This is a genomic window from Leifsonia sp. NPDC077715 (assembly GCF_040686855.1).
GTDB lineage: Bacteria > Actinomycetota > Actinomycetes > Actinomycetales > Microbacteriaceae > Leifsonia.
On the sequence record NZ_JBFBOG010000002.1, the window covers coordinates 48905 to 102356 of the forward strand.

Annotated in this window: 64 protein-coding genes and 1 pseudogene (1 of these 65 only partly in view); 16 read left to right on the forward strand and 49 right to left on the reverse strand. The window is 70.3% G+C overall.

What is annotated here, in order from left to right; translation table 11 throughout:
* Both AB0P25_RS07055 and AB0P25_RS07060 read right to left on the reverse strand, forming a co-directional pair.
* The coding region (locus tag AB0P25_RS07055; RefSeq protein WP_363808030.1) for a DUF11 domain-containing protein at nucleotides 1–2301 on the reverse strand (2301 nt) is incomplete at its 3' end.
* A 72-nt stretch (nucleotides 2302–2373) separates the two neighbouring features.
* Nucleotides 2374–3336: pseudogene (locus AB0P25_RS07060) on the reverse strand (DUF11 domain-containing protein); the annotation flags it as partial.
* Nucleotides 3337–4085: 749 nt separating this feature from the next.
* Here AB0P25_RS07060 and AB0P25_RS07065 point away from each other — a divergent pair.
* From AB0P25_RS07065 to AB0P25_RS07075, 3 genes are read left to right on the forward strand one after another with little or no spacing between them, the layout of a single operon-like run.
* Entirely contained in the window at nucleotides 4086–4385 is a 300-nt protein-coding gene (locus tag AB0P25_RS07065) for a hypothetical protein (RefSeq protein ID WP_363806307.1), read from the forward strand.
* A complete protein-coding gene (locus AB0P25_RS07070) occupies nucleotides 4382–4729 on the forward strand; it encodes a hypothetical protein (RefSeq protein ID WP_363806308.1) in 348 nt (115 codons plus the stop codon). The genes AB0P25_RS07065 and AB0P25_RS07070 overlap by 4 nt, the downstream gene beginning before the upstream one ends.
* A 22-nt stretch (nucleotides 4730–4751) precedes the next feature.
* Entirely contained in the window at nucleotides 4752–4946 is a 195-nt protein-coding gene (locus AB0P25_RS07075) for a hypothetical protein (RefSeq protein ID WP_363806309.1), read from the forward strand.
* A gap of 83 nt (nucleotides 4947–5029) precedes the next feature.
* On the opposite strand, the gene AB0P25_RS07080 is transcribed toward AB0P25_RS07075, so the two are convergent.
* Genes AB0P25_RS07080 through AB0P25_RS07090 form a run of 3 tightly spaced genes read right to left on the reverse strand, consistent with a single transcriptional unit; the run spans nucleotide 5030 to nucleotide 8505 of the window.
* Nucleotides 5030–5344, reverse strand: coding sequence for a hypothetical protein (locus AB0P25_RS07080; RefSeq protein WP_363806310.1), 315 nt, complete (start codon nucleotides 5342–5344; stop codon nucleotides 5030–5032).
* A gap of 22 nt (nucleotides 5345–5366) precedes the next feature.
* On the reverse strand, nucleotides 5367–5594 hold the full coding sequence (locus tag AB0P25_RS07085) for a hypothetical protein (protein ID WP_363806311.1): 228 nt from the start codon (nucleotides 5592–5594) through the stop codon (nucleotides 5367–5369).
* 40 nt (nucleotides 5595–5634) lie between these two features.
* Complete coding sequence (locus AB0P25_RS07090; protein ID WP_363806312.1) at nucleotides 5635–8505, reverse strand: hypothetical protein; 2871 nt, start codon at nucleotides 8503–8505, stop codon at nucleotides 5635–5637.
* Between the two features lie 111 nt (nucleotides 8506–8616).
* On the opposite strand from AB0P25_RS07090, the gene AB0P25_RS07095 reads away from it, so the two are divergent.
* A complete protein-coding gene (locus AB0P25_RS07095) occupies nucleotides 8617–8841 on the forward strand; it encodes a hypothetical protein (protein ID WP_363806313.1) in 225 nt (74 codons plus the stop codon).
* 190 nt (nucleotides 8842–9031) lie between these two features.
* On the opposite strand, the gene AB0P25_RS07100 is transcribed toward AB0P25_RS07095, so the two are convergent.
* Genes AB0P25_RS07100 through AB0P25_RS07110 form a run of 3 tightly spaced genes read right to left on the reverse strand, consistent with a single transcriptional unit; the run spans nucleotide 9032 to nucleotide 10615 of the window.
* Nucleotides 9032–9220, reverse strand: a complete 189-nt coding sequence (locus AB0P25_RS07100) for a hypothetical protein (RefSeq protein ID WP_363806314.1) — start codon at nucleotides 9218–9220, stop codon at nucleotides 9032–9034.
* Between the two features lie 16 nt (nucleotides 9221–9236).
* Nucleotides 9237–9866 carry a TMEM175 family protein gene (locus AB0P25_RS07105; protein ID WP_363806315.1) on the reverse strand — a complete coding sequence of 210 codons (630 nt, stop codon included), beginning with the start codon at nucleotides 9864–9866 and terminating at the stop codon, nucleotides 9237–9239.
* Nucleotides 9867–9925: 59 nt separating this feature from the next.
* Complete coding sequence (locus AB0P25_RS07110) at nucleotides 9926–10615, reverse strand: TetR/AcrR family transcriptional regulator (protein ID WP_363806316.1); 690 nt, start codon at nucleotides 10613–10615, stop codon at nucleotides 9926–9928.
* A 72-nt stretch (nucleotides 10616–10687) separates the two neighbouring features.
* Here AB0P25_RS07110 and AB0P25_RS07115 point away from each other — a divergent pair, with 72 nt between their 5' ends.
* On the forward strand, nucleotides 10688–11383 hold the full coding sequence (locus AB0P25_RS07115) for a DUF4386 domain-containing protein (RefSeq protein WP_363806317.1): 696 nt from the start codon (nucleotides 10688–10690) through the stop codon (nucleotides 11381–11383).
* Here AB0P25_RS07115 and csrA read toward each other — a convergent pair.
* The 8 genes from csrA to AB0P25_RS07155 are packed head-to-tail and all read right to left on the reverse strand — an operon-like array spanning nucleotide 11361 to nucleotide 17818.
* Entirely contained in the window at nucleotides 11361–11597 is a 237-nt protein-coding gene (gene csrA, locus AB0P25_RS07120) for a carbon storage regulator CsrA (protein ID WP_064110384.1), read from the reverse strand. The two genes, AB0P25_RS07115 and csrA, sit on opposite strands and share 23 nt — an antisense overlap.
* A 9-nt stretch (nucleotides 11598–11606) precedes the next feature.
* Nucleotides 11607–12338 carry a hypothetical protein gene (locus AB0P25_RS07125; RefSeq protein WP_363806319.1) on the reverse strand — a complete coding sequence of 244 codons (732 nt, stop codon included), beginning with the start codon at nucleotides 12336–12338 and terminating at the stop codon, nucleotides 11607–11609.
* Nucleotides 12316–14373 (reverse strand): flagellar biosynthesis protein FlhA, encoded by a 2058-nt coding sequence (gene flhA, locus AB0P25_RS07130; protein ID WP_363806320.1) that lies wholly within the window; start codon nucleotides 14371–14373, stop codon nucleotides 12316–12318. The genes AB0P25_RS07125 and flhA overlap by 23 nt, the downstream gene beginning before the upstream one ends.
* On the reverse strand, nucleotides 14370–15461 hold the full coding sequence (locus AB0P25_RS07135; RefSeq protein ID WP_363806321.1) for an EscU/YscU/HrcU family type III secretion system export apparatus switch protein: 1092 nt from the start codon (nucleotides 15459–15461) through the stop codon (nucleotides 14370–14372). Before AB0P25_RS07135 ends, flhA begins: the two co-directional genes overlap by 4 nt.
* Nucleotides 15458–16219, reverse strand: coding sequence for a flagellar biosynthetic protein FliR (locus AB0P25_RS07140; protein ID WP_363806323.1), 762 nt, complete (start codon nucleotides 16217–16219; stop codon nucleotides 15458–15460). The genes AB0P25_RS07135 and AB0P25_RS07140 overlap by 4 nt, the downstream gene beginning before the upstream one ends.
* Nucleotides 16219–16494, reverse strand: coding sequence for a flagellar biosynthetic protein FliQ (locus AB0P25_RS07145; RefSeq protein ID WP_363806324.1), 276 nt, complete (start codon nucleotides 16492–16494; stop codon nucleotides 16219–16221). The genes AB0P25_RS07140 and AB0P25_RS07145 overlap by 1 nt, the downstream gene beginning before the upstream one ends.
* Nucleotides 16491–17318, reverse strand: coding sequence for a flagellar type III secretion system pore protein FliP (gene fliP, locus AB0P25_RS07150; protein ID WP_363806325.1), 828 nt, complete (start codon nucleotides 17316–17318; stop codon nucleotides 16491–16493). The genes AB0P25_RS07145 and fliP overlap by 4 nt, the downstream gene beginning before the upstream one ends.
* Nucleotides 17315–17818 carry a flagellar biosynthetic protein FliO gene (locus tag AB0P25_RS07155; protein ID WP_363806326.1) on the reverse strand — a complete coding sequence of 168 codons (504 nt, stop codon included), beginning with the start codon at nucleotides 17816–17818 and terminating at the stop codon, nucleotides 17315–17317. Before AB0P25_RS07155 ends, fliP begins: the two co-directional genes overlap by 4 nt.
* A gap of 141 nt (nucleotides 17819–17959) precedes the next feature.
* Between AB0P25_RS07155 and AB0P25_RS07160 the strand changes: the two genes are divergently transcribed.
* A complete protein-coding gene (locus AB0P25_RS07160) occupies nucleotides 17960–18607 on the forward strand; it encodes an SUMF1/EgtB/PvdO family nonheme iron enzyme (RefSeq protein WP_363806327.1) in 648 nt (215 codons plus the stop codon).
* Nucleotides 18608–18616: 9 nt separating this feature from the next.
* Here the strand turns inward: AB0P25_RS07160 and fliN are convergent, their stop codons facing one another.
* Together fliN and AB0P25_RS07170 are read right to left on the reverse strand one after the other, a co-directional pair.
* Nucleotides 18617–19333, reverse strand: a complete 717-nt coding sequence (gene fliN / locus AB0P25_RS07165) for a flagellar motor switch protein FliN (protein WP_363806328.1) — start codon at nucleotides 19331–19333, stop codon at nucleotides 18617–18619.
* A gap of 3 nt (nucleotides 19334–19336) precedes the next feature.
* A complete protein-coding gene (locus AB0P25_RS07170) occupies nucleotides 19337–20221 on the reverse strand; it encodes a flagellar motor switch protein FliM (protein WP_363806329.1) in 885 nt (294 codons plus the stop codon).
* 136 nt (nucleotides 20222–20357) lie between these two features.
* Between AB0P25_RS07170 and AB0P25_RS07175 the strand changes: the two genes are divergently transcribed.
* The 3 genes from AB0P25_RS07175 to AB0P25_RS07185 are packed head-to-tail and all read left to right on the forward strand — an operon-like array spanning nucleotide 20358 to nucleotide 22340.
* A complete protein-coding gene (locus tag AB0P25_RS07175) occupies nucleotides 20358–20684 on the forward strand; it encodes a flagellar FlbD family protein (protein WP_363806331.1) in 327 nt (108 codons plus the stop codon).
* Entirely contained in the window at nucleotides 20684–21502 is an 819-nt protein-coding gene (locus AB0P25_RS07180) for a MotA/TolQ/ExbB proton channel family protein (RefSeq protein WP_363806332.1), read from the forward strand. Before AB0P25_RS07175 ends, AB0P25_RS07180 begins: the two co-directional genes overlap by 1 nt.
* A gap of 1 nt (nucleotide 21503) precedes the next feature.
* On the forward strand, nucleotides 21504–22340 hold the full coding sequence (locus AB0P25_RS07185) for a flagellar motor protein MotB (protein ID WP_363806333.1): 837 nt from the start codon (nucleotides 21504–21506) through the stop codon (nucleotides 22338–22340).
* A 13-nt stretch (nucleotides 22341–22353) separates the two neighbouring features.
* Here the strand turns inward: AB0P25_RS07185 and AB0P25_RS07190 are convergent, their stop codons facing one another.
* The 19 genes from AB0P25_RS07190 to AB0P25_RS07280 form a co-directional block, all read right to left on the reverse strand.
* The gene (locus tag AB0P25_RS07190; RefSeq protein ID WP_363806334.1) at nucleotides 22354–23859 is read right to left on the reverse strand and encodes an alpha-N-arabinofuranosidase; all 1506 of its coding nucleotides are present in this window, start codon (nucleotides 23857–23859) and stop codon (nucleotides 22354–22356) included.
* Between the two features lie 100 nt (nucleotides 23860–23959).
* A complete protein-coding gene (locus tag AB0P25_RS07195) occupies nucleotides 23960–24709 on the reverse strand; it encodes an ABC transporter permease (RefSeq protein WP_363806335.1) in 750 nt (249 codons plus the stop codon).
* A 103-nt stretch (nucleotides 24710–24812) separates the two neighbouring features.
* Nucleotides 24813–25985 (reverse strand): flagellar hook protein FlgE, encoded by a 1173-nt coding sequence (locus tag AB0P25_RS07200; RefSeq protein WP_363806336.1) that lies wholly within the window; start codon nucleotides 25983–25985, stop codon nucleotides 24813–24815.
* 33 nt (nucleotides 25986–26018) lie between these two features.
* Nucleotides 26019–26468, reverse strand: a complete 450-nt coding sequence (locus AB0P25_RS07205) for a flagellar hook capping FlgD N-terminal domain-containing protein (RefSeq protein ID WP_363806337.1) — start codon at nucleotides 26466–26468, stop codon at nucleotides 26019–26021.
* 12 nt (nucleotides 26469–26480) lie between these two features.
* On the reverse strand, nucleotides 26481–27917 hold the full coding sequence (locus AB0P25_RS07210; protein WP_363806338.1) for a flagellar hook-length control protein FliK: 1437 nt from the start codon (nucleotides 27915–27917) through the stop codon (nucleotides 26481–26483).
* Complete coding sequence (locus AB0P25_RS07215; RefSeq protein ID WP_363806340.1) at nucleotides 27914–28588, reverse strand: C40 family peptidase; 675 nt, start codon at nucleotides 28586–28588, stop codon at nucleotides 27914–27916. The genes AB0P25_RS07210 and AB0P25_RS07215 overlap by 4 nt, the downstream gene beginning before the upstream one ends.
* Nucleotides 28585–29019: a hypothetical protein gene (locus AB0P25_RS07220; RefSeq protein ID WP_363806341.1), complete on the reverse strand. Its 435-nt coding sequence runs from the start codon at nucleotides 29017–29019 to the stop codon at nucleotides 28585–28587. The genes AB0P25_RS07215 and AB0P25_RS07220 overlap by 4 nt, the downstream gene beginning before the upstream one ends.
* Nucleotides 29019–30332, reverse strand: coding sequence for a FliI/YscN family ATPase (locus AB0P25_RS07225; RefSeq protein ID WP_363806342.1), 1314 nt, complete (start codon nucleotides 30330–30332; stop codon nucleotides 29019–29021). The genes AB0P25_RS07220 and AB0P25_RS07225 overlap by 1 nt, the downstream gene beginning before the upstream one ends.
* Nucleotides 30329–30934 carry a FliH/SctL family protein gene (locus AB0P25_RS07230; protein ID WP_363806343.1) on the reverse strand — a complete coding sequence of 202 codons (606 nt, stop codon included), beginning with the start codon at nucleotides 30932–30934 and terminating at the stop codon, nucleotides 30329–30331. The genes AB0P25_RS07225 and AB0P25_RS07230 overlap by 4 nt, the downstream gene beginning before the upstream one ends.
* Complete coding sequence (fliG, locus tag AB0P25_RS07235) at nucleotides 30924–31934, reverse strand: flagellar motor switch protein FliG (RefSeq protein ID WP_363806344.1); 1011 nt, start codon at nucleotides 31932–31934, stop codon at nucleotides 30924–30926. Before fliG ends, AB0P25_RS07230 begins: the two co-directional genes overlap by 11 nt.
* Nucleotides 31931–33532 (reverse strand): flagellar basal-body MS-ring/collar protein FliF, encoded by a 1602-nt coding sequence (gene fliF, locus AB0P25_RS07240; RefSeq protein ID WP_363806345.1) that lies wholly within the window; start codon nucleotides 33530–33532, stop codon nucleotides 31931–31933. The genes fliG and fliF overlap by 4 nt, the downstream gene beginning before the upstream one ends.
* Entirely contained in the window at nucleotides 33532–33837 is a 306-nt protein-coding gene (fliE, locus tag AB0P25_RS07245) for a flagellar hook-basal body complex protein FliE (RefSeq protein ID WP_363806346.1), read from the reverse strand. Before fliE ends, fliF begins: the two co-directional genes overlap by 1 nt.
* Nucleotides 33837–34229 carry a flagellar basal body rod C-terminal domain-containing protein gene (locus tag AB0P25_RS07250; protein WP_121263078.1) on the reverse strand — a complete coding sequence of 131 codons (393 nt, stop codon included), beginning with the start codon at nucleotides 34227–34229 and terminating at the stop codon, nucleotides 33837–33839. The genes fliE and AB0P25_RS07250 overlap by 1 nt, the downstream gene beginning before the upstream one ends.
* Nucleotides 34230–34252: 23 nt before the next feature.
* Nucleotides 34253–34594: a flagellar basal body rod protein FlgB gene (flgB, locus tag AB0P25_RS07255; protein ID WP_363806347.1), complete on the reverse strand. Its 342-nt coding sequence runs from the start codon at nucleotides 34592–34594 to the stop codon at nucleotides 34253–34255.
* Between the two features lie 355 nt (nucleotides 34595–34949).
* Nucleotides 34950–35252, reverse strand: coding sequence for a hypothetical protein (locus tag AB0P25_RS07260; RefSeq protein ID WP_363806348.1), 303 nt, complete (start codon nucleotides 35250–35252; stop codon nucleotides 34950–34952).
* On the reverse strand, nucleotides 35242–35670 hold the full coding sequence (locus AB0P25_RS07265; protein ID WP_363806349.1) for a flagellar export chaperone FliS: 429 nt from the start codon (nucleotides 35668–35670) through the stop codon (nucleotides 35242–35244). Before AB0P25_RS07265 ends, AB0P25_RS07260 begins: the two co-directional genes overlap by 11 nt.
* A complete protein-coding gene (gene fliD, locus AB0P25_RS07270; RefSeq protein WP_363806350.1) occupies nucleotides 35670–37055 on the reverse strand; it encodes a flagellar filament capping protein FliD in 1386 nt (461 codons plus the stop codon). Before fliD ends, AB0P25_RS07265 begins: the two co-directional genes overlap by 1 nt.
* Nucleotides 37056–37139: 84 nt before the next feature.
* Nucleotides 37140–37976 (reverse strand): flagellin, encoded by an 837-nt coding sequence (locus AB0P25_RS07275; RefSeq protein ID WP_301219296.1) that lies wholly within the window; start codon nucleotides 37974–37976, stop codon nucleotides 37140–37142.
* Nucleotides 37977–38071: 95 nt separating this feature from the next.
* Nucleotides 38072–38884, reverse strand: a complete 813-nt coding sequence (locus AB0P25_RS07280; RefSeq protein ID WP_363806351.1) for a sigma-70 family RNA polymerase sigma factor — start codon at nucleotides 38882–38884, stop codon at nucleotides 38072–38074.
* A gap of 389 nt (nucleotides 38885–39273) precedes the next feature.
* On the opposite strand from AB0P25_RS07280, the gene flgN reads away from it, so the two are divergent.
* From flgN to AB0P25_RS07300, 4 genes are read left to right on the forward strand one after another with little or no spacing between them, the layout of a single operon-like run.
* Nucleotides 39274–39765 carry a flagellar export chaperone FlgN gene (flgN, locus tag AB0P25_RS07285; RefSeq protein ID WP_363806352.1) on the forward strand — a complete coding sequence of 164 codons (492 nt, stop codon included), beginning with the start codon at nucleotides 39274–39276 and terminating at the stop codon, nucleotides 39763–39765.
* Nucleotides 39765–41189: a flagellar hook-associated protein FlgK gene (flgK, locus tag AB0P25_RS07290; RefSeq protein ID WP_363806353.1), complete on the forward strand. Its 1425-nt coding sequence runs from the start codon at nucleotides 39765–39767 to the stop codon at nucleotides 41187–41189. The genes flgN and flgK overlap by 1 nt, the downstream gene beginning before the upstream one ends.
* Nucleotides 41190–41191: 2 nt before the next feature.
* Nucleotides 41192–42076 carry a flagellar hook-associated protein FlgL gene (gene flgL / locus AB0P25_RS07295; RefSeq protein WP_363806354.1) on the forward strand — a complete coding sequence of 295 codons (885 nt, stop codon included), beginning with the start codon at nucleotides 41192–41194 and terminating at the stop codon, nucleotides 42074–42076.
* On the forward strand, nucleotides 42073–42456 hold the full coding sequence (locus tag AB0P25_RS07300) for a flagellar assembly protein FliW (RefSeq protein ID WP_363806356.1): 384 nt from the start codon (nucleotides 42073–42075) through the stop codon (nucleotides 42454–42456). Before flgL ends, AB0P25_RS07300 begins: the two co-directional genes overlap by 4 nt.
* Before the next feature lie 3 nt (nucleotides 42457–42459).
* On the opposite strand, the gene AB0P25_RS07305 is transcribed toward AB0P25_RS07300, so the two are convergent.
* Nucleotides 42460–43731 carry a serine hydrolase domain-containing protein gene (locus AB0P25_RS07305; RefSeq protein ID WP_363806357.1) on the reverse strand — a complete coding sequence of 424 codons (1272 nt, stop codon included), beginning with the start codon at nucleotides 43729–43731 and terminating at the stop codon, nucleotides 42460–42462.
* A 160-nt stretch (nucleotides 43732–43891) separates the two neighbouring features.
* On the opposite strand from AB0P25_RS07305, the gene AB0P25_RS07310 reads away from it, so the two are divergent.
* Nucleotides 43892–44305: a DUF4383 domain-containing protein gene (locus AB0P25_RS07310; RefSeq protein WP_064110424.1), complete on the forward strand. Its 414-nt coding sequence runs from the start codon at nucleotides 43892–43894 to the stop codon at nucleotides 44303–44305.
* 20 nt (nucleotides 44306–44325) lie between these two features.
* On the forward strand, nucleotides 44326–44880 hold the full coding sequence (locus tag AB0P25_RS07315) for a hypothetical protein (RefSeq protein ID WP_363806358.1): 555 nt from the start codon (nucleotides 44326–44328) through the stop codon (nucleotides 44878–44880).
* 24 nt (nucleotides 44881–44904) lie between these two features.
* Here the strand turns inward: AB0P25_RS07315 and AB0P25_RS07320 are convergent, their stop codons facing one another.
* On the reverse strand, nucleotides 44905–45258 hold the full coding sequence (locus tag AB0P25_RS07320; protein WP_363806359.1) for an FHA domain-containing protein: 354 nt from the start codon (nucleotides 45256–45258) through the stop codon (nucleotides 44905–44907).
* Between the two features lie 16 nt (nucleotides 45259–45274).
* Nucleotides 45275–46588, reverse strand: coding sequence for a PIF1 family ATP-dependent DNA helicase (locus AB0P25_RS07325; protein ID WP_363806360.1), 1314 nt, complete (start codon nucleotides 46586–46588; stop codon nucleotides 45275–45277).
* A gap of 94 nt (nucleotides 46589–46682) precedes the next feature.
* Between AB0P25_RS07325 and AB0P25_RS07330 the strand changes: the two genes are divergently transcribed.
* Complete coding sequence (locus AB0P25_RS07330; protein ID WP_363806361.1) at nucleotides 46683–47729, forward strand: hypothetical protein; 1047 nt, start codon at nucleotides 46683–46685, stop codon at nucleotides 47727–47729.
* On the opposite strand, the gene AB0P25_RS07335 is transcribed toward AB0P25_RS07330, so the two are convergent.
* From AB0P25_RS07335 to AB0P25_RS07375, 9 genes are all read right to left on the reverse strand, one after another.
* Nucleotides 47726–49696 (reverse strand): cytochrome c oxidase assembly protein, encoded by a 1971-nt coding sequence (locus AB0P25_RS07335; protein ID WP_363806362.1) that lies wholly within the window; start codon nucleotides 49694–49696, stop codon nucleotides 47726–47728. The two genes, AB0P25_RS07330 and AB0P25_RS07335, sit on opposite strands and share 4 nt — an antisense overlap.
* 110 nt (nucleotides 49697–49806) lie before the next feature.
* Entirely contained in the window at nucleotides 49807–50091 is a 285-nt protein-coding gene (locus AB0P25_RS07340) for an HU family DNA-binding protein (protein WP_018188985.1), read from the reverse strand.
* Between the two features lie 212 nt (nucleotides 50092–50303).
* Complete coding sequence (gene rpsN / locus AB0P25_RS07345; protein WP_064110429.1) at nucleotides 50304–50609, reverse strand: 30S ribosomal protein S14; 306 nt, start codon at nucleotides 50607–50609, stop codon at nucleotides 50304–50306.
* Between the two features lie 2 nt (nucleotides 50610–50611).
* Nucleotides 50612–50779, reverse strand: coding sequence for a 50S ribosomal protein L33 (rpmG, locus tag AB0P25_RS07350; protein WP_055922173.1), 168 nt, complete (start codon nucleotides 50777–50779; stop codon nucleotides 50612–50614).
* Entirely contained in the window at nucleotides 50779–51015 is a 237-nt protein-coding gene (rpmB, locus tag AB0P25_RS07355) for a 50S ribosomal protein L28 (protein WP_018188988.1), read from the reverse strand. The genes rpmG and rpmB overlap by 1 nt, the downstream gene beginning before the upstream one ends.
* Before the next feature lie 139 nt (nucleotides 51016–51154).
* A complete protein-coding gene (locus AB0P25_RS07360; protein WP_363806364.1) occupies nucleotides 51155–51571 on the reverse strand; it encodes a transcriptional repressor in 417 nt (138 codons plus the stop codon).
* A gap of 6 nt (nucleotides 51572–51577) precedes the next feature.
* Complete coding sequence (locus AB0P25_RS07365) at nucleotides 51578–52465, reverse strand: metal ABC transporter permease (RefSeq protein WP_363806366.1); 888 nt, start codon at nucleotides 52463–52465, stop codon at nucleotides 51578–51580.
* Complete coding sequence (locus AB0P25_RS07370) at nucleotides 52462–53322, reverse strand: metal ABC transporter ATP-binding protein (RefSeq protein WP_363806367.1); 861 nt, start codon at nucleotides 53320–53322, stop codon at nucleotides 52462–52464. The genes AB0P25_RS07365 and AB0P25_RS07370 overlap by 4 nt, the downstream gene beginning before the upstream one ends.
* Nucleotides 53319–53452 carry the 3' end of a zinc ABC transporter substrate-binding protein gene (locus AB0P25_RS07375; RefSeq protein ID WP_363806368.1) on the reverse strand. Its footprint extends 772 nt past the window's final position, so 134 of the gene's 906 nt are visible here — the last part of the coding sequence; its start codon lies beyond the right edge, outside the window; it ends in the stop codon at nucleotides 53319–53321. The genes AB0P25_RS07370 and AB0P25_RS07375 overlap by 4 nt, the downstream gene beginning before the upstream one ends.

Sequence of the window (53452 nt, forward strand, 5' to 3'; positions counted from 1 at the left end):
CGTGATCGCCGACAGCCCCGGCAGCGGATCCGTCACCGCCACCCCCGTCAGGGTCGTGTTGCCCGTGTTCCGCAGGGCGAAGTGATACGTGATCACATCTCCCGGCTTCGCCGGCGCCTGCACCCCGGACGCGTCCGCGGTCTTCACCAACGACAGGGATGAACTCTGACCAAGACTCGTGTCCGTCCCCGACACCGGCGGCACCGGAAGCGATCCGCCACCCGGCGGCGTGGCCGCACCGGTCGCGGTATTCACCACATGCCCGGCATCGATATCCGCCGGAGTGAGAGCATAGGTCGCCGTCGCCGTCACCTGCTGCCCCGGGGCGAGCACCCCAGCAGCGCCCGGCCAGGTGTATGTCAGCGCGGACAGACCCGGGAGGGCATCCGTGATGCTCACCCCGGTCAGGGTGGTGTTCCCAGTATTCGTCGCCGTGAATCCGTACCGGACCACATCACCGGGCTGCGCCGGCGACTGCACCCCGGACGCGTCCGCGGTCTTCACCAACGACAACGACGAGCTGCCCTGGTCCAGGCTGGTGTCGGTGCCGGAGGTCGGCGGCACCGGGATCGACCCGCCGCCCGGTGGGGTGGCCGCACCGGTGGCGGTGTTCGTCACATGTCCGGCATCGATATCCGCCTGCTTCAGCGCATATGTCGCCGTCGCGGTCACCTGCTGCCCGGGAGCAAGCACCCCGGCAGCCCCCGGCCACGTGTACGTCAGCGGGGACAGGCCCGGGAGCGCATCCGTGATACTCACGCCGGTGAGGGTGGTGTTGCCGGTATTCGTCGCGGTGAACCCGTAACGGATCAGGTCGCCCGGCTTCGCCGGGGACTGCACCCCAGACACATCCGCCGTCTTCACCAACGACAGGGACGATCCCTGGCCCAGAGCGGTGTCCGTGCCGGAGGTCGGCGGCACCGGAATCGACCCGCCGCCCGGCGGCGTGGCCGCACCGGTGGCCGTGTTCGCCACATGCCCGGCATCGATGTCCGCCTGCTTGATCGCATAGGTGGCGGTTCCGGTCGCTTGCTGCCCCGGGGCGAGCACCCCCGCAGCGCCCGGCCAGGTATAGGTGATCGGGGAGAGACCCGGCAGCGGATCGGTCGCAGCGACCCCGGTCAGGGTCGTGTTCCCCGTGTTCTGCAAGGCGAAGTGATACGTGATCACGTCACCGGCCCTGGCCGGGGACTGCACCCCGGAGGCGTCCGCGGTCTTCACCAGCGACAGGGACGAGGTGCGACCCAGGCTGGTGTCCGTGCCGGAGGTCGGCGGGGTCGGAAGCGAGCCGCCTCCCGGCGGGGTCGCCGCACCGGTGGCGGTGTTCGCTATGTGCCCGGCATCGATGTCGACCTGCTTGAGGGCGTAGGTTGCGGTTCCGGTCACCTGCTGTCCGGGGGCGAGCACGCCGGCAGCGCCCGGCCAGGTGTAGGTGATCGGGGACAGCCCCGGCAGCGGGTCGGTCACCGCGACCCCGGTCAGGGTCGTGTTGCCGGTGTTCGTCGCGGTGAACCCGTACCGGATCAGATCACCGGCCTTCGCCGGAGACTGCACCCCAGACACATCCGCCGTCTTCACCAACGACAGCGACGAGCTGCGACCCAGGCTGGTGTCCGTCCCGGACGTCGGCGGGGTCGGAAGCGATCCGCCGCCCGGCGGGGTCGCCGCACCGGTGGCAGTGTTCGCCACATGCCCGGCATCAATGTCCGCCTGCTTCAGCGCATACGTCGCGGTCGCCGTCACCTTCTGTCCGGGAGTCAGCACCCCGGCCGTGCCGGGCCAGGTGTATGTCAGTGGGGACAGGCCCGGGAGCGCATCCGTGATGCTCACCCCGGTGAGGGTGGTGTTGCCGGTGTTCGTGGCGGTGAACCCGTACCGGATCACATCGCCAGCCTTCGCCGGGGACTGCACCCCAGACACATCCGCGGTCTTCACCAACGACATCGACGAGTTCGAGACCGGGAGAGCGGGAACCGACGCGCAGTTCGGGGCGCACGGTGTCGGGTCGGGAAGATCGGACACCGCGTTCGTGACCACCTGCGGGGAGGTCGTCAACGCGGCGACCTTGAGCACCAGGTGCAGCTGCTTCGACTCGGCATTAGCCAAAGCACCCACCGACCACAGACCGGTCGCCGGGTTGTACGCGCCAGCGGAGTCATCGGACACGTACGTGTACCCGGCAGGGATGGGGTCGGTGAGAACCACACCGGTCGTGTTCGATGGGCCCGTGTTGGTGACCCCGATCGTGAACGTGACGTCATCGCCCAAAGCCGGCGTGGAATTATCCACACTCTTGGTCACCCGCAGATCCGCCGCCTGCCCCGTCACCGGGCCAGGACCCGGCCCACACGTACTCGGACACGGCGTCGGATCCACCGCATCCGACCCGGATGCGGTAATCAGATTCGTCACCGGGGTCGTCGTATCCACCCGGGCCGTCAAAATAAGGTTCCGGGTCTCCCCATTCTGAAGCGTCCCCGCCGACCACACACCCGTAGTGGGGTTATACGAACCATCACCCGAGAACGACACATACGTCAAACCAGCGGGAAGACGATCCGTCACTGTCGTATTCGCAGCAGGCCCCGGCCCGTTATTCGTCACCGTCAAGTGGTAATTGACATTGCTCCCCAACGGCGGAGTCGCCGACCCCACCAGTGTCTTCGATGTCGACAAATCAGCAGGCTGCGCAAACTGAATCACGACCTGCCCATTACCACCCGCGCTCTGGAAAACCCCCTGACCGACCGGGGCGGTGTAGAACGGCTGGGCTGCACCGGCCGACGGTACCGTCACCGACTGTGAACCAAGGGCTCCGTTGGTGCCTCCAGTGCCAGCGCCACCTCCTCCTGCACCCGTTGGGCGGAGGCGGAGGTTATCGCAGCCGCCGCCGCCGCCGCCGTAGGATCCCCCGCCTCCGCCGCCGCCGCCGCCGCCACCACCGGTACCTTCATTCGCACCCGCCCCTCCGCGGTACTGTGTTCCGCCTGTCGGGACAGAGCAGCCGTTGTAAGACAACCCTGGCGAACCCCCCTGAGCTGCGGTGTAGTTCCCCCCGCCACCCCAGGTCAATTGGCCAGACGCCTCCTTGGCGACCGCCCCACCCCCGCCACCACCGGTGTTTCCGTATGTAGAACCCCCGCCACCGCCAGCTGCTCCCAACAGAACAGTGCCAGCTGCGCCGTTCCAGAGAGCAGACATACCACCGCCGCTAGCACCACCGATCGAATTTCCGTCCGTCGACGAAAAGGCGTTTCCGCCGGCCCCGCCGCCACCATAAGTGGCCGCGCCTCCCGGCTGGTTTTTCAGTCCCGGCCGACCTCCCTGGCCGACCATCACAGTGAGAACCTGCCCAGGAGTCACAGCAGTTGCAGTGTCGCGTAGGTAACCGCCCGCACCACCAGATGAAGGAAGCGCAGCCGCGGCGAGATCACCCAGAGAACCACCACCGCCTGCTCCCCATAGGGCGACATAGAGGGACGTGACACCCGCAGGGACCGTGAAAGTCTGGTCCCCACCCGTGTAACTGAACAGCTGACATCCCGTGTACCCCGCCTCCGGCGTACACGCCGTCGCCGCGGCCTCCGCGTTCTGCGCCGTGACCGTACCCCACACCGTCGGTGTCAGGATCGCACCCAACGTCAACGCGGACACCACGACCGCCGCCACCAGCTTCGACCTGCGGTTCCCGCGAGACCGAGTAGCGTCGGCGCGCCCCTTCTTGAGCACGCGGGTGATCAACCCCTCGCCACGCGACTGAGAACTGGTCGCGTGCCCGGCGAGGGCTGTGGAACTGTGGCTGCTGCTAGGCGTACGGTTCATGACTTCTTCTTGGTTCTGCCTAGATCGGATGCTCCCCGTGTCGGATTCGGGTGGGCAGCATCGTTCTGGGCTCGGGCGGTACTAGGGACGTGAAGACAACATGGGCTTCACTGGTACAGACCACTGCCGTCGCCTTTCATGACGCGTTGATGCGAGATTCGATGGAATTCTCGGCGTATGCGGCATCTCGCGATAGACAGTGGTCTTGCCAAGCCCGTGCGCGCGGCGTTCCATAGGACCGACGGCCCAGGAGAGGAGTCGCCATGTCGGCGAGCGAGCTCGAGATGTCCAGCGTCCGGTACCCGTATCGGGACCGGATCTTCCACGTGGAGAAGAAGTCGCCGGGGGTGTGGGTCGTCCTGGACGAATCGCACGCCGAACTGGGGACGCTGGTGCGCGTCGCGGTCGAGGGCGAGGAGCACGAGCCCGTCTTCGGCGCGATCCCGCCCGGCTACACCGAGACGCTGCACGAGGGGTCGGACTGGCGGATGCTGGTCGCCTCCCTCATCAACGAGTCGCTGGACGCCGAGACCGCAGCGACCGGGAACCAGGGCGAGGCATGACCATCCACCTGAACAAGAAGGCCCTCGAGCACGCCAGGAAGCTGGTCGAGCAGGGCAAGGTCGTGCACGACGAGCGCGACGACTGGAGCGAGCACGCTCCCAGCGCGGACGACGAGAACCGCTTCATCGAGAAGAACGGGTGGGACGACTACGCGCTCTGGCACCTCGGCGAGGACCCGGAGAAGTCCGAGGAGACGAAGGGCCGCTTCAGCTTCCCGTACGGCGATTTCTCGAAGGTGCACCGCTGCGCGGTCATCTCGCTGGAGAGCCGGGCGGCGCAGAACGACCACGACGACATCGCCCGAGAGACGAAGCGCCTGCTCGAGCTGATCGACGGGGAGTAGCCCCCGGGATACGATTCCCGGGATGAACGCGACGCTGCGCACGGCGCTCGGCTGGGTCGCCGCCGTGCTGCTCAACGTCGGCGCGTTCCTCGTCGTTGTCGGACTTCTGCTTCCGCGTCCGGGCGGGGACGCCCCGGTGCTCCTGGTGGGCGCGGTCTGCTGCGCGGTCGGACTCGCGGCCGGTGCGGGCTGGCTGGCGGGGCGCGGCCGGCGGTGAGCACGAACAACGGCCCCGCCCTGGGATGAAGAGGGCGGGGCCGTCGAAGCACCGGCGCTGGGCCGGTGGCTGGGTGGGACCGATCAGTCCGGCGGCTCGCTGGCGTCGGTTCCGCTGACCAGGTCCGGGTTGGACGGATGATCGGCCGGGTCGAAGTCGGCGGGCGGGGGTTCCGCGCCCTCGGCGTCGCCACCGGCGTCTGCGGTCGTCACATCCTCTGCTCCTTCGGGCGCGACCCCGGTCTCGCCGGGTTCCGAGACGCCCGACTGGCCGGGCTCGGTCTCCGCCGGCTCCGCGGCCTGGGCGTCGTGGCCGCCGCCCTCCTCGAAACGCTCCGGCTTCTCCTCGGCGGGCACTCCCTCGGAGTCGGTGTTCGGCAGTCCGCTGGTGTCGCTCATGCTTCGCTCCTTCCCGGCAGCCTCACGGCTTGCCCTCTTCGCTGTACGAGGTCGCGGAGTCCGCATCCTCGTCCGCGTCCGCGCCCGCTGCGAGGCGGTCGCCGTCGGGGTCGGCGATCACCTCGTCGAAGAGGCTGCGGTTCCCGCTGGGCTCGACGGCGCCGCCGTCGTCGCCCTCGAGATCACCGGCCAGCCCGTTGGTGGGGTCGGCGCCGGTGATCGGCTCCTGTTCGTCACGCGAATCGGTCATGCGGCACAGAGAACGCCCGGTCCGCCGGACCCGCAAGGGGTTATCGGCGCGGTGAGCCCGGCGTACCGTGAAGACGCTGGATCACATCCAGCAGCGCCACGCGGTACTGCGGGGCGGACTGGTAGTCGGGATGCGTCGCCACCTTCACCAGGTAGCGCGGCGGACCGAACTCGTCGGCGCCGCGGTCCAGATCGTCGGGGCGCCGATCGTCGAGCCGGTAGCTGTTGATCGGGAAGCCCAGGTAGTCCGTGCGCCGCCACAGGTTGACCCAGGCGACGGATCCATCGGGCTGGGTCAGCAGCTCCACCAGCGACGGGTCGTCGGCGTTCGACGGGGTGATCACGACCGGATCGCCGTCTTGGTCGAGCTCGACCTGGCTGAACCACGGGTCGCCCTTGCCGAGCAGCGGACGCCGCGACCCGAGCGTGCCGAGCGCGTCCGGGCCGAAGAGCTCCGGGAAGAAGCGGCCGAAGTAGACGCGAAGCTGGGCTCCGTAGGTGAGCAGGCCCACGTTGCGCAGATGGTCCGCATGGTCCGGTCGCAGGGTGAACAGCGTGGACACGGCGAGCACGGCGCCCAGGCTGTGCGCCGAGAGCACGACGCTGAAGGGGCGGTCGCGGCTGAGCGCCTCATCCTCCTGGTCCTCGCGCCACTGTAACCGCGCGGCGAGGTCGAGTCCCTCCGGGGGCACGAGGTCGTGCGTGAGCCAGTCCGTGACCCGGTCGCGCAATTCGGGGACCACACGCTCGGCGTAGCAAGGCGGACTGAAGGGGTGGCCCGCCCGAGGAAGGAAGCACATGAGGTCCCACATCACGCTGATGGGTCGCTCCTTGGCGGTGAGCGCGTTCTCGACCACCACCGCGAGGATGGCCGCGGCGATGACGACGAGGGCGGGTCCCACCAGCGCGTCGACCGCCCGGAACACAGCGGAGTACGACACGGCCAGAGCGACGACGAATCCGACCGCCAGGAGACCGGCGAGGATGCCGAGGATGGGCTCGCCCCGATGGACGAGCGCCGCGAGCCGCCGAGCCCGGAGGATTTTCAGCGCCAGCCGGTCCGCCGTCGTGCTCGCGTCGATGCGCCCGTCGCGGTAGGCGTCCACCTGTTCGAGCAGCGGGCGGCGCCCGTCGCGCGTCCGCGGGGTGGTGAGGAGCGGCATCCATCGCAGCAGGGAGAGCGCGATGCCGGCCGCGATGAGCGCCAGCGCGAGCGCGATGAAGGGCAGCACGTCACCGAAGTTGGCGTAGACGATCGGAGGGCGAAGCACCTGGTGCGGAGCGGCCGTGACGCATCCGCAGGGCGGGGAGCCGCTGACCAGCCACCCCTCGACGCCGAGCACCAGCAGCGTGGACAGGATCATCGCGGCGCCGAGCGACAGCAGCATGATGATCCCCGGGCCCATCCCGGCCCACCCCTCGGCGCGGAACCGCTCGGGCGGCCCGGAACGACGTCCCGCCCGCGAACGGGGCCACCACCACACGAGGAACAGCTGCAGCGCCGTCAGGACGGCGGCGACGACGAAGAACGGCAGGCGCAGGGGGCCGGGGTGGCCCGCCTCGGTCGTCGGATTCTGGGCGACGCCGGCGAGGAAGGTCAGACCGGCGACGGTCATCAGCGTGATCGAGAGCCAGTGCGGCACGCCGCGGCGCCAGCCGAGTGCCGAGATGCAGATGGCGACGAGCACGCCCAGGATGATGGACGGCGCGGTCGCGAGCCCGAGGAACGCGTCGCGCCCGGACACGTCGTACTGTCCGCCGAACCACAGCGACGCTCCCACGAACACGTACACGACGACCGCTCCCACGAGGATCCACGCCGTCACGGTCCCGGTGCGGCGGAGGCGGTCGCGCAGGTACTCGTTGACCGGCCCCTCACCGGGGTTGGTCGTCTCGGCGAGCACGCCGACGCACGCGATCGCCACCGCGAGTCCTGCGGCGGCCACGATCCCGCCGACGAGGATGGGCAGGTCGCGCGTCTGCGCGGCGCCGCCCAGGCACTCCCCGGAGACGAAGGTCTGCAGCTTGGCGCAGGCCTTCACGCCGGCGAACATCCGGTCCCAGGCGAGGAGCAGCGCGATCAGCAGGAAGGCGGCGGCGAGGTGCAGCCGCTCCGTCGGCGATCCCACGCGGGCCGTCCGCCAGAAGCCCTCGGAGGCGAGGGGACGGAGGCGGCGGTCGCCGTCGGCCTCCCGCCCACGCCCGCCCATCCGCTCGGCCGCGTCGAAGATCGCGGCCTCGTAGCGGGTGCGGGCCCGCTTCGAGACGACGAAGAGCAGCAGCACCCCCGCGATCGGGACCAGCGAGAGCAAGGCGAGCTGCGGTCCGCGCCAGCTGAGGGGAGGGAGGCTGAAGAAGTCGGCGAAGCCGCCCGGAAGCGCGGTGCAGGCGGTGCCGGTGATGCACTGCACTCCGAGATCCAGGCTGACGGAGCCGAGCGCGCAGACGTAGAGCAGCGTCAGGCCGAGGGCGAAGATCCGCAAGGACGCGCCGCCGACCCCCGATTCCCATTCCCCGCCCGGCCGCTGGGTCGGGATGCGCCGCGTCCAGTACGCCGTGTTGGCGAGTCCGAACGGGGCGAGGAGCAGCCACGCCAGCTGGACGAACAGCTGGCCGATGAACAGCAGGGGGCCCGATCCGTAACGGGCCAGCCGTCCCCAGGAGTACGCCTCGGTGCGCACATCCGGTGGCGGGACGGCCGGATCGATCGTGCCGGGGGCGTCATCCGGGTCGCGGTCGGGCTCGTCCTGTTTCGGGGCCCACCAGAAGCCGCCGTTCTCGTCGCCCTGGGTCTGCCGCAGCTCGCTCTGCTCGCGCCCGAGGATCTCGGTCGGCGGCGTGTTCTTGATGCCGTGGATGCGCAGCTCCAGGACGTGATGCGGCCACACGTCCGGCTGTGCGTCTTCGCTCATGGGTCCGCCCATCGTCGTCACGACGCGCGCAGACTACTCCGTGGTGCGCGTGCGCGGCTACGGCTGGTCCACCTGTAGCCCTGGACGGCGGTACGGCGTAATGTCCGTCGTATGAGCAACCTAGAGCAGCCGATCGGCGACGCACGCGACAACCTCGAGGGCAGCTACACCGAGGCCGACGGCGAGGCGCCGCACGAGCGCACGGTCCACGGCCAGTACACGGAGACGGACGGCGTCGGCCCCGAGACGGCGACCGAGGGAACGTACACGGACTCGGATGAGCCCGTCGACGCACCCGAGGGCGAGTACACCGAGGGCGACTACGACGAGCCGTGAGCCGCTAGCCGGCGGGTGCGACTAGCCGCGTCCACACGGCGTTAGCGGAGGGCATCGCGGACGATGTTATCCGCCGCTACCTCCCTCGCGCGCAGAGACTCGGCGCGTCGCATCGCAACTCCTCCCTTCCACGCAAGCGCGCTGTCGAGCTGAGGAGGGAGGAGGGTTACGCGCAGGTCGCCAACGCCGGTCAGGCGTAGCGCTTGCGCGCCTTCTCGGCCTGCGCCTGGGCCTTCTTGCGCGCCTTCTTGACGTCGGGCGAGTTCCAGAAAGAGGTCACCGCGCCGGTGATCTGCTCGTAGCGCTCGCGACCTGCGCGTGCGCCGAGGAGGTACGCCGCCGCGACGGCGAGGAGGATGACGAGAGTCTTGGGTCGCATGTCCCGACGGTATACCTCAGGCCGCGGTCTGCGAAGGTCCGTACACGAGCCTGTGGATGAGTGCGTGGAGCGGTCCGGCGAGGAACAGCAGGAACAGCCAGAACATGTTCACGGCCGGAATCAGGACCGCGAGGACCAGGGCCAGCGCCATGAGGATGAGCTCGGCGATGCCGGCCGTCCGGTCGATCGTCGCGCGGCCTTCCTCGGTCATCAGTTCGGGATGCCGCCAAAGCTGCATCCCGATCAGGCGCATCGCGAGGGATGCGACGATCATGTTGCCGATGTACAGCGCGTACACGTCGGGACGTTCGCCTGCGCCGTTGGACAGCACGTTGGCACTGAACGGGATGGTCACGATCGCCAGCAGCCAGAGGAAGTTGTACCAGACCATCGCGCCGTCGTAGGAGCTCACCGCCTCGAAGACGCGGTGGTGGACCACCCAGAACCGGGCGATCACCGCGAACGAGATCACGAACGCCAGGATCTCCCAGAAGTTCTCCGCGACGAAGTCGCCGAAGCTCTGGCGCCCGATCTGCGATGCCGCATCCACCAGGGGCAGGATGAGCAGCGTGATCGCGATCGCGACCGTCGCATCGGAGAAGTTGACGAGCCGGTCAAGCCCGCGCTCGGTCCTGATCGGCGCCATGCGGACATTCTGCCGCACCGGTCAGCTGAGCAGGCCGAGTTCCGGGGCGCGGCGCACTCTCACGGCCGGTCGGCCACGACCCACTCCGGCCGCAGCCGCTCGACACCGTCGAGGATGAGGTCGAGCCCGGTCTCGAACTCCTCGTCGTAGTCGTACCCGGCGCTGCCCAGCTCGGAGACGACCTCCAGCAGGTGCGGGAACATCGCCGCGAGCTCGGGGGGCGTGGCCTCGAGCTTCTCGGCGGCGGCCTCGCCGGACTCCTCCGCCGTCGCGAACGGCAGCGTCTTCTCCTGCAGCGCGAAGCCGTAGACGTAGGCGTCGAGCATCGACGTGACGTGGACGGTCGTCCGGAACGAGAAGCCGGCCCGGCGCAGACAGCCCATCATCGCGTCGTGCTGCCGGAGGTTGGCGAAGCCGGGACGCATCCGCCCCTCCATCAGGCCGACGGCCCAGCGGTGGCGCAGCATCGCGGCGCGCAGCGAGATCGAGCGGCGGCGCATCGCGTCACGCCACGGCAGCTCCGGATCGGGCGCGTCCACCTCGGTCCAGACGCTGTCGACCATGCCGTCGATCAGCTCCTCCTTGTTCGCCACGTGCTTGTACAGCGCCATCGGGACGACGCCGAGCTGCTGGGCGAGCGTCCGCATGCTGAGGCCGTCCAGGCCGTCGGCGTCGGCGAGTTCGACGGCGGTCCGGACGACGCGCTCGACGGTCAGCGTCCGGCGCGGCGCCGACGAGGGGCTTGACATGGTGTACAGCGTACACCTATCGTCGGATGCAGCAGGTGTACGCCGTACACCTCACCCCGAAAGGACCCGACCATGGACGACGACCGTCGCCGCTCCCTCGCCACCGGCGTGCTCTTCCTCCTCACGTTCGCCACGTCCATCCCGGGCGCGCTGCTCTATGGACCGGTCCTCAGCGATCCGGACTTCGTCACCCGCCATGCCGGGTCGGGAGCGGTGCTCGCCGGTGCGCTGCTCGAGATCGCGCTGATCATCGCCAACCTGGGTACCGCGCTCGTTCTCTACCCGGTGCTGCGGCGAACGACCCCGTCGCTCGCGCTCGCGTACGTCGTCGCCCGCGTCATGGAGTCGACGCTGATCGCCGTCGGCATCCTGAGCCTGCTCACCGTGGTCACCCTGCAGCAGGACGGCGTCCCCGGTGCCGGCCCGGTCGCGGCCGCGCTCGTGGCGCTGCACGGCTGGACCTTCCTGCTGGGCCCCGGCTTCGTCGTAGGGCTGGGCAACGGCCTGATCCTCGGCTGCGCGTTGTACCGCTCCGGCCTGGTCCCGCGCGGCTGGGCGGTGCTCGGGATGGTCGCCGGTCCGCTGGTGTCGCTGTCCGGCGTCGCGGTGCTGCTCGGCGCGTACGGCCAGGTGTCGCCGTGGTCGGCGCTGCTCACGCTGCCGGAGGTGGTGTGGGAGCTGTTCCTCGGCGTCTACCTCACGGTGCACGGCTTCCGCCGGACCGCGGCGAGCGCCGCAGCGACGGTCAGAGCCCGAGCGACTTCTTGATCAGCGCCTCGGCGTCGTCGGTGCCCGCGGCCCGCTCGGTCGCCTCCTGGTTGGCCTCGGTGACCGCCTTGACGACCTCGTCGCGCTGGATGCGGATGCCGCGCGGCGCGTCGATGCCGATGCGGACGCCGTCCCCACGCGCATCGAGGATCGTCACGACGATGTCGTCGCCGATGAGCACCCGCTCCCCCGCCTTGCGCGTCAGTACCAGCATCGTCCCAGCCTATCCGGCGGGCGGCGCCTCCAGCCAGAGGACGGGCAGACCGAGGGCGTGGACGGAGTCGGGCGAGACGGTGAGGGAGGCGCCGGTCGCGACGACCGCGTCCACCGCGAGCACCGCATCCACGGCCCCCACCCACAGCGCGCTGTCGTCGTGCTTACGCGAGACGTCGACCACGACCCAGACCTGATCCGGGGCGGTGGCGGCGAGGTGGGCCGCGAGGTCGGAGACGGATGCGGGGCTCGGGAGCGAGAAGGCGGCGACGATCGGGATCTCGCGACGGACGCCGTCCGCGCGGGCGGCGAGGGCGTCGCGCCGGTCGGCCACGGACTGCACCTCGGCGTTCGCGTCGGCGGACGCGGCGAGGACGCGCGCGGCCTCGTGCACCTCGGCGCCCAGGCCGACGACCAGGGTGAGGTCGCCGCGGCCGCGAAGGCGCGCCGGCGGCGGTCCGACCGGGCGGGGCGGCTCGGGGAGCACCTGATCGAATGGCGACGTCTGCTCACCACTCGGCTCGGATTCGAGCCACGACTCACCACTCGCCAGGGTGGGAGCAGGGGCGGCAGCTGGGACGGACTCACCGGACGGAACGGACCCCACCAGCTCTGGCGCATCCACCGCGCGCACCAGGTCGTCCAGAACCGCCTGGAAGGCCAGCGATGACGTCGACACCGCCGGCAGCACCTCCTCCTCGGCGCCGCCGCCCAGCCACTCAGGCCGCGATCGACTCCGCACCGCGGACCACCCCCACGGTCTCGATGGCGGCCTGCACGGCCGTCACCTCCTGGTACGACAGCACCGCCAATCCGGCGATCTGCCTGGCGACCAGCCGCCGGATCGCCGGACGCAGCGCCGGTGCGCACACCAGCACCGCCGTCACTCCGGCGTCGTCGAGCCGGCCCGCCGTGTCCCGGATGGACGCGAGCACCGCCTCCAGCCGCACCGGGTCGAGGACGATCTGGGTCCCGTTCTCCGACGGCCGCAGCCCCTCGAGCATCGACTGCTCCAGGCCCGGGTCGATCATGATGACGCGCAGCGTCCCGGCATCGATGTGCGGCGCGACGACCGCCGGTCCGAGCGCCGAGCGCGCCGCCTCCACGAGCCCTTCCGGGTCGTTCGACAGCTTCGCCCGCAGGGTCAGCGCCTCGAGGATGCGCGGCAGGTCGTTGATCGGCACCTGCTCCGCGAGCAGCCCCTGCAGCACCCGCTGCACCTCGGCGAGCGACAGCAGGTTCGGGATCAGCTCCTCCACCGCGGGCGGGTTCACCTGCTTGACGCCCTCGGTGAGGAGGCGGACGTCCTCGCGCGTGAGCAGGCGGCCGGCGTTCGTGGTGATGATCGACGACAGGTGCGTGATCAGCACGGAGACGCGGTCGATCACCGTCGCCCCGCCCAGCTCGGCGCTGTGCCGCATCTCGGAGGGGATCCACTTCGCGGGCAGCCCGAACACCGGCTCCACCGTCGGCGTGCCCGGGAGGTTGTCGAGCGCGTCGCCGAGCGCGAGCACGCGGCCGGAGGGCGCCTGGCCGCGTCCGGCCTCCACACCCGCGATCTTGATGACGTAGGTCGCGGGCGGCAGCTCGGCGCTGTCGCGCGTGCGCACGGGCGGGACGATGATGCCGAGCTCCAGCGCGATCTTCCGCCGCAGCGCCCGCACCCGCGCGAGGAGGTCGTCGGACGCGCCGCTCACGATGTCGACCAGGTCCGGCGCAAGCGTGATCTCGAGCGCGTGGACGCGCATCTGCTCGATGAGGTCTTCCGTGGTCTCGCTCTTCGTGGCCGTGGCGACCGCGTTCTTCGCCGCCTCCGCCTTCTTCTGGGCGGCCTGCGCGGTCTTGATGCGCTGCGAGGCGAGGATGAGGAACGCCCCGACGAGCACGAACGGGATGATCGGCATGCCGGGGATGAGCGCCAGCACGATGGCGGCGCATCCCGCGATCATCAGCGCGTTGCGCGACTGGCTCAGCTGGTTGCTCGCGGTCGTGCCCATCTCGGACTCGGCGTTGGACCGGGTGACGATCATGCCGGTCGACACCGCCATGAGGAGCGCCGGGATCTGCGACACCAGGCCGTCGCCGATGGTGAGCAGCGTGTAGTGGCTCACTGCGTCGCCGATGTCCATGCCGCGCTGGATCATGCCGATCGCGATGCCGCCGACGACGTTGATGACGATGATGAGGATGCCGGCGATCGCGTCGCCCTTGACGAACTTCGAGGCGCCGTCCATCGCGCCGTAGAAGTCCGCCTCCGCCGACACCTCCGCGCGGCGGGCGCGCGCCTGCTCCTCGGTGATGAGGCCCGCGTTCAGGTCGGCGTCGATCGCCATCTGCTTGCCCGGCATCGCGTCGAGCGTGAACCGCGCGCCGACTTCGGCAACGCGCTCGGCGCCCTTGGTGACGACGATGAACTGGATGACGACCAGGATGAGGAAGACGACGGCGCCGATGATGATCGACCCGCCCACAGCGACGTGCCCGAACGCTTGGATGACCTGCCCGGCGAATCCATCACCGAGCACCAGGCGCGTGGACGCGACGTTGAGTCCGAGCCGGAACAGCGTCGCGACGAGCAGCAGCGACGGGAAGACGGAGAAGTCGAGCGGCTTCTTGACGAACATCGTGGTCAGCAGAATGACCAGCGCCAGCATGATGTTGACGATGATGAGCAGGTCGAGCAGCCACGCGGGCACCGGCACGACCAGCAGCATGACGATGCCGACGACGCCGATCGGCACCGCGATCTTCCCGGCCAGTCCCTTGTTCTGCTTCACGACAGCCCTCCCAGCTGGGGTCGCATGGTGTGGATTCCGGCGGACGAGCCGCGCTTCTTGAGCGACATCACGAAGGCGAGCACCCGCGCCACCGCGTTGTAGAGCTCGACCGGGATCTCGTCCCCGATGTCGCACCCGGCGTGCAGGGCTCGCGCGAGCGGGATGTCCTTGACGATCGGCACCCGCTCCTCCTCCGCCTTCTCGCGGATGCGCAGCGCGATGGCGCCCGCGCCCTTCGCGACGACGCGCGGCGCCGACTTGCCCGGCTCGTACTTCACGGCGACGGCGATGTGGGTCGGGTTCACGAGCACCACATCCGAGCCTCCGATCGCGGCGATCATGCGGTTACGGCTCATCGCGAGCTGGCGCGAGCGCCGCTGCGAGCGCACCAGCGGGTCGCCCTCGGTGTTCTTGTTCTCGTCGCGGACTTCCTGCTTGCTCATGCGCGTGTGCTTGCGGTTACGGCGCATCACCACGAGCACGTCGAGCCCGGCCAGAACGAGACCGGCGCCGACCGCCGCCTGCAGCAGCCCCGCGGTGCCACCGGATGCGGCCGAGAGCAGCGACGCGAGCGGCATGGAGCCGGAGGTCAGCAGCACCGGCATCAGCCCCTGCACGACGAGATACAGCCCGATCGCGACGACCGCCGACTTGAGCAGGGTCTTCGCACCCTCCCAGAGCGCGCGCATCCCGAACACCCGACCGAGACCCTGGACGAGGTTGAACTGCTCGTACTTGCCCTCGAGCTTCTTGAAGTGGATGCCGCCCTGCACCGCCGCCGCACCCACCACGGCGAGCGCCCCCACCGCGAGCAGCGGTCCGATGGTCGCCATGATGCTGCCGAAGCCGTCGCCGAGGGCTGCCACCGCCTTCGCCGGGTCCGGGCTCTCGATCACCGAGCGCACCGAAAACAGCTGGTCGATCGCCGCGGTGGCCCCCTGCTGCATCGTGAAGGGGAGCATGACCGCGGCGGCGCCGACGCCGACCCAGGCGGTGAGGTCCATCGACTTGGAGAGGCGGCCCTTGGAGCGGGCCTCCTTCATCCGCTTGTCGGTCGCCTTCTCGGTGCGTTCCTGCGCGTCGCTCATCGGCCCACCCCCAGCATGGTCTTGACGGCGGTGTCGGTGAGTCCGGAGACGACGCCGGGCAGCGCGACGAACACGATCGCCGAGAGCACGACGGTCAGCATGATCTTGAGCGGGAACCCGAGCGAGAACGCGTTGAGCGCGGGGGCGACGCGGGTCAGGAGGCCGAGCCCGACGTCCGCCAGGAACAGCACCACGATGAGCGGCCCGGCGATCTGCAGGGCCGCGAGGAACATCTGGGTCACCCCGTTCACCATCTCCTTCGCCGGGTCGGCCATGCTGAGCCCGGTGGCGAGCGGGATGGCGTCGAACGACCGCACCAGGCCGCCGATGATGAGCTGGTAGCCGCCGGACGCGAACAGCAGCGCGAGCGCGGTGAGTTGGAACATGCGGGTGAACTGCGCGCCGTTGATCATGGCCTGCGGGTCGAACGCCTGCGCGAGCTGGAAGCCGCCGAACAGGTCGATGAAGCTGCCCGCCGACTGGATGGCCGCGAACACCAGGAAGACGAGGAACCCGAGCGTCGCCCCCACGGCGAGCTCGCGCACCAGGTCGAGTAGGAACGCTCCCGTGTCACCGGAGTGGTAGCCGGCGCCGACACGCGGGGCGACCGCGACAGCCAGGCCGATCGCGAGCATCCCCTTCACCTGCGCCGGGAACCCGTTGTAGGAGAACGGCGGCGCGATCACCAGGAAGGCCACCATGCGCAGGGATGCGAGCGCGATAGCCTCTATGGCCGCGAGGTCGATGGGGATGTTCATCACCCACCGCCCAGCAGCAGCGGGATCTTGTCGAACAGAACGTGCGTGAAGGAGACCAGCTCGGAGATCATCCACTGGCCGCAGATGATGAGCGCCACCGCGACCGCGGCGGCCTTCGGCACGAACGAGAGCGTGACCTCCTGGATCTGCGTGATGGACTGCACGAGCGAGATCGCGAAGCCGACGACGAGCGCCGTGATGACGATCGGAGCGGCCAGCTTCGCGGTGACCATGAGGCCCTGCATGGCGATGTCGAGGACGGCGGCCGGGTTCATCCGCTGCTCCCGTAACTCGTGATGAGGCTCTGGATGATGAGCCCCCATCCGTCGACCAGCACGAACAGCAGGATCTTGAACGGCAGCGAGATCATCACGGGCGGGAGCATCATCATGCCCATCGACATCAGCGCGGCGGACACGACCATGTCGATGACGAGGAACGGCACGAAGATGACGAAGCCGATGATGAACGCGGCCCGCAACTCCGAGATCATGAACGCCGGGATCAGCGTGAGCATCGGGACGCTGCTCATCGTGCTCGGGTTCGGGCGCCCGGCGGCGCGCGTCATGAGCGCGATGTCCTCCTCGCGCGTGTGCGCGGCCATGAAGTGCCGGAGCGGTCCCTCTGCGGCCTGGACCGCGCCGGTGAAATCGATGTGGCCGGCCAGGTAGGGCTGCACGGCCGAGTTGTTGATGTCCACCAGCACCGGGCTCATGATGAACAGGCTCAGGAACAGGGCGAGGCCGGCGAGCACCTGGTTCGGCGGGATGGACGGCAGCGCGAGCGCGTTCCGCGTGATCGCGAGCACCACGAAGATCTTGGTGAACGACGACATCATCAGCAGCAGCGCGGGCGCCACCGACAGGACGGTGATGCCGACGAGCGTGAGGATCGCCGCGTTCGGCGTGCCGTTCGGTCCGTTGATGTCGACGGTGATCCCGCCGGTGCCGCCGGGACCGGCCGGCCCGGACGGAGTGGGGACCGGCGTCGGGACGGCGTGGGCGGCGTTCGCGCCGAGCAGCACGATCGCGACGGCGACCACGGCCACGAGCGCGCCGGCGACGGCCAGACGGGGAAGCCTCCCCGTTCCCGCCGTCACTTCTTGGGCCGCACCGCCGAACTCGCCTGCCGCCAGGTGGCCGGGGACAGGATCGAGCCTTTGAGTGCCTCGTCGAAGAGCGAGGCGCGTCCCTGCGCCGTGAGGAAGTCGGCATCCTGCCTGGTGGTCGTGGTGGTGCTGATGGTGCTGCTCGCGGATGCGTCGTCCGTCCCGGTGCGGACCTCGGTCTGCACCTCGGCCGGGGCCTCGGGCACGCGGACGAGCGGGGTGACGTCCGCGTCCTGCGGACGGTCGGAGGTGTGGAGCACTGACACCTGACGCTCGGTCACGCCGAGCACGAACCGGTTGCCGTCCACATCCACGACGACCACCGACGCCTTCGGTCCGACGCCCTGCCAGCCGACGACGGTCACCGCGTTGCCGCGGCGCCTCCGCGCGGAGGTGCGGCCCTTGGTGACGCGACGCTGCACGAACCACAGCAGCGCCACCATCACGCCCAGCACGACGAGCACGCGCAGGGCGATGAACAGGGTCTCCACGAACCGCTCTATCGGCCGGTGCGGCCGAGCCGTTAGTCCGTTCCCACACGCGAAGTGCAGCTTGTCGCGCACTCCTTCGGCGCGTCGTCCGCAGTTACCTGCACTTCGCGGGAGGTGGGAGAAGCGTGACAGGCTGGATGCGTGGACATCGAGCTGGCGCGCATCCCGGCGGGCACCGTGCAGCTGCACGACGCGCGGCTCAAGCGGCGCTGGACCGTCGAGCTGGAGCCGTTCGAGCTCGGTGTCTTCGCCGTCACGGAGGCGGACGTCGCCGAGCTGATCGGCGAGCCGTCGACACACCCCCGGCGCCCGGCGACCGGCATCAGCTGGCAGCGCGCCGTCCGGCTGTGCAACGCCGCCTCGGAGTGGGAGGGATTCGACCCGGCGTACACGTTCGACGGCGAGGACGTCACCTGGCACGTGGACGCGGACGGCTACCGGCTGCCGACCGAGGCGGAGTGGGAATTCGCCTGTCGCGCTGGATCCACCGGACCCCACTACGGCCCGCTGACGGAGGTCGCCTGGACGAGCGCCGACGGGCTGAGCGCGCCGGCGGACGTCGGCCTGCGCCTGCCCAACCTGAACGGCCTGTTCGACACGCTCGGCAACGTATGGGAGTGGTGCTGGGACCTCCTCGACCCCGACGACGACAGCGACGACCGGGTCTTTCGTGGCGGGGGTTTTGCCGACGACGCCTGGAGCGTGCGGGCATCCGTCCGCCGCGGTGGCCGTCCGCGGTCGCAGCAGCCGGATGTCGGGGTGCGGTTCGCGCGCGGCGCGCGGGAGTGATGAGCCGGGTCAGTCCAGGTCTTCGGCGGTGTCGAGGATCTTCGTGATCCGCACCGCGTAGTCCTGGTCGACGACCACGATCTCGCCGTGCGCGATCAGGCGGCCGTTGAGGAGCACGTCCGCGGGCGAGCCGGCGGAGCGGTCCAGCTCGATGACCGCGCCCGGCTCCATCGCCAGCACGTCGCGGACCGCCATGCGGGTGCGGCCGATCTCGACCGTGAGCGCCATCTCCACGTTGCTGATGCGCGCCAGCTTGCCGCCGAGCGCGCCGACGCCGGGTCGCTCGGCCACAGCCGCTCGGCCACGGAGCGCGAACCAGCCCGCGACCCCAGCAGGTCCGGAGAGCGCGAAGACGGTGGTGGCCGGGTCCGCGAACAGCGCCGCGGCGTCCTCCGCGCGGGCGTCGTCCAGCACGCCGGCGCCGAGGGTGTCGCTCGCCGCCTCGAGGGCCGGCTGGAGCACGTCCTGAAGCGCGACGACCGGCGAGCCGTCCGCGCCCTCATCGACCAGCTGCGGCGCCTCCAGCAGCACCACGGCCAGGTCGGCGGAGACCGCGCCGACGAAGGTCGCGACGACCGCCTGCACGCCGACGGGCACATCCGAGCCCTGGGCGATGAGAGGGGACAGCGGCGTGCCGGTCGGGAGCACGCGGGCGAGTGCGTCGGCGGCCGCCTGCGCCTGGCCGAGGGAGAGTCCGGAGGCGTTGGCGATGCTGGTCATGCTCATGGTTCAGTCCTCTGTGTCGATGATCACGCAGGCGAGACGGGAACCGCTCGAGCCGAGGGCGGCCGAGGCGACGGTCTGTCCGCCGACGGTGAGGTCGAAGGGTCGGTGCTGCGGATGCGGCAGCGGAAGGAGGTCGCCCACCGACAGCCCGAGCACCACGCTCGGGCGGACGGTCGCGGGGGCGAGCCTCAGGGCCACCCCCACCGGGACGTGCGCGAGCTGGGCGTCGACCAGCTCTCGGGCGTTCTCGGTGCTGTGGGTGGGATTGGTCTCGCCGAGCTGCGGCAGCAGCGCCACGGCCGGGATCGCGACGGTCGCGCGCGCCGTGTTCTCGCCCACACGGAGCTCGAAGCCGGCGACGATCATCAGCTCGTTGGTGGCCGCGGCCTGCGCGAACTGCGAGTTGTACTGGATGGCGTCCACGCCGATCGCGGTGGTCAGCAGCGAGCCGAGCGAGTAATGCAGGTCCTCCAGCGCGTCGTCCATCAGCCGCCGCACCAGCGCGTGCTCGATCTGGGTGAAGGTGCGCTCGTGGTCGACGGGCGTGCCCTGTCCGCCGAGCATCGCGTTCACCCAGGACAGGGCGGCGATCGTCGGGAACTGGATGACGGCCTTCGGCACGACGTTCTCCAGCTCGCACAGCACCATCGCGGTCGTGGCCGGCAGTGATGCCGCGTACTCGTCGTACGTCTGCATCTGCACGGTGTCGCACTCGACCTGGCTGAGCACGCGGACCTTGGCGGTCAGCTGCGTGCCCCACTGCCGCGCGAACGTCTCGAACGCCAGCTCCAGCACCCGCGAATGCTCACGCGCGAGCGTGGTCGGCCGCCGGAAGTCGTAGACGGGCGCCACGGGGGCGTCCGGCGCGGGGGCCTGCAAGATGGTCACGGATGGGTCTATCGGCAGGTGCGCCCATCCCGTTAGGCATCGCGCGAGGATACCCGGTCCCCCTAACGACCGACCGCGGCACGCCGATAGTGGGCTCGTGACGGCTCACCCGGAGCCGAGACCAGGATTCGCGCCCATGATCGTCGTCACCCGACTGAACGACACCCAGTTCGCGGTCAACCCCGACCTCATCGAGCGCATCCACGCCAGTCCGGACACCACTCTCGTCATGGTCGACGGGGCGAAGTTCATCGTCACCGAGTCCATGTCCGAAGTGATCGAGAAGATCGCCGCGTACCGGGCGCGTGTGATCGCACTCGCCCACGACCTCCCCGCCGCCGGCCCGCGCCCCGTGCCCGCGCCGCCGCTGGGGCTCGTGACGCTGACCGGGCTGGAAGACGACGAAGCGGTTCAGGCTCACCCCGAGGCCCTCCCCGTGCCCCTCCGAGCAAGGAAGAAGTAATGGACCCGGCAACCATCATCGGCATCATCCTCGCGTTCGGCTCCGTCGTCGCGATGGTGACGATGGAGGGCGCGCACCTCAGCTCGCTCCTCCTCCCCGCCCCCATGGTGCTCGTCTTCGGCGCGACCATCGCGGTCGGCATCGCGAGCGGCACGATCAAGGACTTCCTGACCGCGGCCAAGTCGCTCCCCCGCGCGTTCCGCGGCAAGATCGAGCCGCCGCAGCAGGTGATCGACCAGGTCGTCGGGCTCGCCGAGAAGGCACGCGCCAATGGACTCCTCGCCATGGAGCAGGAGGCGGAGAACGTCGACGACCCCTTCCTGAAGCGCGCGCTGCAGAACATCGCCGACGGCACCGACGGCGACGAGCTGCGCGTGCTGCTGGAGGACGAGATCGCCACCCGCTCGAAGAAGGACCGTGTCGCGGCAAAGTTCTTCAGCGCCCTGGGCGGCTACGCCCCCACGATCGGCATCATCGGAACCGTCGTCTCGCTCACCCACGTGCTCGAGAACCTCGCCGACCCGGGCGAGCTCGGCCCGATGATCGCGAGCGCCTTCGTCGCCACGCTGTGGGGTCTGCTGTCGGCCAACTTCCTGTGGCTGCCGCTCGGCGCGCGCCTGCGCCGGCTCTCTGAGCTGGACGTCGAGCGCATGAACCTGCTGATGGAGGGTGTGCTCGCCGTGCAGTCCGGAAGCCAGCCCCGCCTCCTCGGCGAGCGCCTGCGCGCGATGATCCCGGGTGGCGACGCCGACAAGTCCGGCGCGAAGCCCGCGAAGGCGGCTCGCCGGTCGAAGGATCCCGTCGAGGAAGCCGCCTGACATGTCCGCCCGCCGTCGGAAGAAGCACGAGGAGCCTGAGGAGCACGAGAACGAGGAGCGCTGGATGGCCTCCTACATGGACATGGTCACCGTGCTCATGTGCATGTTCATCGTGCTGTTCGCCATGTCGACGGTGGATGCGAAGAAGTTCGAGCAGCTCAAGGACTCCCTGGCGACGGGCTTCGGGCAGGTCAAGACGCAGAAGGTCGACACCGCCAAGGGCGTCGTCGTGCCCCCGAAGCACGTCGACGAGTCGGGCAAGTCGACCGAGTTCGCGCTCGCGCAGCAGGAGGCGCAGAACCTCAAGCACTTGAAGGACCAGATCCAGGCCGCCCTCACCCGCGACGGGCTGCAGGACGCCGTGGAGCTGAAGATCGACTCCCGCGGCCTGACCATCGGCCTGGTCGGCAACTCCACCTTCTTCGACTCGAACCGCGCGGAGCTGAGCGCACGCGCGGTCGCCGTCCTCAACGACATCGGCCCGGTGCTCGCGCCAGCGTCGTACGACGTTTCGGTGGAGGGTCACGCCGACCTCCGCCAGCCGGGGGCGCCCTATCCCACCAACTGGGAGCTATCGGCCGGACGCGCCACCAGCGTCCTGCGCCACCTGGTCGAGGCGAACGGCTTCCCCCAGAACCGGATCGCCGCGGTCAGCTTCGGCTCGGCGCGCCCGGTCGACGGCTTCACGGGCACGACCGACAACGACTTCGCCCAGAACCGGCGCGTGGATGTCGTGGTGCTGTCGGCGCAGGCCGACGACGTCCGCAAGCTGATCCCGCAGGCGCTGCAGTCGCCTGAGCCGGGGACCGCGCCGGCGTCGGCGGCGGGGAACGGCTGAGCGTCCGCGAGGATCAGCCCAGGGAGACGGCCGTCCAGGAGACGGGCGGGAGCTCAAGGGTGAGGGTGCCGTCGGCGAGGTCGGCTCGCGGGGTGGCGCGCAGGCCGACGCGCGTCTGGTCGTCGATCGTGTTCTTGGCGTAGACGTCGTCATCCCAGAGCGACAGCGCTTCGCGGACGCTCGCGACGCCGAGGTCGCGGACGTCCACGGTCACGGTCTGCGTCTCGGTGAGGCTGCGGTTCACGACGAACAGCGCGGCGGAGCCGGTGGCCTGGTCGAAGGTCGCGACCGCATCCACGACGTCGGCCGCGCCGTACACCGCGCTCTCGTAGGTACCGGTCGCGATGGACGGACGCAGCATCTCGCCGGCGGCGAGGCGGCTGGTCACCGAGAACGGGAAGAACGTCGTCTGCCGCCAGGCATCTCCTCCGGGCTCGGTCATGATCGGCGCGATCACGTTGACGAGCTGGGCGAGGGATGCGCTGGTCACCCGGTCGTGGTTCTTCAGCAGCGTGATGAGCAGGTTGCCGAGCACGACCGCGTCGGCGACCGAGTAGACGTCCTCCAGCTGACGCGGGGCGTAGCGCCACTCGTCGTTGACCTCCTCCGAGGCCTGGTGCTCGTCGAGATACCAGATGTTCCACTCGTCGAACGAGATCTGGATGCGCTTCTTGTTCTTGAGCTTGTTGCCGACGTGATCGGCCGTGCTGACCACGGTGTCGATGAAGTACTGCATGTCCACCGAGGAGGCGAGGAACGAGGCGAGGTCGCCACCGCGCTCCTGGTAGTAGGCGTGCGCCGAGATGTAGTCGACGTGGTCGTAGGAGTGCTCGAGCACCGTGCGCTCCCAGTCGCCGAAGGTCGGCATCCCGGAGCCGGAGGAGCCGCAGACCACGAGCTCGAGGTCCTTGTCGGCCATCTTCATCGCGGCGGCGGTGCGGGCGGCGAGCTTCCCGTAGTCGTCGGCGGTCATATAGCCGGTCTGCCAGGGGCCGTCCATCTCGTTGCCGAGGCACCACATGCGGATGTCGTGCGGCTCGGGCGTTCCGTTCGCGATGCGCTGGTCGCTCAGTGCGGTTCCCGACGGGTGGTTGGCGTACTCGAGCAGGTCGAGCGCGGCCTCGATGCCGCGCGTGCCCAGGTTGACGGCGAGCATCAGCTCCGAGCCGGTCAGCTTCAGCCACCGCGAGAACTCGTCGAGGCCGACCTGGTTCGACTCCAAGGAGTGCCAGGCGAGGTCGCGGCGGACCGGCCGCTTGTCGCGCGGGCCGACCGAGTCCTCCCAGCGGAAGCCGGAGACGAAGTTGCCTCCCGGGTAGCGGATCGTGGTGGAGCCGAGCTCGCGCACGAGGTCGACCACGTCGAGGCGGAAGCCGTCCTCGTTGGCGGTCGGGTGACCGGGCTCGTAGATGCCGTCGTAGACGCAACGTCCCAGGTGCTCGACGAACGAGCCGAAGATGCGGCGGTTGAGGGCCGCCACGCGCGCGGACCGGTCGAGGGCGATGTGCGTCTCGGACATGCGACTCCTGTCGGTACAACGTTGTATTACAACGATGTACATCCTCTGATACCGCGACGGACGCTGTCAAACCGCGGCGGGCCGGACGTGCGGACTTCGTTCACCGCAGAGCCGCCGGGCGCACCCGCACGGGCGCCAGCCAGGCGGAGACGATCACCGCGGTGATCGCGCCGGCCGCCATGATCGCCGCGAGCACGACCACCTGGAACCGTCCGGCCTCCAGGGGCGACACTCCGCCGAAGATCGCGCCGACGAACGCTCCAGGTAGGGTCACGAGGCCGGTCGTCTTCGTCTGGTCGACGGACGGGATGAGCGCGGAGTACACCGCGGTGCGCGCCTGCTCCAGCGTCGACTGCCGGGGCGTCGCCCCGAGCGCGAGCCAGCCCTCCACCTCGTCCCAGTGGTCGCCCACCGCCTCGGTGAACCGGCGTCCGGCGAGCGTCGCGATGCTCATGGAGTTGCCGATGACGATGCCGCCGATCGCGAGCGCGTACCGGGCGTTGAAGGCGATCGCCCCGGTGAGGAAGACGACCGAGAACGACACGATCACGCCGGTCGCCATCGCGGTGGCCATCATGAGCGCGTGCTCTCGCGACCATCCGATCCGGTGGGTGGCGGTGGCTGCGGCGACCGAGAACATGACGAGCAGCGCGAGCGCCACCCACAGCGGGTCGGTGATGACACCCGCGAGAATGACGCTGATGATCGCGAGCTGCGCGGCCCCGCGCAGGATGGCGAGCGCCGGCGCCCACCGGTGCGGGACGCGGTACACGGCCAGTACGCCGACCGCGACCAGCGCGAGCACGGCCACGCCGAGCACGGTCGGCGCGAGTTCTCGCAGAATGGGCACTCTCCGAGCCTAGAACCTGCGCCGATCCGCTCCGCGAAGTGCAGGTCGTCGTGGTGTGACACGGCGTGTCGACCGCAACGACCTGCACTTCGGCGGAGGGAGGTCAGCGCTTGAGGTTGGTGAGCTCCTGAAGGACCTCGTCGGAGGTGGTGATGATGCGGGCGTTCGCCTGGAAGCCGCGCTGCGCGACGATCAGGTTCGTGAACTCCTGCGACAGGTCGACGTTCGACATCTCGAGCGAGCCGCCCTGGAGCTGGCCGAGGCCGTCTTCGCCTGGTCCGCCGAGCTGGGCCGCGCCGGAGTTGACGGTCGCGCGGTAGGTCGATCCGCCGGCCTTCTCGAGGCCGCCCGGGTTGACGAAGGTCGCCAGCGCGATGCGGCCGACGGCCTGCTTGTCGCCGTTCGAGAACAGGCCGGTGATGGTGCCGTCCTTGTCCAAGGTGAAGGACTCGAGGGTCCCCGCGGCACGGCCGTTCTGGTCCTTGAAGGCGACGCTGGTGATGCCGGAGTAGCCGGTCACCGAGCCGAGGTTCACCCCGACGCCGCCGACGGTGAGCGCCCCGCCGCCGGTGAGGACGCCGTTCGTGAAGGTGAGCGACGTGTTGCCGGTGGCGCCGGCCGCGTCCGTGCCTGCCACATCCCAGCCCGCTGCGGTCTTCGTGAAGGTGAGCGTGAGCTTGCGGGCGGTGCCGTTGGCGTCGAACACGGACACGTCGCGCACCAGCTGGTCGCCGTTGGCGGCGTCCGACGGGAGGTTGCCGGTCACGTTCGCCGTCGTGGTCGCCGACGCCGGCGTGACGGCCTTGAGCGGGATGGTGATGTCGCTGAGCGCGCCGCCCTGCTGGACCACGCCGTTCACCGCGTTCCAGCCCTGCAGGATCGCGCCGCCGGGACCGACCAAGCGGCCGAGGGAGTCCGGGTCGAGCGAGCCGGCGCGCGTGTACACGGTCTCGCCGCCGACCTTCATCACGAAGAAGCCGTCGCCGTTGATCATCATGTCGGTGGAGCGCCCCGTCGCCTGCGCCGCGCCCTGTGTGAAGTTGGTCGAGATGCCGGCGACCAGCACGCCGAGGCCGATCTGGGCCGGGTTGGTTCCGCCCGTCTCGGCCTGTGCGCCGCCGGCGCCCTTGACCAGCTGGGACAGCGTGTCCTGGAACTGCACGGCCGACGACTTGAACGCCGTGGTGTTGACGTTCGCGATGTTGTTGCCCGTGACGTCGAGCATGGTCTGGTGCGAGCGGAGGCCGGAGATTCCGGAGTAGAGCGAGCGGAGCATGGGTGGTTCCTTTCGTGAGGAAGAGCGTGAGGATCAGGCGGTCGGCGCCGGGGTGCTTGCGGGGGTGACGACGCCGAGGATGGCGTCGAGCGCGATCTTCTGGTCGCCGATGCTGACGATCGGGACCGATCCCGCGTACGAGACGGAGGAGGCGACGCCGGTCTGGGTGTCGCCGTTCTTGTCGAGGTAGCTCACGGTGTGGCCGATGAGGGCCGCCGCGGCCTGCCGCATCTGCAGGGCGAAGCCCTCCTGCGCGGTCGTGTCCATGCTGGTGAGCTTCTCCATCGTCGCCAGCTGGGTGGTCTGCGAGATCATCTGGTTGGTGTCCATCGGCGAGCTCGGGTCCTGGTTGCGCAGCTGCGTGACGAGCAGCTGCATGAACGCCTCGCTGTCGAGCGACTGCTTCGGCGTTCGCGTGGGTGCGGTGGAGTAGATGCCGCCCGTGGAGGCGGTATCGGCTCCGGTGATGGGGTCGACGGCCACGGTGACTCCCTTCTAGACGATCAGGTCGATGGTGTGGACGGACCCGTCCGCGGGCGCGGCCGGGGTGGGACGGATGGATGCGGTGCTCGTCGCACGGCGGCGCGGCTCCTCCGGGGCGGCGCCCGGGTAGCCGCGTCCGTCGCCCGGCGCATCGCGCTGCGGCGAGGGCTGGTTCTGCGACGAGAGGTCGAGCGAGCCGCTGAGGCCGGCGCCGCTGAGATCGCGACGGAGGTCGGGGAGGATGGCGCGCAGCGCATCCCGGCCCACGTCGGTCGGGGCGAACAGCTCGACGCGGACGCCCTCGCCGCCGACGTGGGCGCGGACCGTGACCGGGCCGAGCGTGTCGGGCGTGACGTGCACCGTCATGACGTGCTCGCCTGCGCCTGCGGCCGCAAGGGTGAACACCGGGCGGGCGAGCTGGCTCGCGAGCGGCGGCGTGGATGCGGCGGGTGCCGCCGGCGCCGTGGGCTGGGCGGGGAGGGCACGGTCGACCGCCACGGGAGCCTGCGGCTGCACCGGGGTCGCCGGAGCCGACGCGGGGGCGCTGACGGGCTCGGCGAGCGGCTGGCGCGGCCGCGGTGCCGGGGTGGCCTCCGCCGGTTGGGCCTGCGCGACCGGGGCGACGGTGGCAGCAGCCGCCGCGCTAGCCGTGGCGCTGCTCTCAGCGGATGGTGCGGGAGCCTTCGTCGTGACCGGAAGCTGGGATGCCGCAGGTGCTGTCGACGCCTCTGCGGCGGTCGACGCGGAGGACGTGGACGGAACCGGCGCCGGGGCGGCCGCGCTCGGTGTCGCAGGGGCTTCCTCGCGCACGGGCGTCGGCGTGGGGAGGGCCGGGGCCGCCCCGGACGCCGCCACCGTGAGCGGCTGCGCAGGTGCGGCCGGCGAGGGCTCGGTTCCTCCGGCGGCCTTCGGCATCGCGACCGACACCGCCGCCTCCGCCGTTGCTGCCGCCGCGGCCGGAACCGGCGCCACCGCGGCGGCGATCGCACCGCTGACGTCGACGGCAGGCGCCGACGGAACCGGTGCCGCCTGCGCGGGCGGCTCTGTAACCGGTGCCGCAGCAGAGACGACCGCTTGCGCACTCACCAGCGCGGCGCTCGGTTCCGGAGTCGCCGAGGGCACGATCTGGCTCGCCACGGCCTCTGCCGCCACCGGTGCCACCGCATCGGGCTTCACGTCACCGGCCGTCACGGCTGCACCATTGGCGGGCGCGTCCGTCGTCGCGGCATCCTTCGTCGCGGCCGTCTTCGCCGGGCGCCCGCGGTCGTGCCGCACCTCGTGCGCGCGGTCGCCTTCCGTTTTCGGGCCGGGCGCAGCGTCCTGGCTCGCCGCGTCCGTCGCCCCGCGCAGGAACGCGCCGAACGCGTCCCCGGAGCCCTTCGTCGTGGCCGATCCACGGACGCCCGGCTGCGCAGCCGGCGCCGCCGCCGCGACCGCCGCCGGGCTCACAGCGAGCCTCCCTGGGCGAACGACGCGAACAGCGACCGCAGCATGTCGGCCTGCGTCGACGACGCCGTGCCGCCGAGCGACCCGCTCAGCGCGGACGCGTACGGCGTCAACGGAGAGCTCGTAGCCGGCGCCGCCTGCGGCACCACCCGCCGGATCGTCACGATGTCGGAATCGCTCATCCAGTTGTCCACGAGGCTGACGTTGCGTCCTTCGCTCGGTGCATGGATGACCTTGCCGTCCCCCGCGTAGATGACGATGTGCTCTCCGCCGTTGGTCACGATGATGTCGCCGGGCTGGGCCTGAGCGAGCGACGGCACCTCCGTGCCGACCGTCGACTGGCCGGAGACCAGTCGCGGCACGTCGATTCCGAGGTCCTTGAACACGCGCTGCACGAGGCCGGAGCAGTCGAGCCCGGAGGCGCTGGTGCCGCCGAAGACGTAGGGGACGCCGAGGTACTTCTTGGCGTCGGCGACGACGTCCGCACCGGTGACCGTCCCGGTGGAGGAGCTGTCCAGGGCGCCGGAGAGCGCCGACGCGAAGTCCGTCGCCGACGTGCTCGACACCGCGGGTGCGGCGGACGACGAGGAGGTCGCCGACGTCTTCCCGCCGTCCAGCTGCACCAGCGTCGCCTGGATCTGCGCGATCCGTCCGATCGCATCCGTGACGGTCATCCCTCTCCCCCTTCGCGGGCGCGCTGCCATGCGCCCGTCGCGATCTCGTCGATGGCGGCCTGCTCGGCACTGAGGTCGCCGGCGACGACGCCCTCTCGGTGCCGGGTCTCGAGCTTCTCGAGCCCGACCGCACGCTTCTTCGCCTCGGTGAACGCCTGCTGCGCGACCGCCGCCTGCGCCTCCGTCTGAGCGGTCAGCGCTGCGAGGTCCGCCAGCATGCTGCGGCTGGACGCGCGCGCCGCCGCCATCGCGAACAGGGTGCTCGCATCCGTCGCCTCGGCCGGCACCGCGTGGAGAGCGGCGATGGCGCGCGCCTGCCGCTCCCCCGCGTCCCGCCGCAGCGCGTTGGCCGCGGCGAGGTCGCTCGCCGCGTGCTCCTTCTCGATCTGCCGCAGCCGCAGCAGCCCCGCCAGTGCGAACGCCCGTGCCATCACGCGCCTCCCAGCATCCCGATCAGCGCCTCCAGGCGCGCCCACGACTCCGCCGGCGCTGCCGGCTCGCCGATGCCCTGCCGCAGGAACGCGTCGATCGCGTCCGCGTGCGCGACTGCGGCATCCACCTTCGGGTTGGTGCCCGGCTTGTACGCGCCGACGTCGAGCAGGTCCTGCGCCGCGACCTTGGCGGCGAGGATGCTGCGCAGGGCCACGGCGGCCGCGCGCTGCTGCGGCGTGGTCACCCGCGACGCGAGCCGCGAGACGGAGCCGAGCACGTCGACGGACGGGAAATGCCCGATCACCGAGAGTTTCCGGTCGAGTACGACGTGTCCGTCGAGGATGGAACGCGCCGCGTCAGCGATCGGCTCGTTGTGGTCGTCGCCGTCCACGAGCACCGTGTAGAGCCCGGTGATGGATCCGGTCTCGCCCGTCCCGGCGCGCTCCAGGAGCTGCGCCAGGAGGGAGAACGTCGACGGCGGGTAGCCGCGGGTGGCGGGAGGCTCGCCGGCGGACAGGCCGATCTCGCGCTGGGCCATGGCGACGCGGGTGAGCGAGTCCATCATGAGGACGACGTCGGCGCCCTGATCGCGGAACGCCTCCGCGATGCGCGTCGCGGCGAAGGCCGCACGGAGGCGCATCACGGCCGGCTCGTCGGAGGTCGCCACGACGACGACCGAGCGTGCGAGCCCGGCCGGACCCAGGTCGTCCTCGAGGAATTCGCGCACCTCGCGCCCGCGCTCCCCCACCAGGGCGATGACCGACACCTGCGCCTCGGTGCCGCGGGCGATCATCGACAGCAGCGACGACTTGCCGACGCCCGATCCGGCGAACAGGCCGAGGCGCTGTCCACGTCCCGCGGTGACCATCGTGTCGAGCACGCGGACCCCGAGGCCGAGAGGCTGAAGGATGCGCGCGCGGCGCATCGCGTCGGGTGCGCGATTGCCGAGGGTGACGAAGCCGTCCGGCTCGATCGGGCCGCGCCCGTCCACGGGACGGCCGAGCGCGTCGATCACGCGGCCGAGCATCCCCCGCCCGGTCGGCACCAGGAGCGGCGCCCGGACGGCACGCGCCGGCGCACCGGCGGCCACCCCGGTGAGCGGACCGTAGGGCATGACCCGCACGCGGTCGGCCGTCGTCGCGACGACCTCCGCGTGCACCCCCGGCGCCTCGCCGATCACGACCACGTCGCCGATCGCCGCGCGAACACCCTCGATCTCGGCACCGAGCCCCACGACGGCGGTCACCCGGCCGACGCGTTCGACCTCCGCGGCCGCGACGGCGGCGTCCCAACGGGTCAGCACGGCGTTCACGACAGCACCTCCCGGGCACGCGCCAGCGCCTCGCGGATGCGAGCGTCCAGCCACCCGCCGGGCAGTTCGCCGATCGCGTCCCCGCGGGCGAGCGACGGGTCGGCGACCAGGCGCACATCCTCCGGCGCGAGGCCGGCCCCGTGCAGCTCCTCGACGTCCGCCGGGTGGAGCCTGACGACCGGCACCGCTCCCCCGTCCGCCGCCGCCACAACGCGCTCGACCGCCGCACGTGCCGCTGCGACGCGGTCGCCGAGGGCGACGCCGACGACCGTGCTCGCGAGTTCGAAGGCCGCGTCCACCAGGGCGGACTCCGCCTCGGCGAGCACCGGCACGCTCGCCTCCCGCAGCTCCACGGCGGCGCTGCGCAGGGCCTGGGCGAGCACGGCGACGTGGTCGGCCGCCTCGGCGCTCTCGGCCGCGCGCGCGTCCTCCGCTGCCGCGGTCCACCGCGCCTGCTCCTCCGCTGCCGCCCGGCGCCCTTCGGCGAAGCCGGCCGCGAACCCCCGGGCGCGGGCGGCCGCCATCGCGGCACGCTCCTGCTCGGTCTCGGCGAGCACCGGGACCGTCAGCGGTTCGAAGGCGACCGCGGCGTCACTCGACATACGCGTCCTCGTCCCCGCGCTGCACGGTGATCGCACCCGTGGCCTCGAGGTCGCGGATCGACCGCACGATCTCGGCGCGCGCGTCCTCCACCTGCGAGACCCGCACCGGGCCCAGGATGCGGACCTCGTCCTCCAGGATCTCCCGGTTGCGCTCCGACAGGTTCGTGGTGATGACCTCGGTGACGGCCTCCGTCGCGCCCTTCATGGCGACGGCCAGCACCGCCGCGTCCACCCCGCGCAGCACCTGCTGAACGTCGCGGGACTCGAGCCGCACGAGGTCGTCGAAGGTGAGCATCCGGGAGCGGACCTCCTCGGCGAGCTGCGGGTCGCGCTGCTCCAGCGCCTCCAGCAGGGCCTTCTCGGTGGCCGCGTCGGAGCGGTTGATGATGTCGACCAGCGGTTGCACTCCCCCGACGGCGTCGGACGCCGTGCGCGACGAGACGACGGCGCTCGCCCGCTGCTTCAGCGTCTCGGCCACGACCCGGACGGCGTCCGGGCTCGGCGAGCCCATGGTCGCGATGGCGTGCGCGACCTCGGTGCGCGTCCCGTCGGGCAGGCCCGCGAGGATGCGGGAGGCGTGGTCGGAGCGCAGGTGCGCCAGCACGAGGGCGCAGGTCTGAGGCAGCTCGCCCGAGAGCAGCATCTGCACCTGCGCCGGCTCCACCGCGTCCAGAAACTCGAACTGCTTGCCCGCGAGGTTGGATGCGACACGATTCAGCACGCCCGTGGCCCGCTCGGCGCCGAAGGACGCCTCCAGCAGCCCGACGGCGATGTCCCGGCCGCCCCGGGTGGTCACCGCGCCGCGCGTGGCCAGGTCGTGGAACTCGTTCAGCGCGTTCTCGGCGACGTTCGGATCCACCCGCCGCATCCGCAGGATCTCCGCGGTGATCTCGTCGGCCTCCTCGTCGGAGAACTGCTTCATCACCTGGGCCGCGCGCTGCTGGTCCATGTTCATCAGCACCACGGCGACCTTCTGCGCGCCGGTCAGCGTGGCGTTCATACGCCGGCCCGATCATCCATGAGGCTGCGGAGGAATTCGGCCGTGCGCTGCGGGTCGCGCTCGGCCAGGGCCTCGATCTCCGCCTTGCGGCGGGTCGCCTCCAGCTCACCCGGGTCCGGGAGCTCCGGCACCGGGTCGAGCTGCATCGGGACGGTCGGTGCGGCCTGCTCCAGCGCGATCGGGAACAGCCCGCCCTCCAGCGCGAGCGTGTCCGCGTCCTGCGCCAGCTGGGCGGTCTCGGCGGCGCGGCGGCGTCCGCGGCGGATGAGGATGAACGCGATGATCGCCACGGCGACGACCGCCGCCGCGATGACCGTGGTGCGGATGATGCTGGTCAGCTGGTCGGCCGCGGCCGCATCCTTCGCCTCCTGCAGCGCCTTGGCCGCCGCGGTCGCGCCGGCCTTGCTGAACGGCACCATCTCGACGCTCACGGAGTCGCCGCGCTTGATGTCGATGCCCGCCGCCGCGTTGACGAGGCTGCGGACCTCGTTGGCGCTGACTCCGCTCACCGCGTCGGAGTTCAGCGCGACGGACACGGTCTGCCGGTTGATCGCACCGGCCGGGATGGTGCGCTGCTCGGTGACCTTGTCGACCGCGTTGTCCTTGGTGTTCGACTCGGAATTGAAGGTGCCGTTGCCGTTGCCGCCGTTCGGGACCGCGATGTTGTCGGGGCCGAGCACGCCGGCGCTCGAGCCGCTTCCGGAGCCCGTGTAGGTCTCCTTCTGGGTGGACTCGCTCAGCGACGGCGCATTGGTCGGCGCCGTGTACGACTCCTCGGTCCGCTGCGCCGACTCGGTGCTGACGTCGGCCGCCACGGCGACGGTCGCGTTGCCCGCGCCGACCACCTTGTCGAGCATCTCCTGCACCGCCGACTTCACGCGGGTCTCGTAGTCGCTCGCCTGCTTGTCCGCTCCCCCGGTCGCTCCGCCGCCGACCGTGCTGAGCACCGTTCCGTCGGCGTCCACGACGGCGACATCGGTCGGCTTCATCCCGGGCACGGCGGCACTGGTAAGGTGCACGATCGCCTGGACCTGGTCGGCGCTGAGCGTCACGCCGCTCTGCGGTTCCACGAAGACCGAGGCCGTCGGGTCCTTCTTCTCGGACGCGAAGACGGTCTCCTCGGGGATGGCGAGACGCACGGAGGCGGTCTTGACGCCCTTCATGGCGCCGATGGTGTTGCCGAGCTCGCCCTCCATCGCCCGCTTGTAGGTGACGTTCTGCTGGAACTCGGACGAGGTGACGCCCATCTTGTCGAGCAGCGAGTAGCCGCCCGTGTTCGACGCCGGGAGACCCGCCGAGGCGGCCTTGATCCGCTCGTCGTACACCTTCTCCTGCGGCACCAAGATGGTGGAGCCGCCGTCCGTCAGCTGGTACGGCACCCCGTCGGTGCGCAGCTGGTCCACGATCGCAGAGGCGTCCGATGCGGCCACGCCCGAGAACAGCGGCGTGTACGACGGCTGCGACGCCCACAGCGCCAGGCCGGTCGCGCCGAGGGCAACGACGGCGATGCCGATGACGGCGATGACCCGCTGGGCCACGCTGAAGCCGCGGATCGTGTCGCCGAGCCGCCGGAAGAAGCTGGTCACCTGCTGGGGCATCAGGCCTGCATCCGCATGATCTCGTTGAACGCGTCGACGGCCTTGTTGCGCACGCCGGCGACGAGCTCGAGGGTGACCTGGGCGCGGGTGGACGCCAGGGTCGCGTCGTGGATGTCGTCGAGGTTGCCGGTGACGGCCTTGATGGCGAGCGTGTCACTCGTGCTCTGCAGCTGCTGCAGGTTGTCGACGGCTCCGGTGAGCGCATTGCCGAACGACGCGGCGCCCGTCCCGGTCGTGGCCTGGGTCGCGGAGAGTCCGCTCGCGGCGCTGACGCCCGAGACGGCTCCGATGGCGGGGATGGGCATCAGTTCCTCCCGATCTGGAGCGCGGCCTGGTAGGTCTCCTTGGCGCGGTCGACGACGCCGGCGTTGGCCTGATAGCCGCGCTGGGCCATGATCAGGGCGCCCATCTGCTCCGACAGGTCGATGTCGGGGTACCGCACGTACCCGTTCGCGTCGGCGACGGGATTGTCGGGCTCGTACACCATCCGCCCCTCGGCGCTGCCGTACGCGGTGCCGGCGACGTAAGCGCCCGAGACGCCCTCCCCCTCCTGGGCCACGATGTACCGGGCCTGGAAGGCGGCGCCGTCGGTGGGCTTCGCGGTGTTGATGTTGGCGAGGTTGTCCGAGATGGCGTCCAGCCACTTGCGGTGCAGGGTCAGGCCGGTTCCGGCGATCCCGATGGCGTCGAAGGTCACGTTCAGCTCCTAGAGGGGATCGGTCAGGTGGTCTTGAGGGCGGCGCGGACGGCCGAGAACTGGTTGCCGGCCGCCTGGGAGGCGAACTGGAACCGCAGGACGGTGTCGACGTTGGACAGCGTCTCGGTGTCGAGGTTGACGTTGTTGCCGTCGAGGCGCGTCGGCTCGAGCGAGCGGGCGGTGGATGCCGTTACGTGCCCGTCGTGGTCGGCGACGGAGGCGGCGAGGGCGTCCTCGAAGGAGACGCGCTCGGCGGTGTAGCCCGGCGTGTTGACGTTGGCGATGTTGTTCGCGATGGCGCGTTGGCGCGCGGCGAGGCCGTCGAGGGCGCTCGCGAGGGCGGCACTGGTCACGGATTCGAGCACAGCTGCACTCCAGGGTCGGGGGCGGCCCATCCGTGGCCAGTCGATGAGCGATCCGTGCTCAGGAAGAGCTATCGGCCGCTTCTCCCCCGCCGTTAGCGCCCACGTTCGGGGGACGTTCGCAGCCCGATTCTCACAACGTCATCCACAGCTTGTACCCCGGTGGGAATTACAAGCGTGTGTTTTCGAAGAGACCTTCGAATCGACGTGTCGGGCGATAAAACGGCCGGTCAGCTGCGCTTTTATCAAGCTGGGAATCTGAAAGTTCACACATCCCGCGCGTGTCCTCCACACCGATAATGCATTCATCCACGACTTCTCAACAGAGTTATCCACAGGTGGACAACGTGTGGGGGAGTCAGCCGATCAGATCGAAATACACCGGGTGCGGCCCGACCTCGGATCGGGGTACAGCGCGGACGGCCGCCAGATGCCGCGCCGTCGTCTGACGCACGTCCTCCAGGTACCGGATGGTGTGCAGCTGCGCCTCGAGCAGACGCGCCGCGCGCTCCTGCAGCTCCGGCGGGATGGGGCCCAGAGCGATCGGCGGGCGCCAGGGGACGGGGTCCACCTGAGCGAGCGCGCCGTGCAGCTCGCTCTCCATCCGATCCAGCGCGTCCGCCCAGCCGAGGCCGTCGTCGCGCACCGCGTCAGGCGACACCGAGGTCCCTGCCCGCGTCGGTTGCACCCACCGCCGGCAGCAGCCCGGCCGCCTCGTGCCAGGTCTGGCGCAGCGGTTCGGCGAGCTCGATGGCCTCGCGCACCTTGGCCGGGTCGCGCTCGATCATCCCGCCGACGATGAGATCGGCGAGGTAGCCGTACAGCTGGAGGAGACCTTCGGCGCCGTCCCACAGGTCGACCCGCAGGCTGCCCGCGAGCTCGGCGACGATCTGGTCCGCGTGCCGAAGGTTCTCCCACGCGGTCGGCCACTGCTGGGCCGACAGCGCGGCCTCGCCGCGCGTGAGGTCGAGCAGCAGGCGGTCGTACAGCATGGTGAGGAGTCGCGCCGGGCTGGCCGACAGGATGCTGTCGCGGTTGTAGGCGGAGAGCTTGGCCGCCGCCGAGGTGAGGACGTTCATCATGCGCTCGCAGAGGGAAGGGACGAAAGCTGGCCGGTCAGCCACGAGGACTGGGACTGGAGCTGCTGCAGCTGGACTTCGAGGTTCGCATAAGTCTTCTCGAGGGTCGAGCGCCGGTCGGCGAGGCGCGTGTCCCAGTCGGTGATCTGGTCGTTGAGGTCTTTGACGGTCGACTGCTCGCCCTTGATGCGCAGCGAGAGTGAACCGGTGTAGGTGTCGCTGGCGGCGGTCGAGGCGTCCGCGACGCGCTGGGCGATCGCCGTGAGGGCGCCCTTCACCGCATCCGGGTCGGCGGCCATCGCGGTCGTGAACTTGTCCTGGTCGAAGGTGACTGTGCCGTCGCGCTGGATGCTGATGCCGTAGGTCGACGGCGACACGCCGTTGACGGGTCCGCTGATCGCGTCCACGAGCTTCTGGTTGACGTCGCGTGTGGTCGAGTCGCCGGTGAACGCGCCGCCCGTGACGACCGTCCCGCCCGCCGAATCGGTGGTGGTGGCGACGGCCTGCTTGTCGGCGATCAGCGTGAAGATGTCGTTCACGCTGGAGACGAGTGACTTCGCCGCCGCGGCGAGACTCGCGTCGTCTCGTGCCACCGTCAGCGTGACCGGGGTGGTCGACGTCGCAGTCACCGACACCGCCACGCCGGGCAGCACATCCGAGAACGTGTTGGTCGAGCTGGTCACGGTCTGCGCGGCGGCGGTGCCGGCCCACAGCGTGAGCTGCGCGTCCTGGGCGGACCGCACCTGCGCGGCGCCCGGATCCGACAGGAGGTTCGTCGCGGTGCCGGCGGTCACATCCGCCGGGGTGCCGCGGTAGGCGGTGAAGGCGCCGGCCGCGCCCGTCTTCGTCGAGCTGAGCTGCAGACGGTAGAGCTGCTGGCCCGTCGCGGGGTCGAGTCCGGCGGCGACCTGGGTGGCGCTGACGCCGACACCCGCCTGGTTGATCGCGGCGGCCACGTCGGCGAGCGAGGAGCTGCCGGCGGTCACCTGCTTCACGGTGCCGTCGGCGGCGACGAAGGTGAGCGTCGGCGGCTGGTCCGGCCACTGGGTGAGCGGGCCGGTCACCGTGACCTGGGACTGGGCCAGCTTGTCCACGGTGAAGTCTATGGTTCCGTCGACGGCGCCGGTTCCGGCGGTCGCGGTGACGGCGCTGGAGGTGGAGGTCGCGGTGTGCAGGTCCGTCCCGGCCGGCTTCGCCAGCTTGGCGGCGGCGTCGGCCAGAGCGGCGACCTTGCCGTTCAGGGTCTGCATCGCCGTGATGTAGGTCTGGGAGTCGGTGACCTTGTTCTTCAGCAGGGTCTGCGGAATCGCCTCCGCCTGCATGAGGCTGTTGATGAGGTCGGTGGTCTGCAGGCCGCTGATGAGCCCGTCGACGGCCATGCCCATGCGGTGGTCTCCCTCCTACGACGTGGTGCGGTGTGGTGCGGCGGCCGGGCGCGCTTTGGGGTCAGCGCCCGGCCGCCGTGCCTATCAGCGGAGCAGCTGCAGGACGCCCTGGTTGGACTGGTTCGCCTGAGCGAGCATCGCCGTGCCGGCCTGCGACAGGATGTTGGAGCGGGTGTACTTCACCATCTCCTCCGCCATGTCGGTGTCGGTGATGCGGCTGGACGCGGCGGACAGGTTCTCCTTCGAGACGTTCAGGCTGCGAACGGCCGACTCGAAGCGGTTCTGCGAGGCGCCGAGCTCCGAGCGGGCGGTCGAGATCGCGGTGATCGCGGTGTCGATCGCGGTGATGGTGGTGTTCGCCGTCGCGTTGCTGGTGACGTCGAAGCCGGTGGCACCGGCGGCGCCGGACAGCGTGCCGACCGAGGTCGCCACGTCGGCCAGGTTGACCGCGATGGTGTCGTTGGCGGTGGAGCCCGCGCCGACCTGGAAGTTCAGCGAGCCGCCCTTGAGGAGGTCGATCCCGTTGAAGTTCGTGCCGTTGGTGATGCGGTTGAGCTCCTTGCCCAGCTCGTCGGCCTCCGTCTTGATCGCCGCGCGCGAGGTCGCGTTGTTCGAGTCGTTGCCGCCCTGCACCGCGAGGTCGCGCATGCGCTGCAGGATGGAGTGGACCTCGGTGAGCGAACCTTCAGCGGTCTGCACGACGCTGATGCCGTCCTGAGCGTTGCGGGCGGCGACGGTCAGACCGCCGACCTGCGACTTCAGGCCCTCCGAGATGGCGAGACCGGCCGCGTCGTCCGCCGCACGGTTGATGCGGAGGCCGCTGGACAGCTTCTCGAGCGACTTCGAGAGGTCGCCCTGCGTGTTGTTCAGGTTGCGGTAGGCGTTGTTCGCCGCGATGTTGGTGTTGATCTGCATACCCATGATGTTTCCTCCATGACTGGGTGGTGGTCCGCGGCCCTTCCGTGGTCCGCATCAGCCTCTATCGGCTGTCGCTGCCGTCCCGTTAGCGATGCGTCTCAGGACGCCTTCGCCGAGGTCGGCGACGTGGGGGAGAAGCGGGACACGTTCGCGACCGCGTGCTGCGCGAGACGCGCGAGATACGCGCTGCGCCGGGCCTGCGAGGTCTTAGCCTCGATGACGACGGGGTCTCCCTCGTCGGCGTAGTGGGTCGCCATCCCCTCGCGCATCAGGCGGATGGCCTCGGAGCGCTGCTGGGAGACGGCGGAGTGGGTGATGCCGAGCTCGTCGGCGATCTCGGTGACCGTGCGGTCGTCGAAGTAGATGGCCTCGACGATCATGCGCATCCGGTCGGGGAGTGCGGCGACGGCGGCGCGGACGTAGGCGGTCTGCTCGTCGGCGAGGAGCGCGTCGGCGGGGCCGGGGGTCTCGGCAACGAGCAGCGGCTCGATGGTCTCGTCGAGAGCACTGACGGTACGGGACGCGTCGGCCAGGCCCGCGGCGGCCGTCTCGCGGTCGACGCCGAGCGCATTCGCGATCTCGTCGACGCTCGGCGCGCGGCCGAGGGAGGCGGTCAGGCTCTCCTGCACGGCCAGCGTCTCCTTGATCCGCTTGCGCGCGCCGCGGGTGGCCCAGTCGGAGGCGCGGAGCTCGTCGGCGAGCGCCCCCACGATCCGGGTGCGGGCGTAGGCACCGAACGGGACGCCGGTGCCGGCGTCGTAGGCGTCGGCCGCCTGGACGAGGGCCACCGCGCCGGCGGACGCCAGGTCGTCGCGGGACAGGTGCGTGGCGCGCGAGCACAGGTCGGAGACCAGGTAGCCGACGAGCGGCAGATTCTCGACGACGAGCGCGTTGCGTTCGTTCCGGTTCACGCTGGGCGACCCCTCTTCATCGGACGGATACGTTGCGACGTCCTCTTTCGGGGAGGGCGTCTCTCGGTACTCGGGCGGTGCGGTGGACGCTCGGGCTTAGTCGGGTGCCGAGCGAGGTGCTAGGGGTCTTTCGTTGTTCACGGTAACAATTCGGATCCACTCAGATCGCATGCTTTCTGCCCCCATTACGGGGCAGCGCGTACCCCCAGTACGGGGAATGCTGACAGTGTCCGCAGTCCGGTACGTCGTGCTCGCCGCGCAGCGCACCCCGCGCCTAACATCGGGCGCAAGCGTGCCGATGGTCTGGTGTGGCGGGGACAGCATCCACCGCCCTTCAGACCCGAGGAGACCAGGTGCGCACATCGACTCACGAGGAAGTTGGTAGCGACATGGCCGCGAGCGAGCTCTCTGCCCAGCTGTGGAAGGAGCGCGAGCTGCTGGAGCTCCTGCTCTTCAAGCTGGAGGAGGAGCAGCTGCTGCTGATCGCCGGCAAGTCCCGGTGGATCTCGCACGCCACCCGTGAGGTCGAGCAGGTCATCGAGCGCATGCGCGCCGTCGGGCTGGCGCGGACCGTCGAGGTCGCCGCCGTCGCCGAGGACTGGGGGCTGGGGCCGGATGCGACCCTCCGCGAGCTCGCCACGGCCGCTCCCGACGGCATCTGGTCCGACATCTTCGGTTCGCACCTCGCCGCCATGACCGAGCTCACCGCCCAGATCGCGGAGGTACGCGACACCAACGAGCGCCTGCTGCGTGAAGCCGCCCGTTCGACGCAGGAGACGCTGAGCTCGCTCTCGGGCGCCGGCGACGACCCCGGCGTCTACGGCGCGGGCGGCACCGGCAGCCTCGGCGACACCGCGCGCTTCTTCGACACGGAGGCCTGATGAGCACGTTCAGCGGCCTCAACACCGCCTACACCGGGCTCGTCGCCGCCAAGGCCGGGCTGGATGTGGTGGGCCAGAACCTGGTCAACGCCAACACCGCGGGCTACACGCGTCAGCGCGTCAACACCTCCGGCGTCCCCGCCCTGAACACGGTCGGGCTGTTCAGCGGGGGAGTCCGACCCGGACAGGGCGTCAGCATCGACGGCATCCAGCGGCTGGACGACGCCGCGGTCGACGCGCGCGTGCGCAGCACCACCGCCCTGTCGGGCTACACGAACACGCGGGCGGCCGCTCTCGACGCGCTCGAGACATCGCTGAACGAGCCCGGAACCAACGGCCTCTCGGCCTCCCTGCAGAAGTTCTGGTCGGCCTGGGGCGACGTCGCCAACCAGGCGGGGGAGCAGGCGCCCGCGGGCGTGCTGCTCGGCCAGGCGGGCAGCCTGGTCACCCAGCTGCAGACCGGCTACCGCGCTGTGGACGATCAGTGGACCGCCCTCCGCTCGAACGTCGAGGGCATGGTGAACGACCTGAACACCGCCGCCACCGAGGTCGCGGACCTCAACGGCCGCATCCGGTCCGCCCTCAACGCCGGCCAGTCGGCCAACGAGCTGATGGACCGTCGCGACCTGCTCACCACCTCCATCGCCAAGCTGGCCGGGGGAGTGGTGCGGCCGAACGAGGACGGAACCGTGGATGTTCTGGTCGGCGGCAACGCGCTGGTCTCCGGCACCACGGCGAACGCCGTGAAGGCCGCCGGGGCGAATCGGATGGCGGACGCCGCGGGCGACCCGCCCCGGCTCGAGTGGGCGTACCGTCCGGGCGCCGCCATCGCGATGGAGGGCGGTTCCATCGGGGGCGCGCTCTCCACACTCGCTCCCGCGGACGCGAACGGGACCGGCGGCGTGCTGGCCGAAGCGGCCGCGAGCTACAACGCGTTCGCGGTCACGCTGGCGCAGCGCGTGAACGCGGTCCACCAGACCGGCACGACGCCGACGGGCGCCACGGGTCTCGACTTCTTCGCCATCGACCCGACCAAGCCCGCCGCCCTCGGGCTCTCCGTCGTCCCGACGGGCGTCGGACAGATCGCCACGGGCGCCGCAGGCGCCGGCGGAGCGGACGGCAGCGTCGCGGACGCCATCAGCCAGCTCGGCACCGGCGCGAACGCCGTCGACAAGCAGTGGTCGGCGTTCGTCGTCCGCGTCGGAGTCGCCAGCAAGACCGAGCAGCAGCAGTCCGACCTCGCCGACATGGCCACCAGCTCCGCCGTGAACGCCCAGCTGGCCGGCTCCTCCGTCGATCTGGACGAGGAGAACATGAACATGCTCTCCTTCCAGCACGCCTACCAGGGCGCCGCGCGCGTGATGACCGCCGTGGACGAAGCCCTCGATGTGCTCATCAACCACACCGGACTCGTCGGGAGATAGCCGTGATCAGCCGAGTGACCAACGCGACCCAGACGCTCAACGCGCAGCGCAACCTGCAGCTGAGCCTGCAGCGGCAGGCGCAGCTCTACGTCCAGGCGACCAGCCGGCGGCTGCTCAACAAGCCGTCGGACGACCCGACGGCCACGGCGAGCGCCATGGGCGTCCGCTCCGACGCGGCCGCGACCTCCCAGTACCAGCGCAACGTCAGCAACGGCGACGCGTGGCTGACGACCGCGGACTCCGCGCTGACCTCGGTCGAGACGCTGATGCACCGCTTCCGCGACCTCACGGTCCAGGGTGCCAACGACGGCTCGATGTCGACGGAGGCGAAGGAGTCGATCGCGACCGAGCTCGACGGCATCAAGCAGAGCCTCCTGTCGCTCGCGAACACGACCTACCTGGGTCGCACGGTCTTCGCGGGCAACTCCGACGCGGGCGTCGCCTTCCAGCCCGACTACTCGTTCACGGGAACCGCGGGAAGTACAGTGGAGCGCAGGATCGGCCCCGACACCACGGTGCGGGTGGATGCGGACGGAGCGGCGGCCTTCGGAACCGGCACCTCGTCGGTGTTCGCGCTGATCGACAATGTTGCCAGCGATCTGCGGAACGGCGTCAACGTCACTCCGCGGCTGGCGCAGATCGACGACAGGATGAAGGCGATCGTGGGAGAGCACGCGGAGGTCGGCGGACGCCAGACCCGCATCGACAAGGCGAAGGACGCCCTCGCCGTCGGCGCGAACGCTCTCGAGGGCCAGCGCTCGTCGTTGGAGGATGTCGACCTCAGCAAGGTCATCCTCGATCTGAAGACGCAGGACGTGAACTACCAGACCGCGATCGCCGTCACGGCGCGCGTGCTGCAGCCGACGCTGATGGACTTCCTCCGATGAGCGCCGTCCGCTTCCTCGCTCCGCCGCCCGGGCTCGAACCCCTCGACGACTTCACGCTCGACGCCGTCGCCGGCGCGGATGGTCTCTACACGCTTGCGTCGGTCGAGCGGCCGGAGATCCGGCTGTTCACGATCGACGCCTCCCGGCACCTGCCCGGCTACTCGCCAGAACTCCCCGACGACCGCGCCGTCGAGCTCGGTATCGCGACGCCGGAGGAGGCGCTGCTCCTCGTCGTCGTGACGCCGTCGCACGAGGGCAGCACGGTCAATCTGCTCGCGCCGGTCATCGTCAACCGTGCGACAGGCGCCGCACTGCAGCTCGTCCTGGAGGATGACGCGTTCCCGGTGCGCGCCGAACTGGCCGCGCTGGCCGGGGCGTAGGGCTCAGCCCGCCTTCTTCGGCGGACAGGGCGCCGTCTTCGTCATGGCGTCGACGGTCTGCTGCTCCGACCAGGGCAGGGACGCCACAGCCTTCATGCCCTTCTGCTCCGGCGGGAGCTTGGATGCGATGGACGCCAGGCGCTGCGCCAGCGACTGGGCGAAGGGCGCACCGGGGGTCGAGTTGTTCAGGGCGACGACGATCGTCAGACCCGACTTCGGGTCCGAGAACACGGCCGACAAGTAGCCGGGGACCGCGCCGCTGCTTCCGCGCAGCGGGCCGAGCAGCTGGACGCCGAGACCGTAGCGCTGCCACGACTCGCCGTTGACCACCGCGTCCACCTGGGCGGCGCGCGACTTCTCGCTCAGGAGCGTGCCCTTCGCCAGCGCCTGACCGAACGAGCGGAGGTCGTCGAGGTTCGAGACCACGCCCCCCGAGGTCCATCCGAGCGACGGCGACATCTTCGTGACGTCCCGCAGCGGCTCGCAGACCACCGCGCCGGCCCCGTCCAGGCCCACCGAGTAACCGGCCGGGTGGGGGCCGGGAGGAGTCAGGGTGCCGTTGTCGGGCAGAACGCTCTTCGTCATGCCCAGCTTGTCGAACACGTACTCCTTGTAGAGCTGCTGCCAGCTCTTGCTCGTCGCGTTCTGCAGCGCCATCCCGACCAGGATCGCGTTGGTCGCCGAGGGACCGTACTTCTGGCCGGGCGTGCCGTAGCGCTGCATCGCGATCCCGTCGCTGGCGAGCTCCAGCGGGGGCCACTGGCGGGTCGGGTTCATGAGGAATTTCGGGTTCAGCGCACCCGTGTGGTCGTTGATGCCGGAGGTGTTCTGGCACAGCTCGCGGAGCGTCACGCCGTCGACCCCGACCATGCCGGGGAGCCACTTGGTCAGCGCGTCGTCGAGGTCTATCCGCCCCTCGTCGACCAGCTCCAGCAGGACGGTGCAGGTCATCGGGGTCGTGTTCTGCCCGATGCGGAAGGTCATGTCGGTCGTCACCGGCGTCGAACCGGAACGGGTCGTCGTGCCCTGCGCTGTCGTCCAGCTGCCCGCCCACGGCGCCCAGACACCCGCGATACCCGCGGAGGCGCCGGACAGCGTCATCGCGTCCGTCACCGCCGCCTCGAGCCGCTTCTCGACGTCCTTCGAGAACCCGCCCGGCTGCTGGGACGGCGCGTTCGCGCTCCCTGGAGACGACGTGCAGCCCGCCAGGACGAGAGCCACGAGGCCCGCGGTCGCCGCGAGCGCGAGCCGCCCGAACCTGGTGTCTCGTCGCATCCGTACTCCCCGCCTTCGGCACTGCGTGTCCAGCGATTGTAACGTGCTGCAGATTCCTTGCCGTTGCGCAAGGGGCTGTGGCCGCAATCCGATTCGGACGACGCTTCGAAGGGAAAGTGAGGCGCGCGTCCGTGCGCCGTCCTACGGAAGGAACGACACAATGCGCAACTCACCGAATCGTCTGGTGGCCACCATCTTCGGTGCGGTCTACCTGCTCGTCGGTCTCCTCGGCTTCGCCGTCACCGGCGGCGTCGGCTTCGTCGCCACCAAGGGCGGCCTGCTGCTCGGCATCTTCGAGGTGAACCCGCTGCACAACATCGCGCACCTCCTGATCGGTGCAGCGCTGCTGATCGCGGGCCTGACCCGGGTGGCCGCCGCGAAGGCCGTCAACATCACCGTCGGCGCCGTCTACCTGCTGCTCGGCATCGTCGGCTTCTTCCTCGTGGGGACGGGCGCCAACATCCTGGCCCTGAACACCCCCGACCACTTCCTCCACCTCGTGAGCGCGATCGTCCTGCTCGGCACCGGCCTCGGCGCCGACCGCGGGACCCGCGCCACCACGGCCGCCGCCTGACCGGCGGGGCCACGGCTCCCATGAGCAGGATCACGGAGACGCTGCGCGTCGCCCCCGCCGCCTCGGCCCCTCGGGCCGTCGCGGTGGGCCCGGCGACGCGCGCGTTCCTCGCCGTGGCCGCGTTGGGGGCAGGGCTGCTTCACGCCGCCCTTGCCCCCAGCGCACCCCCTGCTCTTCTCGCAGCCTTCCTCGTCCTCGCGCTCGGCGAGCTGGTGTGGGCGGCGGCGACGCTGGCGAAGGACGTCCCGCCGGCGTTCCGGCTCATCCCCGCACTGGCGCTCCTGCCGGTCGGGATGTGGGCCGCGCTCGCCATCGCGGGCGCGACGGCATCCGGAGGCACCGCCATCGCCCTGCCGCTCGTGCCGATGGGCGCCGCCTCCCTGCTCGACGTCGTGATCGCCGCGACCGCCGCGGTGGTCATCCGGCGTGACCGTCCCGTCACCGACCGGAACAGCTTCCTGCGCTTCTTCCTCGGGCTCGTCCTGAGCGCGTGCGCGGTCAGCGCGATCACCATCCCCGCGCTGACGCTCACGGATGCGGGCGTCGCCGCCGTGACGGTGCACCACCACCACTGACGCCGGCTGGGCGCGAGGAGCGCGTCAGCGCCGGGTCAGCGCGAAGGACTCGCTCCCGAACCGCACGACCGATCCCGGGTCGACCTCGTGCCGGGTCTTCGGATCGCACGCGAAGGTGCCCTCACCCGGGTAGGTGATCGTCGTGCCGTTCGCCGAGCCGAGGTCCATGACCCAGAACACCCCGTCGTACTGCCCGAAGGCCAGGTGCGCGCGGGAGACCGACTTCGCGTCGTCCTGCACGGTGATCAGCTCGACGTGACCCGGATCCTCCATCTCCGTGCCCGGAGCGTGCACGGCCGGATTGCGGCCGATGACGCCGTTGCCGCTGGTCTCGACGTGCTGGCCGTCGCTGAAGTCCATGACGAAGGTCACCGCCACGTCCGTCCCCCTCCGGTCATCGGGCCGCCGCCTGGGCGACCGGCATCGTCACCGGGCGCGCGTCGCGCATGAAGCGCTCGACGTCCGGGTCCACGGTGATGTCGCTCGGCCGCAGCGGCCGGGTCAGATACAGGCCCTCGAGCGTCGTGATCCGGCTCAGCGCCACGTAGGTCTGGCCGGAGGTGAAGGCACGCGTGCCGAGGTCGATGATCGCTGCGTCGTAGGTCTTGCCCTGCGACTTGTGGATGGTGACCGCCCACGCCAGCCGCAGCGGGAACTGCGTGAACTCGGCCACGACGTCCTTCGTGAGCTTCTTCGTCTCGGGCGACCACGTGTAGCGGAACTTCTCCCAGATCGCCGGCTCGACCTCGTGGACCTCGCCGTCGACGTCCACGTAGACGTTGGAGTCGATCTTCGTGACGGTGCCGATGGTGCCGTTGACCCAGCGCGGTCCGTCGCCCTGACCCACGTCGTTCCGCAGGAACATGACCTGCGCGCCGACCTTGAGCTCCAGGGTCTCGTCGGCGGGATAGTTGCGGCCGCCGAAGTCGCCGCTCACCTCGGCCTTCGCCGTCAGTGCGCGGCCCGGGAGGCGGCCGAGCGCCTGCGCATTGATCCGGTTGACCGTGTCGTTGCGGGTCGCGAGCGTGATCGTGCCGTCGTCCGGCGCTGGACGCGCGCCGACCTCGTTCAGCCGGTCGGCGATCTCCTTCGTCACCTGTCCGTGCCGCACCGCGTTGAGCATGAAGCGGAAGTCGGACTCGTGCTGACGGTGCACCTGCAGCAGCTCGACGATCCGCAGATCGGTCTCCTGCCAGACCTTCGCATCGAAGAACCACATCGACCGGTAGGTGTCGGCGAAGTAGGCCCGCTCCTCGCTGTCTCCCGGCACCGGCGCGAGCTGGTACGGGTCGCCGAACAGCACCACCTGCACCCCGCCGAACGGCTCGCCCGCACGCTGGCGCGCCTGGCGGAGACTGCGGTCCACCGCATCCATCAGGTCGGCGTTGACCATCGACACCTCGTCGATCACCAGCGTGTCGATGCTGTTGAGCAGCTTGCGCAGCTCCGCGCTCTGGTCGATGGCGTGGTCGGCGATGACGCCGATCGGCAGGCGGAACAGGGAGTGGATGGTCTGGCCGCCGACGTTCAGCGCCGCGACGCCCGTCGGCGCGGAGATGACGAGCGACTTCTCGGTATTCCACGACAGGTGATTGAGCAGCGTCGACTTGCCAGTGCCCGCGCGGCCGGTCACGAAGACGTGCTCACGCGTGTTCTCGATGAGGTCGTACACGGCCTGCTGCTCGGACGAGAGGGAGAGACGGCCCATGCCTTCCCCTTTCCGTCTCGCCCGGCGTGCCGGACTACTCTAACCCCGCGGGAGGTGCGGGGGCCGCTCATCCACAGGACCCTAGGATGGCTGCATGGCTGTGGGGGACTCGCGCACGCTCACGCGCGTCGTCCTGCTCTGGTCGGGGATCGGCGTGCTGCTGATCGCGGCGTTCGTCGCCGCCCTCGGCGCGGTGCAGCGGGCCTACTACAGCCCGACGGGGTTCGTCAGCGCGTTCGCCACCTCGGTCGCCGCCCACCGGCTCCCGGAGGCCCTGGCGATGCCGGGTGCCGCACCGACGTCGAGCGCCCTCCGAGCGGCCGGGCTGTCGGCGGCGGCGTCCAGGGAGCTGCTGCGGGCGGACATCCTGCCCGACATCCGGGACGTGACGGTCGCCTCCGACACCGAGGGCCGGGACCACGTCCACACCGTCGTCGTGACGGCGACCGCCGACGGGCGTCCGGTGACCGCATCCTTCCGTGTCCGCCAGTCGGGATCCGTGCTCGGGATGCTCCCCACGTGGGAGTTCGCGTCCACGCCGGTCGGTGTCTCCCGCATCACCGTCGCCCACGCGGACGACTTCCGCGTCGGACGGCACACGGTCAGCCCCCGCGCCGCCTCGCCGGATCAGCCGGCCGGCGCCTTCAGCGTCTCGGCCGACTACGTCGTCATGCCGCTCGCGCCCCTGGAGCTCTCACACGCGTCGAAGTACCTGCGCGCGGCTCCCGTCGCCACCTCTCCGGCACCCGGGGTGGTGACCGAGACGGTCGTGGATGCGCAGCCGACGCACGCCTTCACGGCCGACGTGCAGAAGCAGGTGAACGCCTTCCTGGACCAGTGCGCCGCCCAGAAGGTGCTGCAGCCGGCGGGCTGCCCCTTCGGCGTCGAGATCGACGACCGCGTGCAGGGAGACCCGTCATGGTCGATGGTCAGCTACCCGACCGTCGAGCTCCGCCCCGGCGACGACGCGTGGGAGACCGGGCAGATGGTCGGCGTCGCCCACATCGACGTGACCGTGCAGTCGCTGTTCGACGGGACGGTCACCACCCGCAGCGACGACGTGCGGTTCTCGATGGAGCTGAGCCGCGTCACCATCCGTCCGGACGGCTCGCTGGCCATCGTGGTGGCGCAGGAGCCCTAGCGGACGGCGCGGTCGCGGTCGGCCATGCGCGCCAGCCGCTCGTTGTACGCCTGCAGTTCCGCGTCGCCGGTGCGATCGGCGTTGCGGTCGCGCCGCTTCGTCTCGCGCTCGTCGCTGCGGCTCCACTGGACGGCCACCACGATCGCGAGGATGACCGTCGGGATCTCGCCGATGCTCCACGCGATGCCGCCCGCGGTCTGCTGATCGACCAGGGGGGAGTCGCCCCAGGTGCGCCCCATCGCGCCGAACCAGTCGGCGAGCATCAGACCGTGCATCTGCATGATCGACAGCCCGAAGAAGGCGTGGAACGCCATCGTCAGCAGCAGGAGCAGCAGCCGGAACGGGTACGGGAGCCGGTACTTCACGGGGTCGATCCCGATCAGCGACTGCACGAACAGGTACCCCGTGATGAGGAAGTGCACGATCATCCACTCGTGCCCGATGTGGTCCGTCGTCGCCCAGCGGAAGATCGGCGTGTAGTAGAACGCCCACAGCGAGCCGGCGAACAGCACCGCCGCGACGATCGGGTTGGAGATGACCGCGGCGAAGCGGGAGTGGACCGCGAGCAGCATCCATTCGCGGCCGCCGCGCGAGCCGTCGCGCCGCTTGCGGATCGCTCGGGCGGCGAGCGTCACGGGCGCGCCCGGCACCAGGAGCAGCGGGACGGCCATCGTGAGCACCATGTGCGCCGACATGTGCGCCGAGAACAGGTACTTCTCGTAGACGTTCACGCCGCCGTTGGTGATGTAGAACAGGAGCGCGATGCCCAGCGTCCACAGGACCGTCCGGTAGATCGGCCAGGCGTCGCCGCGCTTGCGCAAGCGCCAGACACCCGCGAAGTAGAAGAAGAGCGCGAAGCCGCAGGCGAGCACCCAGAGCAGGTCGAAGTTCCACGAGGTGAACAGGCGGCCCCAGGTCAGCTCGGGCGGCAGCTTCTCGCCGGTGAGGATCTCCGCGGGCGTCGGCGTCGCGGCGCGCGTCTCGGGCACCGGCGTCACGGTGCGAGCGAGCGCCGCCGCGACTCCCGAGGCGATGCCCATGAACGCCAGCTCGGCAACGACGATCCACCAGAAGCTGCGCGGCTCGCCCGACGTCTTGAGGCGCCCGATGAGGTAGCGGCGCTGGGTGAGCCCGAACAGCCCCAAGGCCACGAGCGCCGCGACCTTGATCAGGACCAGGATGCCGTACGGCGTCGCGAGCTCGGCGAGCGTGCCCACCCGCAGTTCGGCGTTGACGTAGCCGGATGCGGCGACGACCACGAAACAGACGAGCGCGACGGTGGAGTAGCGCTCCAGCACGGTCACGAGGCGCCCGTTGCCGAGGGTCTGCTTGACGACGATGAGCGTCACGAGACCGCCGAGCCAGATGGCGGCGAACAGCACGTGCAGCCCGAACGACGTGACGGCCGCGTCGTGCCCTGCGGCCTCCGCGCTGTGGCCCTGCTGGGCCATCGGCACGACCGTGGCCATGGCGAGCAGGGTCACGAAGACGATCGCGGTCTGATTGCGGACGGCGAAGCACAGCACCGTGACGGCGGCGGCGATCAGCGTGATCCCGAGCCACGCCTGACCGAGCGAGACGCTGGTGACGAACGAGCTGAGGCCGTTGGTGAAGGTCGCGTCGAGCGACCACGGCACGTTCGAGACGCTGACGAAGGTGAAGAGGCCGGTGACGGCGGCGGCGACCGTCATGACCCCGGCGCTGCCGGCGGCGAAGTCGAGCGCCTTGCCGTACTCGTCACGGTCGGGCGAGAACGCGAAGCACGCGAGCACGAGCGCGCCCACGGTGCCGGCGAGGCTCAGATTGACCACGAGGGTCGCAGCCGGGAGTCCCCAGCGCACCAGGGCACCCGGGTCGGCGAGCAGCGGAGCGTTCGCCCCGCCGCCGAACGCGAGCGCGAGGATCATCGCCGCGACGCCTGCGAGGAGCAGGGCGGCAGGGCCGATCACGCGGAGGATTCGTGGCACCCGTCCAGCCTACGTCCACCCTCCTGGACGGCCGCCCACAGCGGGGAGGCCGCAGAGACGACGAGGGCGATGCCGCAACGCGGCACCGCCCTCGACAAGCCTTGCGAAGACTACTTGACGGCAGCCTTGAGCTTCGAGCCCGCGGTCAGCTTGACGCGGTGGCCGGCCGGGATCGAGATCTCCTCGCCGGTCTGCGGGTTGCGGCCGGTGCGGGCAGCGGTCTCGCTGCGCTCAGCGGCGAGCCAGCCCGGGATGGTGACCTTGCCGCCCTTGGCGACGGTCTCGCTGATGGTGCTGAAGAACGCGTCGACGACGCTCGAGACGGTGGCCTGGCTCTGACCCGACGCCGCAGCGACGGCAGCAACGAGCTCGGTCTTGTTCAGGTTGTCAGCCATTGAGTGTCCTCCTCGGACCTTGTGCTGGATCTACAGCTTCTGTGTCTAACGGTTGAGGCCACACTGGGCCGTTACGTTTGGTCGGTTGACCGCCTCGAATGTATCAGAAACCCCCGGAAACACGCGGATTTCCGGGGGTTTTGGACGCTGGAGACAGCAAAAAGGGCGCCCGGCGGATGCCGGACGCCCTCAGAGCATGCACTCGGGCCGGATTACCAGCTCGACTTGGTGATGCCGGGCAGCTCGCCACGGTGCGCCATGTCGCGGAAGCGCACACGGGAGATGCCGAACTTGCTGAGGTTTCCGCGGGGACGGCCGTCGACGGCGTCGCGGTTGCGGACGCGGATCGGCGAAGCGTCGCGGGGGAGCTTCTGCAGGCCGACGCGGGCGGCCTCGCGGGACTCGTCGGTGCCGTTCGGGTCGACGAGAGCCTTCTTCAGCTCCGCACGCTTGGCGGCGTAGCGCGCGACGACGACCTTGCGCTGCTCGTTCTTGGCGATCTTGGACTTCTTGGCCATGATTAGCGCTCCTCTCGGAAGTCGACGTGCTTGCGCACGATGGGGTCGTACTTCTTGAGCACGAGGCGGTCGGGGTCGTTGCGACGGTTCTTCTTGGTCACGTAGGTGTAACCGGTGCCCGCCGTCGAACGGAGCTTGATGATTGGACGGATGTCCTGCTGCTTCGCCATTAGATCTTCTCCCCACGGGCCAGGAGGTCCTTGACCACGGACTCGATGCCACGGGCGTCGATGACCTTGATGCCCTTGGCGCTCAGGGTCAGGGTGACGTTACGGCGAAGCGACGGCACGTAGTACGTCTTCTTCTGGATGTTCGGGTCGAACCGGCGCTTGGTGCGTCGGTGCGAGTGCGAGATGTTGTGACCGAAGCCCGGAACGGCTCCCGTCACCTGGCACACTGCTGCCATTGCTTTCTTCTCCAATACCGTGATGCCAGGCGGCACCACCCAAGGTCACTTGTCGGCGCACGACTTCCCTCGCTTTCAGGTGAGGGGTTTCGTACACGGCTAACGGAGTGGGAGGAGCCCACTCAGCCAAACAACCATGCTACGGCATGGAGGCGGGGGCGGCCAAATCAGCCTTCGCCGTGCACGCCGCGCAGAGGCCGAAGACGTCGACCACGTGCTGCGCCTGCGTGAAGCCGTGCGCGGCCGCCGCCTGGCGGGCCCACTGCTCGACCGCATCCGCCTCGATCTCCACCGTCAGGCCGCAGTTGCGGCAGATCAGGTGGTGGTGGTGCCCGGTCGTGCAGGCCCGGTACAGGCTCTCGCCCTCGGGCGACTGCAGCGAATCCGCATCCCCCTCGGCCGCGAGGTCGGCGAGGGCGCGATAGACGGTGGCCAGCCCGATCGGGGAGCCGGCCTCGTGGAGGCTCAGGTGCAGTCCCTGCGCGCTGATGAAGCCCTCCGTCGAGGACAGAGCCTCGCGGACGGCCTCCCGCTGCCAGGTGTTCCGCTTCACCATCCCAGGCTAGCCCGCCTGGCTCACGAGTCGCCGTGAAGTCGCGGCTGTCCGTCGGCGCGCGCGGCGGCCGCCGACGATCCGGCAGACCACGTAGATGAGGAACGAGATCGTCGTCACGTACGGGCTGATCGGGAGCGCGCTCCCGAGCGCGAGCAGGATGCCGCCGACCACGGAGACGAGAGCGAACACCACGCTGATGATCGGCACGCCGAGCGGCGAGGACGAGATCCGCATGGCAGCGGCCGCCGGCGTCACCAGCAGCGACAGCACCAGGAGCGCCCCGACGATCTGCACCGACACGGCGACGGCGAGCCCGAGCAGGACCATGAACGCGAGCGCGACGAACCGGGTCGGGATGCCACGGGCCGCGGCGACATCCGCATCCAGGCTGTCGAAGGTCAGTGGACGCCACATCAGCAGCAGCGCGATGAGCACGATCGCGCCGATCACCAGAAGCGAACCGAGCTGCGGGTCGTCGACGGACACGATCTGCCCGGTCAGGAGCCCGAACTTGTTGGCGCTGCGGCCGGGGTAGAGCGCGAGCGCCAGGATCCCGAGGCCGAGTCCAAAGGGCATGAGGACCGCGATGATCGAGTTCCGGTCCCGCGCCCTCGCTCCCAGGAGCCCGATCAGCACGGCCGCGACCAGGGAGCCGACCAGCGATCCGGCGACGACGTTCACGCCGAAGAGCAGCGCGATGGCCGCGCCCGCGAACGACAGCTCGCTGATGCCGTGCACCGCGAACGCCATGTCGCGCTGCATCACGAAGACGCCTATCAGGCCGCCGACGATCCCCAGCACCGCTCCGGCGAAGATGGAGTTCTTCACGAGCAGGAGCAGTTCGCCGTAGTCGGTGAAGTCGAACAGCTGCGACCAGAGGTCCATGTGCGTCATGCGGCCGGCTCCGGGTGCGCGTCGCGCGTGTGCGCATGGTGGTCGTGAGTCTCGGCGTCCGGGATGCCGACGACCACGATCCGCCCGCGGCTGCGGATGACGTCGACCGGCGTGCCGTACAGGTCGGTCAGCACGTCGCTGCGCAGCACCTCGTCCGGGGTGCCGGTCCGGAACCGGCCGCCGGCCAGGTAGAGGACGCGGTCGACCATCCCGAGCACCGGGTTCACGTCGTGCGTGACGAAGACCACCGCGCTGTCGTGGTCGCGGCGGCGACGGTCGATCAGCTCGCTCACGCCGCGCTGGTGCTGCAGGTCCAGGGACAGCAGCGGCTCGTCGCAGAGCAGGAGGGCGGGGTCGCCGGCGAGCGCCTGCGCCACCCGGAGCCGCTGCTGCTCACCGCCCGAGAGCGATCCGACCGGCGTGTCGGCGTAGCGGCGGGCGCCGACGGCGTCGATGAGGCGGTCGACCTGCTCCCGGTCGCTGCGTCGTGGCAGGGGGAGACCCCAGCGGTGTCCGTTCACGCCGAGCGCGACGAGGTCGCGTGCACGCATCGGGGTGCCCGCGGGGATGAGCTTCTGCTGCGGGATGTACCCGATGCGCCGATCACCCCGGCGTACCGAGTGCCCCTCGAAGGCGATCTCGCCGGAGTCGAGCTGCTGCTGCCCGAGGATCGTCTTCAGCAGGCTGGTCTTCCCCGACCCGTTCGGACCGAGGACGGCGACGAACTCGCCGGCGTGCACGTCCAGGTCGAGGCCGCTCCAGAGCGTGCGGTCACCGAACCCGAGGGAGGCGTCGCGCAGCCGCAGCACCACCTCGCGGTCGGAGGGGGGCGTGACGAGGTCGAGGGGTTCGGTCACTTCGCCAACGCCGATCCGACAGCATCCAGGTTGGATCGCATCCAGTCGATGTAGTGCTTGCCGGCGGGAAGCGTCTCGGTGACGGGGACGACCGGCACGCCGTTGCCCTTCGCCGCCGCGAGCACACGCT

Excerpts from the sequence above, each read along its gene's own strand:
- AB0P25_RS07065 (WP_363806307.1), top strand. The coding sequence starts at position 4,086 with ATGTCGGCGAGCGAGCTCGAGATGTCCAGCGTCCGGTACCCGTATCGG.
- AB0P25_RS07070 (WP_363806308.1), top strand. The coding sequence starts at position 4,382 with ATGACCATCCACCTGAACAAGAAGGCCCTCGAGCACGCCAGGAAGCTG.
- AB0P25_RS07075 (WP_363806309.1), top strand. The coding sequence starts at position 4,752 with ATGAACGCGACGCTGCGCACGGCGCTCGGCTGGGTCGCCGCCGTGCTG.
- AB0P25_RS07080 (WP_363806310.1), bottom strand. The coding sequence starts at position 5,344 with ATGAGCGACACCAGCGGACTGCCGAACACCGACTCCGAGGGAGTGCCC.
- AB0P25_RS07085 (WP_363806311.1), bottom strand. The coding sequence starts at position 5,594 with ATGACCGATTCGCGTGACGAACAGGAGCCGATCACCGGCGCCGACCCC.
- AB0P25_RS07090 (WP_363806312.1), bottom strand. The coding sequence starts at position 8,505 with ATGAGCGAAGACGCACAGCCGGACGTGTGGCCGCATCACGTCCTGGAG.
- AB0P25_RS07095 (WP_363806313.1), top strand. The coding sequence starts at position 8,617 with ATGAGCAACCTAGAGCAGCCGATCGGCGACGCACGCGACAACCTCGAG.
- AB0P25_RS07100 (WP_363806314.1), bottom strand. The coding sequence starts at position 9,220 with ATGCGACCCAAGACTCTCGTCATCCTCCTCGCCGTCGCGGCGGCGTAC.
- AB0P25_RS07105 (WP_363806315.1), bottom strand. The coding sequence starts at position 9,866 with ATGGCGCCGATCAGGACCGAGCGCGGGCTTGACCGGCTCGTCAACTTC.
- AB0P25_RS07110 (WP_363806316.1), bottom strand. The coding sequence starts at position 10,615 with ATGTCAAGCCCCTCGTCGGCGCCGCGCCGGACGCTGACCGTCGAGCGC.
- AB0P25_RS07115 (WP_363806317.1), top strand. The coding sequence starts at position 10,688 with ATGGACGACGACCGTCGCCGCTCCCTCGCCACCGGCGTGCTCTTCCTC.
- csrA (WP_064110384.1), bottom strand. The coding sequence starts at position 11,597 with ATGCTGGTACTGACGCGCAAGGCGGGGGAGCGGGTGCTCATCGGCGAC.
- AB0P25_RS07135 (WP_363806321.1), bottom strand. The coding sequence starts at position 15,461 with ATGAGCGACGCGCAGGAACGCACCGAGAAGGCGACCGACAAGCGGATG.
- AB0P25_RS07140 (WP_363806323.1), bottom strand. The coding sequence starts at position 16,219 with ATGAACATCCCCATCGACCTCGCGGCCATAGAGGCTATCGCGCTCGCA.
- AB0P25_RS07145 (WP_363806324.1), bottom strand. The coding sequence starts at position 16,494 with ATGAACCCGGCCGCCGTCCTCGACATCGCCATGCAGGGCCTCATGGTC.
- fliN (WP_363806328.1), bottom strand. The coding sequence starts at position 19,333 with ATGAGCATGACCAGCATCGCCAACGCCTCCGGACTCTCCCTCGGCCAG.
- AB0P25_RS07175 (WP_363806331.1), top strand. The coding sequence starts at position 20,358 with ATGATCGTCGTCACCCGACTGAACGACACCCAGTTCGCGGTCAACCCC.
- AB0P25_RS07180 (WP_363806332.1), top strand. The coding sequence starts at position 20,684 with ATGGACCCGGCAACCATCATCGGCATCATCCTCGCGTTCGGCTCCGTC.
- AB0P25_RS07185 (WP_363806333.1), top strand. The coding sequence starts at position 21,504 with ATGTCCGCCCGCCGTCGGAAGAAGCACGAGGAGCCTGAGGAGCACGAG.
- AB0P25_RS07190 (WP_363806334.1), bottom strand. The coding sequence starts at position 23,859 with ATGTCCGAGACGCACATCGCCCTCGACCGGTCCGCGCGCGTGGCGGCC.
- AB0P25_RS07200 (WP_363806336.1), bottom strand. The coding sequence starts at position 25,985 with ATGCTCCGCTCGCTCTACTCCGGAATCTCCGGCCTCCGCTCGCACCAG.
- AB0P25_RS07215 (WP_363806340.1), bottom strand. The coding sequence starts at position 28,588 with ATGACCGTCACGGATGCGATCGGACGGATCGCGCAGATCCAGGCGACG.
- AB0P25_RS07220 (WP_363806341.1), bottom strand. The coding sequence starts at position 29,019 with ATGGCACGGGCGTTCGCACTGGCGGGGCTGCTGCGGCTGCGGCAGATC.
- AB0P25_RS07230 (WP_363806343.1), bottom strand. The coding sequence starts at position 30,934 with ATGTCGAGTGACGCCGCGGTCGCCTTCGAACCGCTGACGGTCCCGGTG.
- fliG (WP_363806344.1), bottom strand. The coding sequence starts at position 31,934 with ATGAACGCCACGCTGACCGGCGCGCAGAAGGTCGCCGTGGTGCTGATG.
- fliF (WP_363806345.1), bottom strand. The coding sequence starts at position 33,532 with ATGCCCCAGCAGGTGACCAGCTTCTTCCGGCGGCTCGGCGACACGATC.
- fliE (WP_363806346.1), bottom strand. The coding sequence starts at position 33,837 with ATGCCCATCCCCGCCATCGGAGCCGTCTCGGGCGTCAGCGCCGCGAGC.
- AB0P25_RS07265 (WP_363806349.1), bottom strand. The coding sequence starts at position 35,670 with ATGAACGTCCTCACCTCGGCGGCGGCCAAGCTCTCCGCCTACAACCGC.
- fliD (WP_363806350.1), bottom strand. The coding sequence starts at position 37,055 with ATGGGCATGGCCGTCGACGGGCTCATCAGCGGCCTGCAGACCACCGAC.
- AB0P25_RS07275 (WP_301219296.1), bottom strand. The coding sequence starts at position 37,976 with ATGGGTATGCAGATCAACACCAACATCGCGGCGAACAACGCCTACCGC.
- flgN (WP_363806352.1), top strand. The coding sequence starts at position 39,274 with ATGGCCGCGAGCGAGCTCTCTGCCCAGCTGTGGAAGGAGCGCGAGCTG.
- flgK (WP_363806353.1), top strand. The coding sequence starts at position 39,765 with ATGAGCACGTTCAGCGGCCTCAACACCGCCTACACCGGGCTCGTCGCC.
- AB0P25_RS07300 (WP_363806356.1), top strand. The coding sequence starts at position 42,073 with ATGAGCGCCGTCCGCTTCCTCGCTCCGCCGCCCGGGCTCGAACCCCTC.
- AB0P25_RS07305 (WP_363806357.1), bottom strand. The coding sequence starts at position 43,731 with ATGCGACGAGACACCAGGTTCGGGCGGCTCGCGCTCGCGGCGACCGCG.
- AB0P25_RS07310 (WP_064110424.1), top strand. The coding sequence starts at position 43,892 with ATGCGCAACTCACCGAATCGTCTGGTGGCCACCATCTTCGGTGCGGTC.
- AB0P25_RS07315 (WP_363806358.1), top strand. The coding sequence starts at position 44,326 with ATGAGCAGGATCACGGAGACGCTGCGCGTCGCCCCCGCCGCCTCGGCC.
- AB0P25_RS07325 (WP_363806360.1), bottom strand. The coding sequence starts at position 46,588 with ATGGGCCGTCTCTCCCTCTCGTCCGAGCAGCAGGCCGTGTACGACCTC.
- AB0P25_RS07330 (WP_363806361.1), top strand. The coding sequence starts at position 46,683 with ATGGCTGTGGGGGACTCGCGCACGCTCACGCGCGTCGTCCTGCTCTGG.
- AB0P25_RS07340 (WP_018188985.1), bottom strand. The coding sequence starts at position 50,091 with ATGGCTGACAACCTGAACAAGACCGAGCTCGTTGCTGCCGTCGCTGCG.
- rpsN (WP_064110429.1), bottom strand. The coding sequence starts at position 50,609 with ATGGCCAAGAAGTCCAAGATCGCCAAGAACGAGCAGCGCAAGGTCGTC.
- rpmG (WP_055922173.1), bottom strand. The coding sequence starts at position 50,779 with ATGGCGAAGCAGCAGGACATCCGTCCAATCATCAAGCTCCGTTCGACG.
- rpmB (WP_018188988.1), bottom strand. The coding sequence starts at position 51,015 with ATGGCAGCAGTGTGCCAGGTGACGGGAGCCGTTCCGGGCTTCGGTCAC.
- AB0P25_RS07360 (WP_363806364.1), bottom strand. The coding sequence starts at position 51,571 with ATGGTGAAGCGGAACACCTGGCAGCGGGAGGCCGTCCGCGAGGCTCTG.
- AB0P25_RS07365 (WP_363806366.1), bottom strand. The coding sequence starts at position 52,465 with ATGACGCACATGGACCTCTGGTCGCAGCTGTTCGACTTCACCGACTAC.